This is a genomic window from Streptomyces melanosporofaciens, from assembly GCF_900105695.1.
Lineage (GTDB): Bacteria > Actinomycetota > Actinomycetes > Streptomycetales > Streptomycetaceae > Streptomyces > Streptomyces antimycoticus.
Genome location: NZ_FNST01000002.1, coordinates 5,142,366 through 5,200,036, shown reverse-complemented (window position 1 = coordinate 5,200,036; position 57,671 = coordinate 5,142,366). Strand labels below are relative to the sequence as shown.

The following is a 57,671-nucleotide window of genomic DNA, read 5'->3' as shown; positions in this document are numbered from 1 at the left end:
ACCGATGAGGGTGGAGCCGTAGGAATGGCCTATCGCAGTTACGTGACTGTCCGTCCCCGACTCGTTCGACGCGTTCAGACCATCGACGAATTGGTTGAACGCGGGCGCACCAGTGTTCGCGTATCCGGGGCGGGTGGCGTCCGTGACAATATTTTGCGGCGCATCGTAACCGAGCCAGGTAATGGTCGAGACTTTTTGCCCCGGCGCCAGTGGTTCGGATGCATGCCACAAGTTCGTCATGCGGTTAATGTCCCCGTGAATCTTGCTGAGGTTCGAAGTTGTACCAGGGACATAGACGGCAGTGTGGTCGGCCGTATCCGGATTTCCGTTGGCGACAATCGCGCGCCCCCGACCTTCAGGGCTAAAACCGAGCAGGTACGCCTCCGGCAAGCCTTTTCGACCGGTCTGATCGAACCGATTTTGGATGGCATCCATGCCCTTCAGGGCACCTTCTAGGCGCCCTTTCTCGCCTTCGTACTTATGGTGCCAGTCGAGCCATTCTTGAGTGTAGGCTGTAACGTTGGGACCGAGATCCTTGAACTTGGTAGGTTCCTTTGGTATCGCATCGAGCCGGATTTGGTAGTCGGCTCGTTTTTCCGCCAGCTCAATACGGTTCGCCTCGTCACGGACATCCGCGGGGATGCCATCCAGTTTGCCTAGGCCAGCGGGGTACATGGCTGCATAGTCGGCCTTCTCCTGATCGGAAAGGCCCTTCCACCATTTCGCATTATCCGTAGGACTGCCGTCCTTGGGCGGATGCTTGATGTCGTCGAGGTAGTCTCTAGCTCCGCTGCGGACACCGCTCGTGTCGCTCTGGGTGTCGGCCCAGTCGTAACGGGAAACGTGCAGATCGTCATCGGCCTTCAGGCTGCGCAGCTTGGGGGCCCACTTCTCGTCGGCCTGGGTCGCGTCATACACCGCCTGGGCGATGCGATTGGCGATCGCCACCGCACGGCCGAAGTTCGGGTTGGGGTGGATGTTCGCCGCCTGGCGATCCAGGGCGTCGGCGGCGTCATTCGCGTCGCCGGTCGGGTCGATCGGCTGGTTCGTGGGCTTGCCCTTCGCGCTGCCCTGGACCGTGCCGCCCTCCGGCATTTTGCCGTCGACCTTGTCACCGGCCGCGGGGTAGCTCACCGAGCCGTCGGAGCCCACCGTGAACTTCTCTGCCTCGGCGTCCTCCACAGCGGCGTCGAGCGTGTCCTTGGCTGCTCGTAGTTCGTAGGCCAGAGAGTTGAGGGCAGTGGTGATGAGAGCGCATTCGACCTGGGTGTAGTGGAAGTTCGTCGCCAGCTTCCGGAGCTGCACCACGGCGGCCTCAGCGGCCTCACCTTCGAGAACGGCTTGGCCATCGACCGGTTTCCGCATGCCTGCGATGATCTGACTCTCGACGTCATCCTTGGCTTGACTGGCCATGTCGCCGACGGTCCGATAGCCGCTCGCGGCATCCTCGAACTCCGAGGGCTTGAGGGACTTGAGCGTCGCGTAATCCACCGCCGCTTCACCGGCCCCGGCTGTCGCCGCCGACGGGCTTCGTGTCCTTGTACAGGACGTCCAGCCCGTCGAACGCGCACTTGGTGGCCTCGTCGTTCTTGTACTGGTGATCCCCGGCCCTTTCAAGCCGGTCCTGGATCGCGCCGCACTTCCCGCTTACGCCCTTCAGGTAGCGCTTCCACGAGCTGTAGAGCTCCCGCTGGGCCGCCGCGCTCCGGATGCCGCCACCGGAGTCGCTGCCCGCGCCCAGGCCGGTCTGTTCCTCCTCCAGCTTCGTCAGCGCCGTCTTGATGTCCCCCCGGAGCTTGCCGACACTCCGACCGGCTGTGGTCCAGGCCGTCTTGCTGGACTTCACCCCGCCTGATCCGCCTTGTGCCCATCCCGGCTTGTCGTCGGCGCTCGCGAGACTCATCCCCGTGTCACCGGACGCCTCGCGCTTCATCTGCGCCCATTCCGCCTCGAACGTCGACATACGCCCCCCTCACATGATTCACAGCGACGTCAAATAGCTCAGTGTAGGAAAATGATCAGGCGCCTCCATGAGTACTCCTACTCAGCTACTCCGGAGCGACGGCGCCTCCGTTCGTTGAGAACGGCTGCCAGGCCCGCTATGCCTGCCACCATGACGGCCGCGGCTCCCACGGAGTACGTCGCGAGGCGTTCCCTTCGCTCCTCGGGGGTCTCGCCCAGGGGCATGGGGGCGGGGTCGGGAGCGGCGACGTCGTGGGCGGCGCCCTTGTCCAGGGTGACGTGGTCGATGCGGGTTTCGTCCTCGGTGAGGGCGCGGACGGGGTCGACGACGCCCCAGCCGATGAAGCGGTCGTGGTCGTTGACGGCTCGCTCGGCGGTCTGCTCGATCTGGGCGACCACCTCGTGCTGCTTCCAGTCCGGGTGCTTGGCGCGGATCAGGGCGGCGACGCCGGCGACGTAGGGCGCGGAGAAGCTGGTGCCGTTGTCCACGCATTGGCCGCCCTTGGGGACGGTGGAGACCATTTCGACGCCGGGGGCGGCGACATCGACGAAGTCGCCGGACTGGGAGAAGGCGGCGCGCTCGTTGTTGCGGTCCGAGGCGCCGACGGCGAGGACGCCGTCGTAAGCGGCCGGGTAGGTCTTCTTGACCTTTCCGTCGAGACCGTCGTTGCCGGCGGAGGCGACCACGACGACGTCCGCTTGCAGCGCCTTCTCGACGGACTGCTGCAGATTGCTGTTTGCCTGGAGCGGCTTGACGGTGTCCTGGGAGATATTGATGATGCGGGCTCCCGCATCGACCGCCCAGTCGATGGCCGTGGCCATGGTGTCGGTGGTACCGGAGCCCTTTTCGTCGTTCTGCCGGATCGGGATGATCTCGGCTTTCGGTGCGATACCGACGAACCCCGTGCCCGAGTGTGGGCGGGCGGCGATGATGCCGGCGACCTTGGTGCCGTGGCCGACCGAGTCGTCCGTCCCGTCGCCCTTCTTCCCCTTGGACAGGCCCTTCTTGCCGGCCCTGCGGACCTCCTTGCCGCTCTTGGCGTCGACAGCGTCCTTGAGCTGAGGATTGGTGTTGTCGACACCGGTGTCGATGACGGCGACCTTGACCGGACGGCCCTTCGGGTCCAGCCCCTTGGTGTCGTGCCACAGCTGGTCGAGCATGACGCGCTGAAGGGACCAGGGGGTGCCCTTGATCTGTTTGGCGGGGTAACTGCATTCGCCGCTGCCCGCGAGGGACGGATTCGGCGCCGTGGAGGGTGATATCGGTCCGGCTGCTGGGGAGGGCGGTGCTCCGGCTGCCACGGTCAGAGCGGTGAGGGCCGTCGCCGCCGACAGGGCGAAGGGTTTAATGATGCGCCGCATGTGTTCGGGCTTCCTCATGTCCTATGAACCCTGGGGCTGCTTGGCGCTGTTGGCGTCGAGGCGTGGACCGGTGGGCAGGAATTCGGACCAGTCCGCGGGCACCGGAGTCGGGTTGACGTCCTGGTATCCGAGGCTGCGCTGGGCCTTGTTGACGTCCTGCTGGGTCTCGGTGGCCTTGTTCTTGTCGGAGCCGTCGTCGCCGATTTTCGAGGTGCCGGAACCGCTGTCGTTGTTGGACTGGACCGAGTAGCGAAGGCCGGTGTCGGTCACCAGGAAGACGGGTCCGTTCTTGATCTGGCGACCGCTCACCTGGCGGTAGAGCACTCCCGAGCCCGGGGTCACATAGGCGCTGGTGGCACCGTCCGGAATGGTGGCCGGGAAGTCCTTGCCGGCCCAAGTGGCCACCTTCGCACCGCCCTTGCCGGTCACTCCGTCCATGACGCTGCAGCTGGTGTCCCGGGCTCCGCTGCCCAGTGCGGGATCGACGGAGTTGGCCTGGTTCGGGATTTCGCTGGGCCAGTGGTATTTGCCGTAGAACTCAGTCTCCGTGTCCGGGGTGAACGACGGGGCCGCCACTCGCTTGGCCGAACTCGCCTCATTGATCGAGGCCTTGCTTCTGAGCAGGAGCTTGGCGACGAACTCCGAGACGCGTTGGACCTTGCCCTGCAGCACCACATACTTCTGGGTGCCGGCTCCGGTGGGCGCTTCGAGCACCATGCCGACCCGGTTCGCCTCACCGAGGCTCGACACCCCGGCGTCATCCCCGATCCGGCCGGGAACCTGCGGAAAGTCGATCGGTGCCCCGTCCCTGAAGGTGGCCAGCCAGTCCCTGGTGACGTGCTGCGGCTGAGCCCCGTCGTGAAAGATCGAACGCAACAGCAGATTGCTGTCCTCGGCGGACTTCGCCTTCCAGTCCGGGCCGCCGATCAAATATTTGACGCCCCGCGGGTCGACGAGATAGCGGGCACCGTCCTGGCCCTGCACATAGAGGGCCTGACCACCGTGGAGCGCCTGGGATCCCCGCATCTTCTTCAGCTTCGGGTCCCGTTCGGAAAAGAGAAAGACGGCCTTCTGGGTGGTCTTCCCATTGCCGCCCGGCTGTTCGCAGACCGCCCACGTCATGCGCTTCTTCGCCTCGTCCGCACTGGGGATGCGGTCCGGCGCGTACGGAATACCGATGGTGGGGCCGCGCGGGATGTGGCCGTCGTCGAGCTCCGACTCCTTCACCTTGATGATGCTGGACTTCTCCGGGTCGAGGAGGAGCTTGGCGGAGGCGAGGTTCAGCACGGGGTGGAGTTGCGGCTTGCCGTCGGTCTTCAGGATGACGTACCGAGTGGTGGAGTCACTGCCGACGATCACATGCGATTCCGGCGTGTCCCACCCCTTGGGGGCGACGGGCTTGAACATGCCCCAGGCGCCGAAGCCGGCGAGAATCAAGGCCCCGACGACGACTCCGGGAAGGACCGCGCGCAGCGGACGCGGCGCGCCCTCCTCCGTACCACTCGGCGTGGGCTGCAAGAACGCGGCGACCGTCCGCTTCTTCGCATAGATATAGGCGTTGAGTTCATCCCGCCGTGATGCCATTTTTAGCCGCTTCTCCCCGCTTTTCGGCCTCGGTAGTCAGGTAGCCTGCCGTCGGTCCTGGTGTCGTACCGACCCTCTACTATGCCGGTAGTGAACTGGCTCATGCCGCCCGGGGACACTCACCGGCGGGCGGTCGACGACCGGGCCGTTCGGGCCGGTTTCGGATATGAGGGGGCTGACGGGGATGGCTGCCGCAACGCGCGCACGTACCGCGAGGAGCGCGTCCGGCCGAAGAGCACCGAGCGGACCCCGTCCGCCCGCGCCCGCTGACGCTCCCCCGACAGCGGCCCCCGTCGCTTCCGCCACCCCACGCACGACGTCCCGGCCCGGCAGCATCGGCCCTCTGCGGCTGCAGCAATTCGTGCTGGTCGAGGTGGCCGCGGCGATCGTGCTGGCCGCAGGGGTCGCCAACAAGCTCTTGCTGGTGCCCGCCGGAGTCGTGGGCGTCGTCCTGGTTCTGCTGGCCGTGGTCACGCGTCATCAGCAGCCGATTCCGGAATGGCTGGGCACCGCGCTCGCGCTGCGCAGGCGCCAGCGGCAAGCGGCGAAGCCGATCGACGCGGGCGCGGACCCCGTGTTCACGCCCGTCCTGGAGTGCGAACCGGCCCTGCGCACCTATACGTTCACCGATCGTGAGCGGCGCATGGTCGGCTTGGTGGGCGACGGCACCTTCCTGACCGCCATCCTGCAGGTGGACGCGACGGACTCGCCGCTGCGTCCTCACCGTACGCAGCGTCCGCTTCCGCTTTCGCTGCTGCGTGACGCCATGGACGTCGACGGAATCGTCCTGGAGTCCGTGCAGGTGGTACAGCATGCGCTGGCGGCGCCCGCGCCCCATCTGTCGGCGCAGACGGTGCCCGTGCGCAACTACGGTCCGCTTCAGGAGCAGACGGGCGCACCCGCGGTCCGTGTGACGTGGGTGGCGTTGAAGTTCAACCCGGAGCTCTGTCCGGAGGCCGTCGCGGCCAGGGGCGGGGGCCTCGCGGGCGCGCAGCGGTGCGTGCTGCGGGCCGCGGATCAGCTGTCGAGCAGACTGCAGGGGGCCGGTTTCGGCGTGACGCTCCTGACGGAGGAAGGCGTGACAGCGGCGATCGCCACCGCCGCGAGCGTCAACCCGCGAGCGACGGCGCAGGCCCGGCAGACCAACACGCTCAGTCGGCGCACGGTGGAGAGCACACGAGCCTGGCGCTGCGACGACCGGTGGCACACCACCTACTGGGTGAGCCGGTGGCCGCAGCTGGGGCCGGGTGCCACGCCGCTGCCCCAGCTGGCCGCGCTGCTGACGTCGCTGCCCGCGCTCGCGACCACGTTCAGCCTCACCTTGCGACGGGGCGGGACGCAGGGTGGCCGGCCCGCCCCCACGGTGAGCGGGTATGTACGGATCACGGGTCATAGCGCGGACGACCTGGTCGGGATGCGGCGGGAGCTCCAGCGCACCGCCCGTGGGGTACGGGTGGGGCTCGCACGGCTGGACCGTGAGCAGGTACCCGGCGTGCTCGCCACTCTGCCCCTGGGAGGGACCCGCTGATGGCCATGTCCACGACCGTCTCAGGCGGCCCGTCTTACTCCCCGCCCTCCACACCTGGCCCCATGCCCGGTCAGACGGACGAGCCGGGAATTCCCGCCCCCGCAGGCTGCGACGGGGTTTCGGGCTGATCGGGCCGCGGCGCCAAGGGCATGAACTCCCCCCGGAGCAGTTCGACGCGCTGGCGCTGCCGATCGGCGACGACGGGGTGGTGATCGGCGTCGGCGCGCGGGATCAACCTGCCGTGCTGGGCCTGCACCGTCCCACCCCCTTCAATGTCGTCCTGGTCGGTGGGCTGTGGACAGCTCAGGTGATCGGGTTGCGAGCGGTCGCCACGGGCGCTCGGGTCACCGTGGAGACCGGCCGTCAGCAGATGTGGGCGTCATTGGCGCAGGCCGCGAACGGCGGGTACCAGAGCATGACGCTCCACGACGTGGGACGTGTGCCGCCACAAGGGCCGTCGATCGGCAGCCCCGTCCTGGTGATCCGTGACGCGGGCATGCGGCCGCCGCGCGGGCGGGTTTCCTCGGCGCCATGGCAGTCCGTGCTGACGCTTCTGCCCTATCTGAGCCCGGTCGCGCCCCGGCTCATGGAGAACGCGGACCTGGTGGGCGTCCAGCGGGTGTCCCCCGAGGAGGCCGTCCAGGTCGGGCGGATCATGGGGCTGCCGTCCATGGACGTCGAGTCACTGTCCACGCTCCCCGACGGGGTCACTCTTTGGTGTGATCGCCAGACCCGGCTCTATGTGGCGACCCATCCGACGGACGTCGAGTCGGGCCTGTTGGGCGGGGCTCGCCGCATGGACTGACGGTGTTCGATTGCCGCCGCGCACACCGTGGATGAGACTGTCAGCCAAGCACCAGGCGGGCTAGTTTCCGCGGTACCCGAAGGGATTCTCCACCGATGGCCGACGCCAAAGAGAAGGAAGAGCTGTACGCCCTCGACATCTCCGATGTCGAGTGGCTGAGCGCACCTGGCAGCACCTCCGAGGACCGGGTGGAGATCGCCTACCTGCCGAATGGGGCAGTGGCCATGCGGAATTCCACCGACCCCGAGACCGTGTTGCGCTACACGGAGGCCGAATGGCGTGCCTTCGTCCTGGGCGCGCGGGACGGCGAATTCGATCTGACCTGAGAAGCGCGGGCCGGGGGGGGTGGACACCGGCCGGTGTCCACCCCCACGGTCGTTCCGCCGCTCGGCCGCCGCTCAGGGCCCGAAGGCCAGCAGGAGTTTTTCGGGGGTGGTGTCGCTGCCGGTGACGCGGTTTGTGGCGATGTAGAAGTTGCCGTTGCGGTAGGTGTGGGTGGCGGAGTAGAAGTCGCGCTCGGTGCTTTGGGTGGCCTGGGGCAGGCGTAGCAGGGTTTTCGGCTTGCCGCCGTCCGGGGCGATGCGGACGATCTGGCCGGGCTCGCTGTACGAGGGCTTTTCGTAGGCGATGAGGGTCTTGCCGTCCATGTTCAGTGGGAGCAGGAGCCGTTCGGCCACCTTGACGGCCCATTTGCGCTTGCCGGTGTTGAGGTCGAAGGCGTGGATCTCGCTCGTCGAGCCGGTGCCCTGGTCCTGGGTCATCTCGGTCGGCAGGTAGAAGGTGTCGGCGGAGACGGCCACGCCCTCGCAGTTGCCCATGTTCGTGCCGAAGATGTCCGTGCCGCACTCCGGCTGGTAGGAGTGCTTGCCCAGTGCGAGGGTCGAGCGTTCCTTGCCGTTGTCCGAGATGGCCAGGATGCCGCCGGACTGCCGGTTCTGGTCGGTGAGGGCCACCACGGCGGGGCTGCTGGAGAAGATGTTGTTGACCTTGTAGCCCTTACGGACGCTGTAGGTCCACTTGATCGAGCCGCTGGGAGTGAGTTGCTGCAGCTTCGCGGTGCCATTGGTGCAGGAGTAGGCGCGCAGCAGGACCTTGCCGCCCGCGTAACCGTCAATGGAGCAGCCCGCACTCGGCTTTGGGGATGAGACTTCCTTGCCGTCGCCGACCTTGATGACGGCGGAGCCGCCGAACCAGGCCATGCCGACGAGGTCGCCGCTCTGTGCCATGCCCACGTTGCTGTAGCCGCTGCCCAGGGAACCGGCCTCGGGGGCGTGGTGGTCCCAGAGCTTGACGCCCTTGTTCAGGTCGATCAGGGCGAGTTGGCTGCACGAGTCCTTTCCGTGGCCTTCATAGGCGACCACGACCTTGCCCCCGGTCGTGGAGTGGGGAGCGGCGCAGACCGCCTTGGGGAGCGAGAGGGTCCACTTGCTGCCTCCCTCGTCCTTGTACGCGACGATCTTGTTCTCGACCGCCTTGACGACATAGCCCTTCATCGCCCAGAAGCCGGGCACTTCCAGGTTCTTCTTGCTGAGCTCGGGCGCGGGCGTCTGGTAGAGGACCTTCGCCTCGCCCGCCCGGCGCTGGTCGTTGGGGTCGCTTTCGCCGCTGCCGCGGCCGCCGGTGTTGTCGCCGTTGCCGGTCGGCCCGGGCGTCGGGTCCTGTGTCCGCGGTCGGTCCGGGGTGGTCGTCGTGGGGCCGGCGGTGGGCTTCTTACCGTCGTCATCGCCGCCCACCGCGGCGTACACCCCACCACCCGCCACGAGCAGTACCGCCACCGCCGCGCCGATGACGAGGGCTTTGCGCCTACGGCCCGGGCCGCCGCCGCTGGGCGGATGCGCGCCGTACGGCCGGCCGGGCGGCGGGGAGTGCGGGCCGCCGTACCCCGGCTGACTCGTGTACGGGCTCTGGGCGTACGGGTTCGCGGGGTCCGTGCCGGGGGGACCGGGCACGCCGGGCGGCGGGCTCGACGGCAGGACGCCGGTGTCCCATATCTGGGGCGGGGTGTGGCCCGTCGACGGAGCCGATGGGGGTCGCGGGGGCGCGGCGGGCGGCACGGGTGGTACCGGAGGTCTCTGCGGCGAACCGAAGCCGCCCTGGCCGGGCTCCTGAGCCACCCGAGGCCGCTGGGGCTCCTCGGGCTCCGGGGGCGGGCCAAAGCCGCCGGAGGGCGGCTGGTTGGGGGGCTGGGGCGGCTGCGACATCTGCGCCTACCTCTCACGCGAGTCCACCGACCGGTCGGCCTCCTCCCGGCGATCCGGTCGGCGGCACCGGCCGGAAAGGGGCGACGTGGTCGCAGGTCCCACTGTGCAACGGCATTGAGCGGGGATTCTTTGTACCACCGGACGCTTGGACTTCCCCCCGTGGTTGCCGGGTACGTACCGCCGTAAGGCACGGTGAGGTCTCGGACTGCTTGAGTGCGCGGACGGGCCTGCCCTCGCGGCGCTCATGGTGATTAGTCTTGGGGTACCCGGTGGAGAACCTGTTCAGGGATCCCCGGCGATACAAAAGGGGAAAGCCGAACGGTCGGACGACAGTAGCGATCGGCAACAGATCGGCCTCGCCAAGATTTTCAAGGGTGTTCGACCACACCAGGAGGCATTGTGAGCAGCGATCGGGACGAGATCCGCACGGGCGGAAACACACCCGGCGATGATCGGTCCGACGCGGAGACCGAGCACACGGGCGAGTTCACCATCGACTACACCCCGCCCGCCTGGTACACGCAGAACGCTTCGTCGTCGTCCTCGCCGGCCTCCACGGCCCCCGCGTCGACCGGCGGTTCCGGAGGAATCGGGACGGGCACCGGTGCGGGAGCGCCGAGCCCGCCGCCTCCGCCGCCCACGGGTCATCCTGTGTCCGTGCCGGGGGCGCCGGAGCCGAGTGGCTTTCCGGGTGCTTGGCCGCCGCCGACCGCGCCGCCCTCCGCCGATGTCGCGCCGGACGCCTCCGAGGTGGAGGAGGCCCCCGCGCGGCGGGAGGACGAGGCCCGGCCTGAAGCGGAGGCGGAAGGGTCGGACACGGGCAGCCGCATGCCGCCTTTGCCCGACTCTGCGCCGGAATGGGGCAGTGCGCCCGCGGCTGACGCCGTGACGGGTGGTGCCGCGTCGGACAACCCCGAGTCCGAACCCGAGCACCGAGAATCTTCCGCCGAGGCTTCCGAGGTCGAGGCAGAGTCCTCTGCGGCGGCTTCCGCTCCGGCTTCCTACACCGCTTCCGCTCCCGCCGATGACGACTTCAACCTGGCGCCCGCCGCAGGCCCTCGGGACGACGTCCCTGAGCCCGCGCCCGGGTCCGAGCCCGCGTCCGGCTCCTCCGAGCCCGCGTCCGGCTCCGATGAGAGCGACAACGGCGATGTGGTCAGCCACTCCACCGTGCGGTTTTCCACCGCCGCGCTGCGGCGCGAGGTGACCGAAAGGCGGAGTGAGGACGCCGAGGACGCCGAGGCTGGTTCCGATGCCGGTTCCGGTGCCGATCCCGGTTCCGGTTCTTCTTCCGGTTCCGGCTCCGGTTCTGGCTTTGCGTCCGGTTCCGGTGACGACTCCGGCTTCGCGGACACGGGCGACCGTGCCGACGACGGTGTGCGCAGCGAGGGCACGCTGCGCTTCTCCACCGCCGAGCTACGGCGTGAGATGGAGGAGCTGAGGCAGGCAGCCGTCGAGCCTCAGGACGCGGTCCCCGAGGACGCCGTGCCGCCGAGCGCGCCCTCCTCCGAGCAGCCCGCCGCCGGCTGGGCTCCGCCGCCGGTTCCGCAGTCGGGGCTGCCGCCCCTGCCGCCGGACTTCCAGCCCGCCGCGCCCGAGGACGCCGTACCGGCTCCGGGTCCCGCTCCGGTTCCGGAGCAGCGGACGGACGGGCCTGCCACTCCTGGCGCCGGCGTACCGCTCCCGCCCCAGGACACCTCTTGGGCGCCTCCCCCGTCCCAGACGCAGGGTCAGCCCGGTCAGCCCGGCCCCGCGGCGCCTGGGCCCGGGCCGCAGGGTGGATACGGCTATCCGCGTCCCGGCGAGGGCGCTCCCGGTGCGGTGCCCGGCCAGCCCGGTCCGGCCCCGCTGCCGGATCAGGTCCAGGGGGCACAGCCCCCGGCGGCCAACGTGCCTGGCCCCCAAGGCGGTTATCAGCAGCCCGGCCCGGGCGTGGCGGGTCCCGGTCCGCAGGGCCCCCCGGCTCCGCAGGGGCCCCACTACGGCTATCCGCACCCCGGGGGCCAGCCCGGCCCCGCCCCGGCCGGTCAGGGGCAGGGGCCGATGCCCGTCCAGGGGGGCTACGGCTTCCCGCAGCCGCCCGCCCCGGACCAGCAGGGCCAGGGCCCGTATCAGCAGCCCCCCACACCTCACTACCCCACGCCCCAGCCGGGACAGGCCGAGTATCCCGGACAGCCCGCACAGCCCGGCCAGCCGATGTACCCGGGCCAGCCCGGTCAGCCCGGTCCGTACACGCCCAACGGCCCCGTCCAGGGCCAGCCGCCGCATGACCCCCAGGGGCAGCAGTTCCCCGGGCAGCAGGGTCCGGGCGCTCAGGGCGGCTACGGCTTCCCGCGGCCCGGCGACGGCGTTCCAGGGCCGGGGCCGGGGCCACAGCAGGGGCAGCCGCACGACGGCTACGGCTATCCGCGCCCCGACGCCCATGCCGCCCCGGCGGCCCCGGCCGACCCCCGTACCGGCGGCTGGCCGACCGTCACGCCCGACCAGCGGCGCCAGGCCGGAGGCGCGGGGGCGCCGCTCGGGTACACCGCCGCGGTCGAGCTCTCCTCGGACCGGCTGATCAAGGGCAAGCAGAAGCCGAAGAAGAACACCCCCGGCCCCTCCCGCTTCAAGCTCGGCGGGAAGAAGGAGGAGGCGGAGCGGCAGCGCAAGCTGGAGCTGATCCGTACGCCGGTGCTCTCCTGCTACCGCATCGCGGTGATCAGCCTCAAGGGCGGGGTCGGCAAGACCACGACGACCACCGCGCTCGGCTCGACCCTGGCCATCGAGCGCCAGGACAAGGTCATCGCGATCGACGCCAACCCGGACGCGGGCACCCTCGGCCGACGGGTGCGGCGGGAGACCGGTGCGACCATTCGCGACCTGGTCACCGCGATCCCGTATCTCAACAGCTACATGGACATCCGGCGGTTCACCTCACAGGCGCCTTCGGGGCTGGAGATCCTCGCCAACGACGTGGACCCGGCGGTCTCGACGACGTTCAACGACGACGACTACCGCAGCGTCATCGACGTCCTGGGCAAGCAGTACCCGATCATCCTCACCGACTCGGGCACGGGTCTGCTCTACAGCGCCATGCGCGGCGTCCTCGACCTCGCCGACCAGCTCATCATCATCTCCACGCCGTCCGTGGACGGTGCGAGCAGCGCCAGCACCACCCTCGACTGGCTGTCCGCGCACGGCTACGCGGATCTGGTCTCGCGGAGCATCACCGTGATCTCCGGAGTCCGGGAGACCGGAAAGATGATCAAGGTCGAGGACATCGTGTCCCACTTCGAGACCCGTTGCCGCGGGGTGATCGTCGTGCCGTTCGACGAGCATCTGTCGGCGGGCGCCGAGGTGGATCTGGACATGATGCGGCCCAAGACCCGTGAGGCGTACTTCAACCTCTCGGCCATGGTCGCGGAGGACTTCACCCGCGCCCAGCAGGAGCAGGGGCTGTGGACGGGCGACGGCGCGGCTCAGCCGCCGCAGGTGGCCCCGCCGATGCCCGGCCAGGCGCAGCAGCCCTACCCCGGTCAGCAGCCCTATCCGGGCGCCTACGCGCCTCAGCAGGGCCAGCAGCCGCAGTACCCCGGATATCCGCAGCAAGGCGGTCAGCCGGGCGGTCAGCCGGGCTGGCAGCAGTCCTACGGGCAGGGGCAGCAGCCGCAGCCCGGCCAGCCGTGGCAGCAGATCCAGCCCGGGCAGCCGGAGCAGCCCTGGCAGCAGCAGCCACCCGGGCCGCAGCAGTAGCAGACGGAAGCGATGCGCCCCGTGGGCCCGGATCACCGGGCCCACGGGGCGCATCCACGTTCACCGCACGGCGTACCTCACGGGCGCGCCGCACACCGCCTCAGCGGCTGCCGCCGTGCCCCTCGACGAGTTCACGGGCCCGCTTCACATCGACCGCCATACGCTCCAGCAGCGCCTCGATCGAGTCGAACTTCTCCTGGCCCCGCAAATAGGCCAGGAAGTCGACCTCGACATGGAGCCCGTACAGATCCAGTCCGACCCGGTCGATCGCATACGCCTCGACCGTCCGCTCGGTCCCGTCGAACTGCGGATTGGTGCCGACCGAGATCGCCGCGGGCATCGCCTCGCCCTGCGCCGTCAGCCAGCCGGCGTAGACGCCGTCGGCCGGGATCGCGGTGTGCGGCGGGGTCTCCAGGTTGGCGGTCGGAAAGCCCAGCTCACGGCCGCGCTGCGCACCGCGCACCACCACGCCCTCGACCCGGTGCGGCCGGCCGAGGACCTCCATCGCGCCCGCGACATCGCCCTCGGCGACCAGCCGACGCACCAGCGTCGAGGAGAACGGCTCGCCGCCGCCCGCCGTGCCGCGCTCGTACAGGTCGATGACCTCGACCTCGTAGTCGTAGGTGCTGCCGAGCTCGCGCAGGAAGGCGACGTTCCCGGCGGCCTTGTGGCCGAAGCGGAAGTTGGGACCCTCCACCACGACCCGTGCGTGCAACTTGTCGACCAGCACCTTCACGACGAAGTCGGCCGGGGTGAGCCGGGAGAACTCCGTCGTGAACGGCAGGACCAGGACCGCGTCCACGCCCAGCCCGGCCATCAGCTCCGCGCGCCGCTGATGTGTGGCCAGCAGCGGCGGATGGCTGCCGGGCCGCACGACCTCGCTCGGATGCGGGTCGAAGGTGACCACGACGGCCGGTACGCCCAGCTCACGCGCCCGTGCCACGGCACGGCCGATGATCAGCTGGTGCCCTCGGTGCACCCCGTCGTAGGAACCGATGGTGACGACGCTGCGCCCCCAGTCCTCAGGGATGTCCTCCAAGCCACGCCAGCGCTGCACTTTGCCCGCTCCTCGCCCGAACCTTTGTCTGTCGACTTCGCAGGTCTAAGACTGCCATGCTCCGGTCGCCCGCCTCGCATCGGTGGTCGCCACGAGCGCCCGGACCGGCCGGAAAGCCACCGTAGGCGGCCGGTCCGGGCGCTCGCAACGCAGCACGGAGTCAGTCACGACACACCGCGGCGCCCGGCGACGACGCGGCCCGCTGGCCTCATACGCGGGCCCGTCGGCCTCATACGAAGACGGCCAGGCTCTTCGCCTTGCCCTTCGACTCCTCCACGAGGGCCAGAAAACGCCCCTCCGGCCCGAAGACCGCGACCGGCCCCGGACCCGGCGCCCCCTCCCCCGAGGGCATGTCGATCCGTACGCCGTTGCCCAGCAGCCGGGCCTGGTGGTCGTCCACGTCCCAGCGCGGGAAGGCGGCGGCCGCCGCCTCGGCGATGGGCATGATCTCCAGCGACTCCTCCAGGCTCTCCAGCGTCCTGGCCGCCTCCAGCCCGTACGGACCGACCCGGGTCCGCCGCAGGGCCGTCAGATGGCCGCCGACGCCGAGTCCGGCGCCCAGGTCGCGCGCCAGCGCCCGGATGTAGGTGCCGGAGGAGCACACCACCGTGACATCCAGGTCGAGGACGGTGGTGCCGTCCTCCGCCTTGGCCTCGCGGCGGTCGTGGAGGACGAAGGAGGAGACCGTCACCGGCCGCGCCGGGATCGCGAACTCCTCGCCCTCCCGCGCCCGTGCGTAGGAGCGCTTGCCGTCGATCTTGATGGCGCTGACCTTCGAGGGGACCTGCTGGATGTCGCCGGTCAGCTCCTCGATCCCGGCCTCGACGGCGCCCGGGTCGACCCCGACGGCGCCGTCCGAGGCGGTGATCTCGCCCTCCGCGTCATCGGTGACGGTGGCCTGGCCGAGCCGGATGGTGGCCCGGTACTCCTTCTCGGTCAGCGCCAGATGGCCCAGCAGCCGGGTCGCCTTCTCCACGCCGACCACGAGCACGCCCGTGGCCATCGGGTCCAGCGTTCCGGCGTGGCCGACCCGCCGGGTGCCGGCGAAGCGGCGCATCTTGGCGACGACGTCATGCGAGGTGAAACCGGCCGGCTTGTCGACGATCACCAGGCCGTCCGGTGCCCCGGAACCGGCCCTGCCCTTGCGCGTCATGCGTCCGGTGAACCCTTGCCGCCCGTGCCGGGGTCCTGGCCGTCCGTGCCGGGCTCCTCGTCGTCCTCGTCCTCGTCCGGCTTGCGGTACGGATCGGCGTCGCCGGCGTAGCTGGCGCCCGAGGACGCCTCGCGCACCTGGGCGTCCGCCTCCCTGGCCTTGGCGAGCAGGTCGTCGATGGTGCGGGCGTTCTCCGGCAGGGCGTCCGGGACGAACGTCAGGGTCGGGGTGAAGCGCACCCCCGTCTGGCGTCCGACCTCCGACCGCAGCACACCCTTGGCGCTCTCCAGGGCCGCGGCGGAGGCCGCCCGCTCCTCGTCGTCGCCGAAGACCGTGTAGAAGACGGTCGCCTCCCGCAGATCACCGGTGATCCGGGTGTCGGTGATGGTCACATAGCCCAGCCGCGGGTCCTTGATCCGCCGCTGCAGAGTCTCCGCGACCACGACCCGGATGCGGTCCGCCAGCTTGCGTGCCCGCGCGGTGTCGCTCATGCGTCTTCTTCTCTCTTCTTCGCGTCAGTCATCGATGGCCGGGGCGGTCTGCCACCGCCGATCCGGCCCTCATTCATCATCGCCACCGTGGAACCGCCGTCGCACCGACAACAGCTCCACCTCCGGCCGCGCCGCCACCAGCCGCTCGCAGCGGTCGAGCACGTCCGTGAGATGGCCCGCGTCCCCGGAGACCATCGCCAGGGCGATCTGGGCCCTGCGGTAGAGGTCCTGGTCCCCGACCTCCGCCACGCTCACCGCGAATTTGCGGTGCAGCTCGGCGACGATCGGGCGGACGACGGAGCGCTTCTCCTTCAACGACCGTACGTCGCCGAGAAGCAGGTCAAAGGACAACGTCCCTACATACATGCGGTCCGGGTCAAGCCACCCGTGGGGCCTTTGTGAATGCGGGCTTCTCGCACCGTACACGCAAGGGCCGGGGCCGATCGACGGAAATTTCTCCGCCGACCGGCCCCGGTGGGACAGCCGCTTGTCAGCCGCGCGGCTTCTCGCGCATCTCGTACGTCGCGATGACGTCGTCGATCTTGATGTCGTTGTAGCTGCCGAGGTTGATACCGCCCTCGAAGCCTTCCCGAATCTCGGTGACGTCGTCCTTGAAGCGCCGCAGACCCTCGATGTTGAGGTTCTCCGCGATGACCTTGCCGTCGCGGACGAGGCGGGCCTTGGTGTTCCGCTTGACCTCGCCGGAGCGGATGAGCACACCGGCGATGTTGCCCAGCTTGGACGAGCGGAAGACCTCGCGGATCTCCGCCGTACCGAGCTCGACCTCTTCGTACTCCGGCTTGAGCATGCCCTTCAGGGCCGCCTCGATCTCCTCGATCACCTGGTAGATGACCGAGTAGTACCGGACGTCCACGCCCTCGCGCTCGGCCATCTGCGTGGCACGCCCGTCGGCGCGCACGTTGAAGCCGATGACGATGGCGTCGGAGCCGGTCGCCAGGTCGATGTCGGTCTCGGTGACCGCACCCACACCGCGGTGCAGGACGCGCAGGTCGACCTCTTCGCCGACGTCGAGCTGGAGCAGCGAGGACTCGAGGGCCTCCACCGAACCGGACGCGTCGCCCTTGATGATGAGGTTGAGCTGCTGGACCTGACCGGCCTTGAGCACCTTGTCCAGGTCCTCCAGGGAGACCCGGCGGGTGCGCTTGGCGAACGCCGCGTTCCGCTCGCGGGCGGCACGCTTCTCGGCGATCTGGCGGGCGGTGCGGTCCTCGTCGACGACGAGGAAGTTGTCGCCCGCGCCGGGCACGTTGGTCAGACCGAGGACCAGGACCGGGGTCGCCGGGCCGGCTTCCTCCAGTGCGTTCCCGTTGTCGTCGAGCATGGCCCGGACACGGCCGTAGGCGTCGCCCGCGACCATCGTGTCGCCGACCCGCAGGGTGCCGCGCTGGACCAGCACGGTGGCCACGGCGCCGCGGCCGCGGTCCAGGTGCGCCTCGATCGCGATGCCCTGCGCGTCCTGCTCCGCGTTGGCGCGCAGGTCGAGCGAGGCGTCCGCGGTCAGGACGACGGCCTCGAGCAGGTCGTCGATGTGCAGCCCCTGCTTGGCGGAGATGTCGACGAACATGGTGTCGCCGCCGTACTCCTCGGCCACCAGGCCGTACTCGGTCAGCTGACCGCGCACCTTGGTCGGGTCCGCGCCCTCGACGTCGATCTTGTTGACCGCGACCACGATCGGCACATCGGCCGCCTTGGCGTGGTTCAGCGCCTCGATCGTCTGCGGCATCACACCGTCGTTGGCCGCCACCACGAGGATCGCGATGTCGGTCGACTTGGCACCACGGGCACGCATGGCGGTGAACGCCTCGTGACCCGGGGTGTCGATGAAGGTGATCCTGCGCTCTTCGTCGTTGACCTCGGTCGAGACCTGGTAGGCACCGATGTGCTGGGTGATGCCGCCGGCCTCGCCCGCGATGACGTTGGTCTTGCGGATCGCGTCCAGCAGTCGCGTCTTACCGTGGTCGACGTGACCCATGACGGTCACCACCGGCGGACGCGCGACGAGCATCTCCTCGCCGCCCTCGTTCTCGCCGAACTCGATGTCGAAGGACTCGAGAAGCTCGCGGTCCTCCTCCTCCGGGCTGACGATCTCGACGTTGTAGTTCATCTCGTCGGCGAGGAGCTGCAGCGTCTCGTCGGAGACGGACTGCGTCGCGGTGACCATCTCGCCGAGGTTGAGCATCACGGCGACCAGAGACGCCGGGTTGGCGTTGATCTTCTCCGCGAAGTCGGTGAGCGAGGCACCCCGCGACAGCCGGACCGTCTGGCCGTTGCCGCGCGGCAGCATCACACCGCCGACGGACGGGGCCTGCATGGCCTCGTACTCCTGGCGCCTCTGCCGCTTCGACTTACGGCCACGACGCGCCGGACCGCCGGGACGGCCGAACGCACCCTGCGTGCCACCACGGCCACCGGGACCACCCGGACGACCACCGAAGCCGGGACGGCCACCGCCGCCACCGAAGCCGCCGCCACCGCCGGGACCGCCCGGACGACCGGCGAAACCGCCGCCACCGGGACGACCGCCGCCGCCACCGCCGGGACGACCGGCGAAGCCGCCGCCGCCACCGGGACGACCGCCACCGGCACCGCCGGGACGACCGCCGCCGCCGGGACCACGACCGCCACCGCCACCGGGGCCCGGACGCGGGCCGGCAGCCGGACGCTGCGGCATCATGCCCGGGTTCGGGCGAGCGCCGCCGGGACCCGGACGCGGGCCGCCACCCTGGGCGCCCTGCGGACGGGGCATCTGGCCCGGAGTGGGACGGGGACCGCCGGGACCGCCCTGGCCACGGCCGGGACCGCCCTGGCCGCCGCCCTGCGGACGCGGGCCGCCGCCGGGCTGGCCGCCGGGGCGCGGGGCGCCGCCGGGACGGGGCGCCTGCGGGCGCGCCATTCCGGTGGAGCCACCGGAGGTGAAGGGGTTGTTACCGGGACGGGGACCGGCCGGACGGGGACCGCCCGGACGCGGACGCTCCTGACCCGGACGCGGGCCGCCACGGCCACCCTGACCGCCCTGGCCCTGGCCACCCTGACCCTGACCGCCCTGGCCCTGGCCCGGGGCACCCGGACGGGCGCCGGGGCGCGGACCGGGCGTGGCACCCGGCTTGGCGGGCGCGCCCGGCTTGGCCGCGGCCGGCTTGGGGCTCGGGGCCGCCGGCGGCGCGGTGAACTCGGGCTGCGCCGGAGCCGCCGGCGCGGGGCCCGGCTTGGGGCCGGGGGCCGCCGGACGGGCAGCGGGCGCGGGACGCGGGCCCGGCGTGGGCGCCGCACCCGGAGTGGGCGCAGCACCGGGGGTGCCGCGCTGGCCCTCGGCAGCCGGCTTGGGGCCGGGCGCCGTCGGGGGCTTGGGGGCGGCCGGACGGGCCGCGGCCGCCGGACCGGGGGTCGGCGGCTTGGGCGTCGCCTTGCGCGGCGCCGAAGGCTTACCGGCGGCACGGCCGGAGCCGTTGCCACCCTGGAATGCGTCAGTCAACTTGCGCACAACCGGCGCCTCGATCGTCGAGGACGCCGAACGTACAAATTCACCGAGTTCTTGGAGCTTGGCCATGACGACCTTGCTCTCAACTCCGAACTCCTTGGCGAGTTCGTATACCCGGACCTTAGCCACTTCGCTCCTTTTAGGTCCGGGTTGTCGCCGGACCGTCGCTACTTCATGGGCGTACTCATCGCGTACTCATCGAGTGCTCATCGCAATCTCGACCTACTTCCGACTCGCGAGGTACCTGACCGCACGGTGTCCCGTGCCGTTCTCTTCCAACTACTTACTCAGGGTGTCGCCTGCTCACCCTTCTCGACAAACCGGCGCAGCGCCGTGGTGTCGAGCGCCCCCGGCCCCCTGAAGGCCCGGGAAAAGGCCCGGCGGCGAACCGCCAGGTCAAGGCAGACCCGTGTGGGGTGAACATAAGCACCCCGACCGGGGAGCGTACCGCGCCGGTCGGGGACACAAACACCCTCGACCAGCACGATGCGCAGCAGATCGTTCTTGGCCGCCCGATCCCGGCATCCCACACAGGTTCGCTCAGGGCAGGCACCAGCGCGCGTGCGGCCAGACACTGCTTAAGTCTACCTCCCCATACCGACCTCACCCCTTGGGGGGAGTGATCGAATCGTCACTCGATTCAGGCCGGATCCCGCGGGATCCGGCCTGAATCAGCCTTGATCACCCGACTGCTCGGTGTCCGGCCGGATGTCGATCCGCCAGCCGGTCAGCCGGGCCGCCAGCCGGGCGTTCTGCCCCTCCTTGCCGATGGCGAGGGACAGCTGGTAGTCGGGCACGGTGACCCTGGCCGAGCGGGCCGCCAGATCGACCACCTCGACCTTGCTCACCCGCGCGGGTGACAGCGCGTTCGCCACCAGGTCAGCGGGGTCGTCCGACCAGTCGACGATGTCGATCTTCTCGCCGTGCAGCTCGGCCATCACGCTGCGCACCCGGCCGCCCATCGGGCCGATGCACGCGCCCTTGGCGTTCAGCCCCGAACGAGTGGACCGGACCGCGATCTTGGTGCGATGGCCCGCCTCACGGGCGATCGCCGCGATCTCCACCGAACCGTCCGCGATCTCCGGCACCTCGAGCGCGAAGAGTTTCTTGACCAGATTGGGATGCGTACGCGAAAGAGTCACCGACGGACCGCGCACGCCCTTGACGACTCGTACGACGTACGTACGCAGCCGGGTGCCGTGCGCGTAGTCCTCGCCCGGGACCTGCTCCTGCACCGGCAGGATCGCCTCGAGACGGCCGATGTCCACCAGCACGTTCTTGGGGTCCTTGCCCTGCTGGACGACACCGGCGACGACATCGCCCTCCCGTCCCGCGTACTCGCCGAAGGTGATCTCCTCCTCGGCGTCCCGCAGCCGCTGCAGGATGACCTGCTTCGCGGTCGTCGCGGCGATCCGGCCGAAGCCGGAGGGGGTGTCGTCGAACTCGCGGGGCTCCTGGCCCTCCGTCAGGTCCTCGGCGTCCTCGCGGGCCCATACGGTCACATGGCCGGTGTCGCGGTTCAGCTCCACCCGGGCGCGGCGACGGCTTCCGTCGGTGCGGTGGTAGGCGATGAGGAGCGCCGATTCGATCGCCTCGACCAGCAGGTCGAAGGAGATCTCCTTCTCTCGCACCAGACCCCGCAGGGCACTCATGTCGATGTCCACGGCTACGCCTCCTCTTTGCTCTCGTCGTCCTCGCCCGCGGCCTTGTCCTCGGGCTTGCGGTTGAACTCGATCTCCACCCGGGCCTTGGAGATCTCCTCGAAGGCAAGCCGTCTGGCGGTGGGCTTGCGCCCCTTCACACCGGGGACCTCCAGATCGAGCCCCTCGTCGTCCACCGCGACGATCCGGGCGACCAACTCGCCGTCGTCGGTGAGCCGCGCTCGCATGAGGCGGCCGGTGGCGCGGCGGTAGTGGCGCGGCTCGGTCAGGGGGCGCTCGGCGCCGGGAGAGGTGACCTCGAGGACATACGGAACCTGGCCCATCGCGTCCGTGTCGTCGAGCGTCTGGGAGATGTCCCGGCTCAGCTCCGCACACGTGTCCAGCTGGACGCCGTCGTCGGAATCCACGACCACTCTCAGCACACGCCGCCGCCCAGCCGGTGTCACCTCGACCTCTTCCAGATCCAGGTCTCGCGCGCTGACGAGCGGTTCCAGCAGTCCGCGCAGCCTCTCGCTCTGGGTCGTGCTCATCCGGGTGACTCCTCGGCCGCGTGTGCTGTTGTGGGAAGGTCGCGTGTCAGGTCAAAGCCTATCTGTTCCGGCGGCGGGCTGACGATTCGGTGGCCGCTGCCGGGCAGACGGGCTCGGCGCGGGTACGCTCGCCTGCTGTGATCACTACCGGCGGCCGGGAGCGGCCGCAGCCCGGAAAGAGGAACGTGTCGATCACGACTCCCCCACCTCCTCCCACACCCGCCACCGACGCGAAGTCCCCGGCATCCCCGGCGTCCGCCGAGTCCTCGGCGCGCGACGCCGCCGTGCCCCGGCGGCGGAGTCTGCTGCTGGGCGGCGGAGCGCTGGGGGCGGTCGCGCTGCTGAGCGGCTGTTCCGACGATGCCGAGCCCCGGCGCGAGGCGGGCGGCGAGGCGGCCGTCGCCCTGCTGCGGGCTCGGGGCGCGCGGGACTCCACCGCACTCCTCGCGCGCTACGACGCGACCGTGGACGCCCATCCCGACCTCGCCGAGCGGCTGGCGCCGCTGCGGGAGGAGACGGCCCGGCACGCCGCGGTCTTCACCACCAAGGACCGGTCCGCCTCCCCCTCCGCGACCGCGTCGCGCTCGCCCTCCGCGGGCGGGCAGCGGGTGCCGAAGGTGCCCCAGGACGAGAAACAGGCCCTCTCCGCCCTCGCCCAGGCCGAGCGCCAGACCGCCGACACCCGCACCGCCGCGCTCGCCACCGCGCCGCCCGAGCTGGCCCGGCTGCTGGCCTCCGTCGCGGCCTGCGGCGCCGCCCACGTGTATCTCCTCACGCAGCGCGACACGGATTCGTGATCACGCTCGGGACCACCGGGAAGGGGTACTGACATGGCCTCTCGAGCAGGCCGATCGGCCGTCGGCGAGCGCGCCGCGGCGCTCAGGGCCGCACAGGCGGCACTCGCCGCCGAGCACGCCGCGGTGTACGGATACGGCGTCGTCGGCGGGCGGATCGGCGACGACCGGCTCGCGGAGGCGCGCGAAGGCTACGCCGCGCACCGCGCGCGCCGGGACGCCCTCGCCCGCACCGTGCGCGACCTCGGCGGCAGCCCCGAGGCCGCGGCGCCCGCCTACGCCCTGCCCTTCGCGGTGCCGGACGCGCCCGCCGCGGTGCGGCTCGCGGCCGAGCTGGAGAACCGGGTCGCCGCCGTCTACGCCGATCTCGTCCGGGCCTCGACCGGGTCCCTGCGCCGCCAGGCGGCGGGCGCGCTGCGCGAGGCGGCGGTCCGGGCGGTGCGCTGGCGGGGCGGCGGCGTAGCCTTCCCTGGACTCACCGAACGCGCCGCACCGGCCACTCCGTCGGCGTCGCCCAGCGGCGGGGCGGACGGGGTGTGAACGGGCACCCGGGCCGGATGAGGCCGACGAGTCCGGTGAGCTCTGCGAGACCCATGCGGACTGTGACGTCATTGATGGTGGAGGGGACAGCTCAGGAATGGCATCGGCACCACGGCCCGGCGGCCGCGATACGGCCCGCGTCCAGGTGCCGAAGCGGCTCCTGGACGCGCTGAGCGACAGCCCGGCGAGCGCCGTGCGGAGCTGGCTCGACGCCCTGCCCGAGACGGCCGAGCGGCAGCTCGCGGCGTGGGAGCTGACCCTGGAGCGGGTGTCGGCGCCCGGAGGGCGCCGCGGACTGGTCGCGCTCGTACGGCAGGCGGACGGCACCCCGGCGGCGCTGAAGTTCCCGGTCCCCGGCCCGGACGCCGGCCATGAGCGGGCCGCCCTCGCGCACTGGGACGGCTGGGGCGCGGCCCGGCTGCTGCGCGCCGACCCGGACACCGGTGCGCTGCTGATCGAGCGGCTGCGCAGCACGGTCTCGCTGCGTTCGCTGCCCGAGGCGAAGGCGGTGCTGGAGGCGGCGGGCACGGTAAGGCGGCTGTGGGTGGTGCCGCCCGAGGGACATCCGTTCGCGTCGGTCACCGGGCGTACGGAGGAGGAGCGCGAGACCCTGCGGACGCTCGGCGCCGGGGGCTGGGCGGTGGACGCCCGCCCGCTGACCGACGAGGCGCTGGAGCTGCGGGAGGCGCTGCCCGCCGAGCCGCCCGAGGAGGTGCTGCTGCACGGCGACTTCCGGCAGGGGAAGGTGCTGGCCGGGGAGCGCGCGCCGTGGCTCGCGGTGGGCCCGGCGCCGGTCGTGGGCGAGCGCGCGTACGACCTGGCGCGGCTGGTGCTCGACCGCTGCGAGGACCTGGCCGCCGGCCCCGGCCCCGCCGCGGCCGCGCGCCGCCGGGTCGGCAAGCTGGCGGACGCCCTGGAGGTCGACCGCGACCGGCTGCGGGGCTGGTCCTTCTACCGCGCCGTCGAGACGGGCCTGCGCCACGCCGCCGCGGGCGACCGGCGCCGCGCGGAGCTGCTGCTGGAGTTCGCGGGCTGGCTGTAGCCCCCTCCCGCTCACCTCACGTCGCCGCCGCTGAGGGCGGCTTCCCGTGACGGGGAGCCGAACCACCCACCGCGTGCAGTCCCCGGCTCCCGCGCGCGGAAGCGCGGGAGCCGGGGACTGCGGTTCGTCCGGTGCGGGCCCGGCCGTCAGGCGGTGATGGCGGTGAGGCGGGAGATCGCCTCGTCGATCGGAAGCTCCTCGCGCTCACCCGTACGGCGGTCCTTCAGCTCCACGACCCCGTCCTTGGCGCCGCGACCCACGACCAGGATGGTCGGGACGCCGATCAGCTCGGCGTCGGTGAACTTCACGCCCGGGGAGACCCCGGCGCGGTCGTCGACCATGACGCGCACGCCCGCCGTGCCCAGCTTCTCGGCGATGTCGAGCGCCATCTCGGTCTGGAGGGCCTTGCCCGCCGCCACGATGTGGACGTCGGCCGGGGCCACCTCGCGGGGCCAGCACAGGCCCGACTCGTCGAGGGTCTGCTCGGCGAGCGCGGCGACGGCGCGGGAGACGCCGACGCCGTACGAGCCCATCGTGACCCGCGTCGGCTTGCCGTTCTGGCCCAGCACATCGAGCTGGAAGGCGTCGGCGTACTTGCGGCCGAGCTGGAAGATGTGGCCGATCTCGATCGCCCGGTCCAGCTCGATGCCCGTACCGCAGCGGGGGCAGGGGTCGCCCGGCTCTACCACGACGACGTCGAGGTAGTCGTCGACCTCGAAGTCACGGCCGCAGACCACGTTGCGCGCGTGGGTGTCGGGCTTGTTGGCGCCGGTCACCCAGGCGGTGCCGGGGGCGATGCGCGGGTCGGCGATGTAGCGCAGGGACTTGCCCGCCAGGCCCTGCGGGCCGACGTAGCCGCGCACCAGCTCGGGGCGGCCCTCGAAGTCCTCGGCCGTGACGAGCTCGACGACGGCCGGGGCGAGGTGCTCGCCCAGCTTGCCCAGGTCCACCTCGCGGTCGCCGGGTACGCCCACCGCGGTGATCTCGCCGTCGACCTTGACCAGGAGGTTCTTCAGGGTGGCGGAGGCCGGGACGCCGAGGTACTCGGCGAGGGACTCGATGGTCGGGGTGTCGGGGGTGTCCAGCTCCTCCAGGGGCCCGTGCTCGGCGCCCTCGACCGGCGAGACGGCCACCGTGACCGCCTCGGTGTTCGCGGCGTAGTCGCAGTTCGGGCAGTCGACGAAGGTGTCCTCGCCGGCCGCCGCCGGGGCCAGGAACTCCTCGGAGGCCGAGCCGCCCATCGCGCCGGAGACCGCGGAGACGATGCGGTAGTCCAGGCCGAGGCGCTGGAAGATCCGCTGGTACGCCTCGCGGTGCAGCCGGTAGGACTCGGCGAGGCCCTCGTCGGTGGTGTCGAAGGAGTACGAGTCCTTCATCAGGAACTCACGCCCGCGCAGCACGCCCGAGCGGGGGCGGGCCTCGTCCCGGTACTTGGTCTGGATCTGGTAGAGCATGACCGGCAGGTCCTTGTAGGACGTGCACTGGTCCTTGACCGTCAGGGTGAAGATCTCCTCGTGGGTCGGACCGAGGAGGTAGTCGGCGCCCTTACGGTCCTTGATCCGGAAGAGCAGATCGCCGTACTCGTCCCAGCGGCCGCTCACCTCGTACGGCTCACGGGGCAGCAGCGCGGGCAGGAGGACCTCCTGGGCGCCGATGGCGTCCATCTCCTCGCGGACGATCCGCGAGACGTTCTCCAGGACCTTCTTGCCGATCGGCAGCCAGGTCCAGATGCCCGCGGCGGCGCGGCGGACATAGCCGGCGCGGACGAGCAGCTTATGGCTGGCGGTCTCGGCGTCCGCCGGGTCTTCGCGCAGCGTCTTCAGCATTGTCGTGGACAAGCGCTGGACGTTGACGGCGTGGGCCATGGGGTCTCTCCTGCGTGCGATGGGATGTTCAGGAGGTTAGCCGCACGGGTCGGTTTCCCGGAAATGCGTTAGGCGGGGACGGTGCCTAGCGGCGGCGCAGCGGCAGCGGGGCTCCCATCACGGCGTACGGGCTCGGGGCGCTCGGGAAGAGCACGGGGCGGGCGAGGTCGCGGTAGCCCAGTGAGTGGTAGAGCGCGCGGGCCGGGCTCTCGGTGTCGATGGCGGAGAGGATCGAGCGCGGCTGGTCGGCGCCGTCCGTGATGGTCGTGATCAGCCGTCGGCCGATGCCGCGGTTCTGGAAGTCGGGGTGGACGTGCAGCTCGGTGATGACGAACGAGTCGTCCAGCCAGCCGTCCTGCCCGGCCGCGCGCAGATACGGCTGGACGACCGTGGACCACCAGTGGGTGCGGTTGTTGGGCATGCCGTAGACGAAGCCGACGAGCCGCCCGGAAGGGGTGGTCGCGCCGAGCGCGCGGGCGCCGGGGCTCTTGAGATGGCGGAGCACGATATGGCGTCGTACGCCGATCTCCTCGCCCGTCAGCCCGAAGGCGACGGCCTGAACGGCGAGCGCTTCGTCCACGCGTGCGGCGAGGTCGAGCGACCCGACGACGACGTCTTCGGGTTCCGGGGTCCGCCCCCCGGCAAGATGCAGCATGGGCGGCACCCTACTTGGCCGTCGATCAGAACAGCACACTCATGAACGCGCCGACTTCCCGGAAGCCGACCCGGCGGTACGCGGCGCGGGCCGCGGTGTTGAAGTCGTTGACGTACAGGCTCACCACGGGGGCGACCTCGCCCAGCGCATAGCGCAGCACGGCCGCCATCCCGGTCTCGGAGAGGCCGCGGCCGCGGTACTCGGGGGCGACCCATACGCCCTGGATCTGGCAGGCGTGCGGGGTGGCCGCGCCGATCTCGGCCTTGAAGACCACCCGGCCGTTCTCGATCCGGGCGAAGGAGCGCCCGGCGGTGACGAGCTCGGCGACCCGCGCCTGGTAGAGCAGCCCGCCGTCGCCCGCGAGCGGCGAGACGCCGACCTCCTCGGTGAACATCGCCACACACGCCGGCATGATCACGTCCATCTCGTCCTTACGGACGCGGCGCACCAGCGGGTCGGGCGGGACGTCGGCGGGCATCGCGTTGGTGACCATCAGCGGCTGCCGGGCGCGGACCTCACGGGCCGGGCCCCAGCTGGGCTCGAGCAGGGACCACAGCCCGGCGGTGGTCTCGGCGGGGCCGACGATCGAGGAGCAGCGGCGGCCGGCCCGGCGGGCGCGCTCGGCGAAGCCTCGCACGGCCTCGGGGGTGGCGCAGATGGGCACCAGGTTGGCTCCGGCGTAGCAGAGCGACTCCAGCCGTCCGCCGGAGTACCAGCCCCACATCTCGCCGCCGAGCCGCCACGGATCCAGCCCGGCGACCTGGACGCGGGCCGCCACAAAGGCGTTCGAGACGGGGTCGCGGTTGAGCACCGCGAGGGCCGCGTCGAGCTCATGGGGCTCGAGGACCCTGGTGGTGGACGTGGTCAGCACGTGTCGGTCTGCCTCACGTGGTGCGGGCCTGCGGGCCGGGGACGTCAATTCTCCAGACTCTATCGCGCAGGTCCAGAAGGGGGTTTTTCGAGGGCTGGTTCGCCTCCGGGGCGGATCGCTCTCCTCCGGCCACCGCTGGGCGGTTGCCCCGGCCGGGAAGCATCCCGCGCCCGGAGGCGAACCGAGCCTCGGAAAAATCAGCTAATGGAGACCTGAGGCTCGCCGGAGGCGATGCCGTCCTTCTCCATCTGCTCGGCGATCTTCATGGCCTCGTCGATCAAGGTCTCCACGATCTTCGACTCCGGCACGGTCTTGATGACCTCGCCCTTCACGAAGATCTGCCCCTTGCCATTGCCCGAAGCGACACCCAGATCCGCCTCGCGCGCCTCACCGGGGCCGTTCACCACACACCCCATCACCGCGACCCGCAGCGGAACCTCCATGCCCTCCAGCCCGGCCGTCACCTCGTCCGCCAACTTGTACACATCCACCTGCGCCCGCCCACACGACGGACACGAAACGATCTCCAGCCGCCGCTGCCGCAGATTCAGCGACTCCAGAATCTGGATCCCGACCTTGACCTCCTCCGCCGGAGGCGCCGACAGCGAGACCCGGATCGTGTCCCCGATCCCCTCACTCAGCAGCGCACCGAACGCCACCGCCGACTTGATCGTCCCCTGGAACGCCGGACCCGCCTCCGTCACCCCAAGATGCAGCGGATAGTCACACTGCGCCGCGAGCTGACGGTAGGCATTGACCATCACCACCGGATCGTTGTGCTTCACCGAGATCTTGATATCCCGAAAACCGTGCTCCTCGAACAGCGAGCACTCCCACAACGCCGACTCCACCAACGCCTCCGGCGTGGCCTTGCCGTACTTCTCCAGCAGCCGCTTGTCCAGCGACCCCGCGTTCACCCCGATACGGATCGGCACACCCGCACCCGACGCCGCCCTCGCGATCTCCTTCACCTTGTCGTCGAACTGCCGGATGTTCCCCGGATTCACCCGCACCGCCGCACACCCGGCATCGATCGCCGCGAACACATACTTCGGCTGGAAATGAATATCCGCGATCACCGGAATCTGCGACTTCTTCGCGATCACCGGCAACGCGTCCGCGTCATCCTGCGACGGACACGCCACCCGCACGATCTGACAGCCCGACGCCGTCAGCTCCGCGATCTGCTGCAGCGTCGCCCCGATATCCGCCGTCACCGTCGTCGTCATCGACTGCACCGAGATCGGCGCGTCGCCACCCACGGCCACCGGACCGACCTGGATCTTCCGGCTGACCCTGCGCTCGGCGAGCTTGGCCGGTACGGACGGCATTCCTAGCGAAATCGCAGTCATCTGGTTCGTAACCCCAAGAAGGTGTGTGCGTGGCCGGAGATCAGCAGACTCCGATCTCCGAGATTACGGCAACGGTGATGGCGTCAGCACACCGTGCTCCTGAAGTCCACCCAAAGGTGAACTTCAGGACATCTCGCGTCATCAAGAGATTTTCACGGGGTTCACGACGTCCGCCACCAGGACGAGGAGGGTGAAGCAGATGAAGACTCCGGCGATCACATAGGCGACCGGCATCATCTTCGCCACATCGAACGGCCCGGGGTCGGGCCGCCGGACCAGCCGGGCGGCGTGGCGCCGGATGGACTCCCACAGCGCGCCCGCGATATGGCCGCCGTCCAGCGGCAGCAGTGGGAGCATGTTGAACAGGAACAGCGAGAGGTTGAACCCGGCGACCAGGAAGAGCATGGTCGCGATCCGCTGGGAGGGCGGGATGTCGAGGCTGGCGACCTCGCCGCCGACCCGGGCCGCGCCCACGACGCCCATCGGGGAGTCCGCCTTGCGCTCGCCGTCCCCGAAGGCCGCGTTCCACAGGTCCGGGACCTTGGAGGGCAGCGCGATCATGGAGTCGATGCCGTCCTGGACCATGTCGCCCATGCGGTCCACGGACTGCCCGAAGGACTGCTGGACCACGCCGCTGGCCGGGGTGAAGCCGAGGAAGCCGGCGGTGACGTACTCGCCCTCGACATAGCCGCCGTTCCCGTCGGACTTGGCGACCTGGTTCTTTATGAGGTTGGCGTGCAGGGTCTTGCGGACGCCGTCCCGCTCGATGGTGATCGTGGCGGGGCCGGTGGTCTCGCGGATGTCCTTCTGGAGCGCGCCCCAGTCCGGGGTGCGGTGCCCGTTGAAGGCGATGATCTTGTCCCGCGGCTGCAGACCGGCGGCCTTGGCCGGGGAGTCCTTGGCGCTCTTGGGGCACTTGTCGGTGGCGGACGAGGCGGCGACCACGCACTGGGAGACCGTGCCCACGCTGGTGGTCTGGGTGTTGACGCCGAAGCTCATCATCACCCCGAGGAAGATCACCACCGCGAGGATCAGGTTCATGAAGGGCCCGGCGAACATGACGATCACGCGCTTCCACGGCTTGCGCGTGTAGAAGAGGCGCTTCTCGTCGCCGGGCTGCAGCTCCTCGAAGGCCGCCGACCGGGCGTCCTCGATCATGCCGCGCCAAGGTGAGGTGGAGCGGGCGGTGAGCTTGCCGTCGTCGCCCGGCGGGAACATCCCGATCATGCGGATATAGCCGCCGAACGGGATCGCCTTGACGCCGTACTCGGTGTCCCCCTTCTTACGGGAGAAGATCGTCGGCCCGAAGCCGACCATGTACTGCGGGACCCGGATGCCGAAGAGCTTGGCCGTGGAGAGATGGCCGAGCTCATGCCAGGCGATCGAGATCAGCAGGCCGACGGCGAACACCACTATGCCGAGGACCGTCATCAGTGTCGTCATGCGCGAGCCTCCGGGGTCGCCTTCGCCGCTCTGGCGGCCAGTTCCGTTGCGCGGGCGCGGGCCCATGTCTCAGCCTCGAGGACGTCCGCGACGGTGAGCCGGGTTCCCACGGCGGGGGTGCCGTGCTCGGCCACCACCTCGGCGACCGTATCGACGATTCCGTCGAAAGGCAGCTTTCCGTCAAGGAACGCGTCCACGCACTCCTCGTTCGCCGCGTTGAAGACGGCCGGGGCGGTGCCGCCGAGGCCGCCGACATGGCGGGCGAGCCCGATCGAGGGAAACGCCTCGGTGTCCAGGGGGAAGAACTCCCAGGTGTGGGCCTTGGTCCAGTCACAGCCGGGCGCGGCGTCCGGCACCCGCTCGGGCCAGCCGAGGCCGAGCGCGATGGGCATCCGCATATCCGGCGGGCTCGCCTGGGCGAGCGTCGAGCCATCGGTGAATTCAACCATCGAGTGGATATACGACTGAGGGTGAACCACCACCTCAATCCGCTCGAAGGGAATGTCGTAGAGCAGATGAGCCTCGATGACCTCCAGGCCCTTGTTGACGAGGGTCGCGGAGTTGATCGTGATCACCGGGCCCATGTCCCAGGTGGGGTGGGCCAGCGCCTGCTCCGGGGTGACCGAGGCCAGCTCCCGCTTCGTCCGGCCGCGGAACGGGCCGCCGGAGGCGGTGACGACCAGCTTGCGGACCTCCTCGCGGGCGCCGCCGAGCAGCGCCTGGAAGAGCGCGGAGTGCTCGGAGTCGACGGGGACGATCTGGCCGGGCTTGGCGACGGCCTTGACCAGAGGGCCGCCGACGATGAGCGATTCCTTGTTGGCCAGCGCCAGCACCCGGCCCGCCTCCAGGGCGGCCAGGGTCGGCGCCAGGCCGATGGAGCCGGTGATGCCGTTGAGCACGGTGTGGCACTGGGAGCGGGCGAGCTCGGTGGCCGCGTCGGGCCCCGCCAGGATCTCGGGGAGCGGCTCACCGGCTCCGTAGAGCGCGCTCAGCGCCTCGCGGACCTCGGGCACCGCCTCCGGACGGGCGACCGCCACCCTGTCCACCCGCAGCCGGTGGGCCTGCTCGGCGAGGAGCCCGGCCCGTCCCCCGGCGGCGGACAGGCCGGTCACGCGGAAGCGGTCGGGGTTGCGCACCACCACGTCGATGGCCTGGGTGCCGATCGAACCGGTGGAGCCCAGGATCACGATGTCGCGCACGCTCTCCGCGGCGGTGGCCGCCGGAAAGCGCAGATGCGGGTCAGCCAGGGATTCCGTCATCCCCCCATTGTGGCGGCAAGGGATGACGGCTCGGGGACATGCCCCGGGTTCCGGCGATCGCGGGCTCCGGGGGCTCCTCGGTCCTCCTCGGTGATTCCTCGGCCCCTCCTCAATGGATGGGGCGGTGGACGTTCTGTGTGGCGGTCGGGCCGGGGGTGGCGTCGGCGATCCAGGGGCCGTCGCCGCTGGGGTCGAGAACGCCCTGCTCCAGCCACTCGTACGTCCCCGAGAGCACCCCGGAGACCACCTTGCGGTCGAGCTCGTCGGTGTTGGTCCACAGCCGCCCGAAGAGCTCGTCGGCGCGGATCCTGGCCTGCCGGCAGAACGCGTCGGCCAGCTGGTAGGCCGCGACGCCGTGGTCACCGCGCGAGCGCAGCATCTCGGCCCGTACGCAGGCCGCGCTCATCGCGAACAGCTCCGCGCCGATGTCCACGATCCGGGCGAGGAAGCCCTGTTTGGTCTCCATCCGGCCCTGCCAGCGGGACATGGCGTAGAACGTCGAGCGGGCCAGCTTGCGCGCCGAGCGCTCCACATAGCGCAGATGCGGTGACAGGTCCGGATGCCCGGCCGGATGGAACTCCGGGTAGGCGCGGGGCAGTTGGCCGGGGCCGGTGAGCAGGCCGGGCAGCCAGCGGGCGTAGAAGCCGCCGGCCTTGGCGGCCGCCTTGCCCTTGTCCTGCAGGGACTTGTCGGGATCGATGAGATCGCCCGCCACCGACAGATGGGCGTCCACGGCCTCGCGGGCGATGAGGAGATGCATGATCTCGGTCGAGCCCTCGAAGATCCGGTTGATGCGCAGATCGCGGAGCATCTGCTCGGCGGGGACGGCCCGCTCCCCGCGGGCGGCCAGCGAGGCCGCGGTCTCATAGCCCCGGCCGCCGCGGATCTGGACCAGTTCGTCGGCCATCAGCCAGGCCATTTCGCTGCCGTAGAGCTTGGCGAGCGCCGCCTCGATGCGGATGTCGTTGCGGTCCTCGTCGGCCATCTGGGAGGCGAGGTCGATGACGGACTCCAGGGCGAAGGTGGTCGCCGCGATGAAGGAGATCTTGGCGCCGACGGCCTCGTGCTTGGCGATGGGCTTGCCCCACTGCTCACGGGCGGCGGACCATTCGCGGGCGACCTTCAGACACCACTTGCCGGCGCCCGCGCACATCGCGGGCAGCGACAGCCGTCCGGTGTTGAGCGTGGTCAGCGCGATCTTGAGGCCGGCGCCCTCGGGGCCGATCCGGTTGGCGGCCGGGACACGGACCCGGTGGAAGCGGGTGACGCCGTTCTCCAGGCCGCGCAGCCCCATGAAGGCGTTGCGCTTCTCGACGGTGACGCCTTCGGAGGCGGTCTCCACGACGAAGGCGGTGATGCCGCCCTTACGGCCCTCGGAGCGCGGCACCCGGGCCATCACCACCAGGAGGTCGGCGACCACGCCGTTGGTGGTCCACAGCTTGACGCCGTCGAGGAGGTAGTCGTCGCCGTCGGGCACGGCGGTGGTGGCGAGGCGGGCCGGGTCCGAGCCCACGTCCGGCTCGGTGAGCAGGAAGGCGGTGATGTCGGTGCGGGCGCAGCGCGGCAGGAAGCGGTCCTTCTGCTCCTGGGTGCCGAAGAGCTTCAGCGGCTGCGGTACGCCGATGGACTGGTGGGCGGAGAGCAGGGCGCCGATCGCCGGGCTGGCGGAGCCGGCCAGGGCGAGGGCCTTGTTGTAGTAGACCTGGGTGAGGCCGAGGCCCCCGTACTTGGTGTCGATCTTCATACCGAGCGCGCCGAGCTCCTTGAGCCCCTGGATGGTCTCGTCGGGGATCCGGGCCTCGCGCTCGATGCGGGCGGCGTCGACCCGCGTCTCGCAGAACTCGTGGAGCTTGGCGAGGAAGGTCTCGCCGCGGCGCACGTCGTCCGGGGCGGGGGCAGGGTGCGGATGGATCAGGTCGAGCCGGAAGCGGCCGAGGAAGAGCTCCTTGGCGAAGCTGGGCTTGTGCCATACCTGTTCGCGTGCGGCCTCGGCGACCTGGCGCGCTTCACGCTCGGACACCGGCCTGACGGAGGATGCGGTCATCGGTGCTCCCTTGCCGCGAATGACGATCTCGTGACATTACCGGCACGTACCGCTGCCAGTGTGCCTCCGGTCCGACCGGTCGGCAAAGCGGGAGGACGCCGCTATCTGGGGTCATCGGGGCGGCGGAGCGGGATTGCCGCGGCCGTGGGCCTTACGGGGCGCGTGAGGGGTGTGCGACGGGGCGTCGAAGCGCTTCGATGAGTCTGGACAGCTCTGCGCTACAGGTCTACTGTCAATCCCCATGGCCAGCAGAAAGAGGCTCGGCCATGGGATCGAAGCGCTTCACCGAAGCGTATCGCAATCCCTTTACAACCCCCATCGGATGGAGTCGCCCCGCATGGTCACCCTCGCCGAGGTCGCCCGGCACGCCGGAGTCTCCGCCAGCACGGTGAGCTACGTCCTCAGCGGCAAGCGATCGATCTCCGCCCCCACGCGCGAGCGCGTCGAGCACAGCATCAAGGAGCTCGGCTACCACCCGAACGCCGGGGCCCGCGCCCTGGCCAGCAGCCGCTCCAACATCCTCGCGCTCATGGTGCCACTGCGGACGGACATGTATGTGCCGGTCATGATGGAGATCGCCATCGCGGTCGCCACCACCGCCCGCGCCCACGGCTATGACGTCCTGCTGCTCACCGGCGAGGAGGGCCCGGCGGCGGTGCGCCGGGTGACCGGCAGCGGGCTCGCCGACGCCATGATCGTGATGGATGTGGAGCTGGAGGACGAGCGGCTGCCGCTGTTGCACGCCGCCCGCCAGCCCACCGTGCTGATCGGGCTGCCCGCCGACACCGTCGGCCTGACCTGCGTCGATCTGGACTTCACCGCCACCGGCGCGCTGTGCGCCGAGCATCTGGCGGAGCTCGGCCACCGGGAGATCGCCGTCGTGGGCGAGGCCGCGGCCGTCTATGAGCGCCACACCGGCTTCGCCGAGCGGACCCTGGAGGGGCTGCGGCGCCGCGCCGGTGAGCTGGGGGTGCGGCTGCTGCACCGGCCGTGCGAGGGCAGCTACGAGTCCATGGACGGCACCCTCTCCCGGATCTTCGACGAGCGGCCCGGCACCACCGGCTTCGTGGTGCAGAACGAGGCGGCCATCGAACCACTGCTCAGCCTGTTGCGGCGGCAGGGGCGAGCGGTTCCCGAGGACGTCTCGGTGGTGGCCGTCTGCCCCGAGCAGGTGGCCACCCAGGCGTCGGTGCGGCTCACCTCGGTGGCCATCCCCGCGCAGGAGATGGGGCGGCGCGCCGTGGAGCTGGCGGTGGCGAAGCTGGAGGGGCAGCCCCTCGAGGAGCAGGTGACGCTGCTCGCCCCGGAGCTGACCGTACGGACCAGCTCGGGTCCTGCGCCCGGCGCCTCCTGACCCCGCGGGCCCGGCGGCGTACCGCCGCCGCGCGGGAGGGCGGCGGCGGTACGGGGGGCGTCAGCTCGCGCTCACTCCGAAGCTGTTGGTCCGGAAGTCCAGACCGCCGGCCGAGGAGGTGATCTCGTACCCGAACTGGACGTCGCCGATGGTCACATCGCCGAACCAGCCCTTGGTGTTCTTGATCCAGTTCACGATGGGCTTGATGTCCACGGAGCCGGAGGTGGAGTTCGAGGTGCGGATGAACGAGAAGACCTCATTGGCCCCGTTGCTGCCCTTGTAGACGCTCCAGGTGTGGCCGCCGAGGGAGACATTGCCCTGGGCGGTGCCGAGCGGGCCGACCGGGCCGGTCTTGTTGACCCAGAGCATGATCTCGTAGTCGTAGTTGCTGTCCCAGATGTCGTACGAGGTGTTGTACGCGCCCGAGGACGGCACGGTGACGTTGTAGGTGCTGGTCAGGGTGGAGATGGCGCTGATCTTCTTGCCGACGACCTTCTTGGCGTTGGGGTAGGACTTGATGCCGCCGGTGTTCGGGTGGTTGGCCCACACCCCCCAGTCGCTGGCGGAGTTGGCCCAGATGGTCTGGGCTCCGGCGCCGGAGCCCCAGATGTTGTTGTAGAGGGTGTAGCCGCCGTTGGACCAGGTGCCCCACTGGTCCGAGGAGGACCAGGTGGCGGCCTGGGCGGGGGCGGCGGCGAAGCCGATCAGCGCGAGTAACGCGATCAGCGGGGTCAGGAGGAGCGTTCGGGCGGTTCGTCGCACGGGGCTTGTCCCTTCGCGTGGGGGGTCGGACGGGGGGATTCGGGCGGAGCCAGGACCATGACCGCGAAGCGGTCGAGCCGGACGCCGGTGTGGTGCGCGCGTCCGGTGAGCAGATCCGTCCGCGGGGACGGCAGGGGGACGACCGCCGGGGTGCGGCCGTGGTTGAGGAGGAAGAGATACGGGCCGCGCCGCACCGCCTCGACACCCTCGGGGAGACCGGCCAGCACCGGTGCCAGCCCCGCCTCCTCGGCGGCGCGGGCGAGCAGGGTGCGCAGGGCGGCGGGTTCGGGGAGGGTGGAGACGTACCAGGCGGTCCCGGCGCCGTAGGCGTGGCGGGTCACGGCGGGGCGGCCGTCGAGCTCACCGCCCTTGACCCGGGCGACCGGTTCGGCGGTGGACGGCTCCAGGTCCTCGGACCAGCCGGTGCCGTGGAACCGGCCGAGCCAGGCGCCCTCGGCGTCGAGCGTCTCGCCCTCGTCCAGCGGCCACCACTCGTGGAACGTACGGATCCCGAGGAGTTCGCGCAGCCGCCGGTCCACGCCGCCGGGGCGCACCCGGTCGTCCTCGTCGGCGACGCCCGTGAAGAAGCCGCAGACGAGGGTGGAGCCGCCGCGCACATACGCCACGAGGTTGTCCAGCGCCTCGTCGGTCAGCAGATACAGCTGGGGGACGGCGACGAGGGCGTAGTCGGTCAGGTCGGCGTGCGGATGGGCGAAGTCGGTGGTGAGGTTCCGCTCCCACAGCGCCCGGTGCCAGGCGCGCAGCAGCCCTTCGTAAGGGACCCGGGAGGAGGGACGGCCGTCCTGGACGGTGGCCCACCAGGAGTGCCAGTCGTGCAGGATCGCGGCCCGCGCGGGGACGTCCGAGCCGGTGACCGGGGCCAGTTCGCGCAGCTCGGCGCCGAGTCGGCGCACCCGCGCGACGGTGCGGCTGTGCTCACCGGCGTGCGGGACCATCCCGGAATGGAATTTCTCGCTGCCCTGCCGGGACTGCCGCCACTGGAAGAAGCAGATCCCGTCGGCGCCGCGCGCGACGGCCTGCAGGGACCACAGCCGCATCAGCCCGTCCGGCTTGGGGTGGTTGACGCCGCGCCAGTTGACCGGGCCCGCGGCCTGCTCCATGAGGATCCAGGGGCCGCCTGCCTGGGAGCGGGTCAGGTCCTGGACCATCGCCCCGTACGCCGCCGCGTGCGGGTCCTTGGGGTCGGGGTAGAGGTCGACGGAGACCACGTCCTCCTCCGCCGCCCAGGCCCAGCCGTCCTGGCCGATGAACAGCGGCATGAAGTTGGTGGTCACGGGGATGCGCGGGGTGCGTGCGGCCAGCGCGTCGCGTTCGGCGGTGAAGCACTCCAGCAGGGCGTCGCTGGTGAAGCGGCGGAAGTCCAGCCCCTGACCGGGGTTGATCATGTACTGGGCGCGGCGCGGCGGGATGATCTCCTCCCAGGAATCATAGCGCTGGCTCCAGAAGGCCGTCCCCCACGCCTCGTTGAGAGCGTCCAGACCGCCGTACCGCGCGCGCAGCCAGCGGCGGAAGTCCCGGGCGGTCTCGTCGCACCAGCAGTGGGTGCCGTACTCGTTGCCGACATGCCACATCCGCAGGGCCGGATGGCCGCCGTAGCGGTCCGCCAAGTCCTCGGTGATGCGCAGCGCGTAGTCGCGGTAGAGGGGGGACGAGGCGCAGAACTGGTTCCGTGAGCCGTACCAGACGACCGAGCCGGTCTCGTCGCGCGGCAGGGTCTCCGGGTGGCGGGAGCCCATCCAGGGGGGCGGGGAGGCGGTCGGGGTGGCCAGGCACACCTCGATCCCGCCGTCGTGGAGCAGATCCATGACCCGGTCCAGCCAACCGAAGTCCCGTGCGCCGGGGCGGGGTTCGAGCCGGGCCCAGGAAAAGACGCCGAGGGTGACGGTGGTGACGCCCGCCCGGCGCATCAGCCGGATGTCGTCGTGCCAGACGCTCTCGGGCCACTGTTCGGGGTTGTAGTCGCCGCCGTAGAGGATGCGGCCGCGGGTGGCGTCGTTCAGGTCGGGCATACCGGCTCCCGTCTCGGGTCGGCTGGGCACGGGCAACCGGCGTCAGCCCTTGACGGCGCCGGTGAGCATGCCCTTGGTGAAGTGCTTCTGGACGAAGGGGTAGAGCACCGCGACGGGGATCAGCGCGAGCACCATGACGGCCATCTGCACGGCCAGTCCGGGGATCTGCTGGGTGGAGATCATCTGGGACATGCCCTGCGGCGCCTGCTGCTTGATCACCAACTGGCGCAGGATCATCTGCAGCGGCCATTTGTCCTGGTCGTTGAGGTAGAGCATGGCGTTGAACCACTGGCTCCAGTAGCCGACCGCGTAGAAGAGCGAGACCACCGCGATCACGGCCTTCGACAGCGGCAGCACGATGCGCAGCAGGATCCGCCACTCCCCCGCGCCGTCGATCCGGGCGCTGTCGATCAGCTCCGGCGCGATGTTCTGGAAGAACGCCCGCAGCACCAGGACGTTGAAGGCCGAGACGGCCCCGGGCAGGATCATCGACCAGTAGCTGCCCTCCAGACCGACGCCGGTGACCAGCAGATATGTGGGGATGAGACCGGCGTTGAAGAACATGGTGATGAGCAGCACCATCAGGATCGGCCGGTGCAGGAAGGACCCCGAGCGGGAGAGTCCGTAGGCGCACAGCACCGAGACCACGGTGCTGATCACGGTGCCCACGGCGGTGAGCGCGAGGCTCACGAGCGTCGCGCGGGTGACCGTGCCGCCGCTCAGCAGCTCGGTGTAGGCCCGGAAGGTGATCGTCTTGGGGACGATCACCAGTCCCCCGGCGTCGGTGATGGTCCTCTGGTCGGAGAGGCTGGTGACGATCACCACCCACAGCGGGCCGAGGATCATCAGACACACCCCGGTCAGGGTGACCCCCTTGAGCCCCTGGCCGACCTTGCCGGGCTCCTCCTCCCACACCGGGCGCTTCTCGCCGCCACGCCGCCGCGGGGGCGGGGCGGTGGGTGTGGGCGGGGTGTGCGGGGCCCGGGTCCGCTCGGTCACGGTCATTTCCGGTAAACCCCCTGCTCGCCGAGCATATGGGCGACTTTGTTGGCGATCAGCACCAGCACCAGGCTGAAGACGCCCTTGATCAGCCCGCCGGCGGCGGCGATCCCGTAGTCGGTATTGGCGATGCCGACCCACCACACATAGGTGTCGAAGACCTCCGAGGCGCCGGGCCCCACCGCGTCGCGCTGGAGCAGGATCTGCTCGAAGCCGACGGTCAGCGAGTCGCCGACGCGCAGCACCAGCAGCAGGGCGACCACGGGGCGCAGCGCGGGCAGGGTGACGTGCCACATCCGGCGCCAGCGGTTCGCGCCGTCCACCGCCGCGGCCTCGTAGAGGTCCTGGTTGACGGCGGAGAGGGCGGCCAGGAAGACGATCACGCCCCAGCCCGCGTCCTTCCACACCAGCTGGGCGGTGATCAGGAACCTGAAGACCGCCGGGTCGGTCATCAGGTCGAAGCCCTCGTGCCCATGGGCGCGCAGTTGCTGGGCGAGCAGCCCGGCGCCGCCGAGCATCTGCTGGAAGATCGTGATGACCAGCACCCAGGAGAAGAAGTGCGGCAGGTAGAGGATCGACTGCACCAGACCGCGGACCCGGTCGCTGAGCACGCTGTTGAGCAGCAGCGCCAGCGCGATGGGCACCGGGAAGAACAGCACCAGCTGGATGAAGGTGATGGAGAGGGTGTTGGCGAAGGCGTCCCAGAAGCGGCTGTCCTCGAAGAGGAGGGTGAAGTTGTCGAAGCCCACCCAGGGGCTGGTCCACAGGCCCTGGGTGAACGGGTCGTAGTCCAGATAGGCGACGGTGGTCCAGATCAGCGGGACGTAGGTGAACAGCAGCAGCAGACCGACGGCGGGCGCGGTCATCAGCAGCAGGGCACGGTCCCGGCGCAGCCGGTGCCACCATCCGCCGCGGCCGGTTGGGGTGCCGCGAGCCTTCGCGCGGCCGGGCCCCTTGGCCCGGCCGCGGATGTCCAGCGTCATCGGGAGCCGCTGCCGTTCTTGTCGAGGAGCTTCGCGTACCAGTCGCGGAGCCGGTCGCCGCCACCGCCGCGCCAGTCGCTGATGGCCCGCTGGGCGTCCTTGATGGACTTACGGCCGCGGGTGACGTCCTTGGCGAGGTCTTCGAACGGCGTGTAGAGCGAGGCGTAGCGGTTGGGCTCCTGGACCTGCATCCCGTAGAAGAGCGGCTTCCTGGCGAACTTGCCCATCCGCTGCATCCAGCCGCAGTAGTCCTCGACCGTCTTCGGAAAGTCCGGATAGGCGACGCCGGCCTGAGGGGAGGCGATGAAGCGGTAGGTGTCCTGGACGTCCCGGACGCCCGTGGCGTTCTTGACCGGCACCCCCTTCTTCATGTCGTGGTGCACGCCTTCGACGCCGTAGTCGATGAGGCGCTGTTCCTTGGTGCCGAAGGGCGCGGCGATGAAGTTCGCGAGGGCGAGGATTTCCTCGATCTCGTCCTTGGAGAGGTTCTTGTTGAGGAAGGACCAGATCTGGGCGGGCGGGTCCAGATAGATGACCGGGTCGCCGCCGTCGGGGCCGAACCAGTCCATTCCCTGGATCTTGAATTCGGGGTTCGGCCCGGCCTGTTCGAAGGTGGCGCCGTACCATTTGGCGTCGCCGTCGTTGTAGAGGAGCGTCTGGCCGGAGGTGAAGCGGGTCAGTGCGTCATTGCCCTTGCCCGCGACCGCGTCGGGGTGGACATAGCCCCTGGCGAAGAGCTTACGGCACCATTCCAGGGCCTCGAGATAGTTCTCGGTCTCGACCTTGTGGACCAGCTTGCCGTCCTTCTCGACCCAGTAGTACGGCTTCTCCCCCGGGCAGCCGAAGAACCGCTGCGCCGACCACCACATGTCGTCGCAGGCCCATACCTTGCTCTTGGGCCGGGTGATCTCCTTGGCCAGATCGAGGAATCCCGCCGGGCTCTTCGGGACCTGGTAGCCCTCCTTGGCGAAGATGTCCTCGCGGTAGTACGGAATGACGCCGGCGAGCGGGCGGGAGGGCATGGGCAGCCCGCGGAGCTTGCCGCCGAAGACGGACATCTGCCAGGCGGCGGTGGGAATGGCGGCAAGGTTCGGATATTTCTTGACCTGGTCGCCGGAGAGATACGGGCCCAGGTCGGCGAATTTGGCGCTGACCGCGCCATGGATCCGCCCGCCCATCTCCCAGAGCGGGATCATCACGATATCGGCGATATCGCCGGAGGCGAGGACGGCGCCGAGCTTCTCGCCGTAGGTGTTGCCGTCCTGCGGCTGCAGGCTGATCTTGGCGCCGAGCGCGTCATTGACCGCCTTGTAGTAGGCGTTGTTCTTCGGCGGCGGGGTGCCCCAGAGCGGTTCGAACATCGTGTAGCTGCCGCCGTGACCGGGCTTGCCCTTCACGGAGGCGACCAGTGCGGCGGCGGGCGGGGCCTTGGTGTAGCCGGGGCTGGAGCCGTTGACGCTGGGGATGTCCGGGTCCGCCACCGTCGAGGCCGCATAGGTCGGCAACAGGTTCTTCAGCTCCTTGCCGGAGGTGGTGCCGCCCTTGCCGGAGCCCTCCTCGGTGGAGCACCCGGACAGCAGCGGCGTCCCTCCCGCGACGGCCACCGCGGCAACCGCCGTGGAGGCCAGGAAGGTTCTCCGGCCGGGAGCGGAAGTGGAGGCCGAAGCCTGGGAATTCGACATGTGCGTCAACCCTTCGTGGCGTGCCCGCCGTACGACCGATGGTCGAAGCGCTTCGATATTGCGCTGAGGTTAAGTCGGGGGGTGAGGTCGCGCAAGAGCGGTGTCCAAATGAGCCTTTGGGCGTCTGGTGATCGAGGATCTGGGCAATCGAGGGGTCGGGCGCGAGCCTTGGCTCATTGAGCCTTGACAGGGTCGGTGTGGCGGCTTCAGCATCGAAGCGCTTCGAATTGACAATGCATCACCGTGTGCGGCACGTCTCCGACGAACTGGGTAAGGGGATCGGTATCCGTGATGAGTGATGACGGTGGTCTGATCACGCGTCCGCCGTTTCGCGATGCGCGGCTGCCGGTGGGTACGCGCGTGGCGGATCTGCTGGCCCGGCTCACCCTCGATGAGCGGATCGCGATGCTGCACCAGTTCGCGCCCGGAGTGGAGCGGCTCGGCCTCGCGCCCTTCCGTACCGGGCAGGAGGCGCTGCACGGTGTCGCCTGGATGGGTCCGGCGACCGTCTTTCCTCAAGGCCTCGGGCTCGGCGCGACCTGGAACCCGCAACTGGTGCGGCGCGTCGGCGAGGCGGTCGGCCGCGAGGCGCGGGCCATGCGCGTACGCGATCCGCGGGTGGGCCTCAATGTGTGGTCGCCGACGGTGAATCTGCTGCGCGATCCGCGCTGGGGCCGCAACGAGGAGGGGTACGCCGAGGATCCGTGTCTCACCTCGGCCCTGGCCACGGCCTACACCCGCGGGCTGCGCGGCGACCACCCGGAGCACTGGCGCACCGCCCCCGTCCTCAAGCACTGGCTGGCGCACAACAACGAGACCGACCGGGACACCACCTCCTCCTCGGTGCGGCCGCGGGTGCTGCACGAATACGATCTGGCGGCCTTCCGCGGGGCGGTGCGGGCGGGCGCGGTGGCCGGGGTGATGCCCGCGTACAACCTGGTCAACGGGCGTCCCAACCACGTCTCCCCATATCTGCGCGAGCAGTTGCGCACCTGGACCGACCAGGAGCTGGTGGTCTGCTCCGACGCGGGCGCGCCGTCCAATCTGGTCGACTCCGAGCACTACTTCGACACCCATGAGGAGGCCATCGCCGCGGCTCTGCTGGCAGGGGTGGACAGCTTCACCGACCACGACCAGGACGCGTCGACGACCATCGCGCGGGTGCGGGGCGCCCTGGAGCGCGGGCTGATCGACGCGTCCACGGTGGACACGGCGGTGCGGCGGCTGCTGACGATGCGGTGTGCGCTGGGAGAGTTCGACGAGCCTGACCAGCCCGGCGGGTCGGCAGACGGAACCGACGGCGCCTTCGACACCCCCGCCCATCGCGCGCTCGCCCTGGAGGCCGCCGAACAGGCCGTCGTCCTGCTGGCCAACGACGGTCTGCTGCCGCTCTCCGAGCGCACCGTCGGCACCCTCGCGGTCGTCGGTCCGCTCGCGGACGAGTGCAAGCTGGACTGGTACAGCGGCAGCCTGATCCGGCGCAGTTCGCCGCGGGAGGCGCTGGCCGAGCGGCTCGGCGCGGACCGGGTGCTGTTCGCGGACGGCCTGGACACCGTACGGCTGCGCACCGCGGCCGGTTGGGTGCGGGTGCCGGACGCGGCGGGGTGGGAGGAAGGCGAGGGTCCGGCGGAGGAGGGGCCGGCGGCCGAAGGGCTCACGGACGAGGGCCCGGCAGACGAAGGCTCGCTCAACCCTGCCCATACGGCGGGCCGCACCGATCTGCCCCCGCTGACCGTCGGCGACACCCCCACCGAGCTGTCCCTGGCCGACTGGGGCGGCGGTGTGCTCACCCTGCGCGCGCCCTCCGGCCGCTATCTGACCGTGGCCGAGGACGGCTTCGTGCGCGCGGCGGCCGAACGGCCCGGGGGCTGGGTGGTCCAGGAGACGTATCGGCTCGAAGCACACCGCGACGGACACCTCCTCCGACACATGGGGACGGGCAGCTATGTCTGTGTCGCCGCGGGCGGGCTGAAGGTTGCCGGGCGTGACAGCGGCGCGCAGGAGACCGTCTTCCGGCTGGAGGTCGTCGAGCGCGGCGAGGACGCGGTGGCCCGCGCCGCCGCGCGGGCGGACGCCGTGGTGGTCGTGGCGGGCAACGATCCGCATATCGGCGGCCGGGAGACCGAGGACCGCACCACCCTTGCCCTGCCCGCCCAGCAGGAGCGGCTGTGGCGCGCGGCCCACGCCGCCAATCCGCGGACCGCGCTGGTGCTGACGGCCGGCTATCCCTACGCGGTCGGCGAGGCGGCAGACGCACTGCCCGCGCTGCTGTGGACGGCGCACGGCGGCCAGGCGGCGGGCACGGCGCTGGCCCGGGTGCTGTTCGGGGACGTCTCACCGGCGGGGCGGCTGCCGCAGACCTGGTACGCCTCCCACGACGATCTGCCGGATCTGCTCGACTACGACATCATCGCCTCGCGCGCCACCTATCTGTACTTCGACGGCGCCCCGCTCTTCCCCTTCGGGCACGGCCTGTCGTACACCGACTTCAGCTACGGCGAGCTGTCGGTGCGGCGGGCGGCGGGCCTGATCGTGGAGTGCGAGGTCACCAACTCCGGTCCGTACGACGGCGACGAGGTCGTGCAGATCTACGCGAGCGCGCCGGGGTCGCGGGTGCCGCTGCCGCACCGCCAGCTGATCGCCCACCGCCGGGTGCGGCTGCGCCGGGGCGAGCGGGTGCGGCTGTTCTTCACCGTGCCGGTCGAGGACGCGCTGGGCTTCTGGGACGTGGCGCACGGCCGCTGGACCGTCGACCCGGGGACGTACGAGATCCACGCGGGCGCGTCCAGCGCGGATCTCCGCGCCACCGCCACCGTCACCGTCGAGGGCCCGCCGCCCGCGCCGCGCCCGGTGCTGCGGCGCGGTCTGGAGGCCGCGGACTACGACGCGGCGGACGGGATCGTGCTGGTGGACCGCACCAAGGTCCGTGGGGACGCGGTGGCCTGCCGTGATGGCGCGGTCGGCCGACTGCTCTTCCGCGCCTGCGACTTCGGCGCGGGCGCCACGTCGATGACCGTCGAGGCGGCGCGCGATGCGGCCGCGGCCGGGGCGGGGGACGACGCGACGGTCGAGGCGCATCTCGCCGACGGCACCACCCTGGCCACCGTCGCCGTGCCGCCCACCGGCGGCCGCTACGCGTACACCACGCTCCGCGCCGCCCTGCCCACGCCGCCGACCGGCGTCCAGGACCTGCACATCACGCTGCGCGGCGGTCTGAGACTGGCTCGCCTCGGCTTCTCCGGTTGAGGGTGTGAGGGTCCGGAGCGGCCGAGGCGAGCCTTCCCCGGCGCCGGGCCCCGCGGTGGGACGGGGCCGGGCGGGGTGGATCAGAGGTCGAGGCCGGTGAGGACCATGACCCGCTCGTAGGTGTAGTCCTCCATCGCGTACCGCACGCCCTCGCGGCCGACGCCGGACTTCTTGGCGCCGCCGTACGGCATCTGGTCGGCGCGGTACGAGGGCACATCGCCGATGATCACGCCGCCGACCTCCAGGGCGCGGTGGGCGCGGAAGGCGGTGCGCACCTCGCGGGTGAAGACGCCCGCCTGGAGGCCGTACTTGGAGTCGTTGACGGCCGCGAACGCCTCGTCCTCGTCCGTCACCTTGTGCAGGGTGAGCACCGGCCCGAAGATCTCCTCGCAGGAGAGGGTGACATCCGCGGGGACGTCCGCGAGCACCGTCGGGGCGTAGTTCGAGCCCTCGCGCTTGCCGCCGGTCAGCAGCTTCGCACCGGCCCGGACCGCCTCGTCGACCCAGGACTCCACGCGCTTGGCGGCGTCCTCGCTGATCAGCGGGCCGACATCGGTGGCGTCATCGTTCGGGTCGCCGGTGACCTGCCCCTCGACGGCCGCGACGATCTTCGGCACGAGCTCCTCGTAGACGGACGCGTCCGCGATCACCCGCTGTACGGAGATGCAGGACTGTCCGCCCTGGTAGTTGGAGAAGGTGCCGATGCGGGTGGCCGCCCAGTCGAGGTCGGCGTCGGAGGCGTAGTCCGAGAGGACGACCGCGGCGCCATTGCCACCGAGCTCCAAGGTGCAGTGCTTGAGCGGCACCGACTCCTTGATCGTGTAGCCGACCTTCTCCGAACCGGTGAAGGAGATGACCGGCAGCCGCTCGTCCTGGACCAGTGCGGGCATCCGGTCGTTGGGCACCGTAAGGACGCTCCAGGAGCCCGCCGGGAGCTCGGTCTCGGCCAGCAGCTCGCCCAGGATCAGCGCGGACAGCGGGGTCGCGGGCGCCGGCTTGAGGATGATCGGCGTGCCGACCGCGAGCGCCGGGGCGACCTTGTGGGCGCTGAGGTTCAGCGGGAAGTTGAACGGCGAGATGCCGAGCACGGTGCCGCGCGGGAAGCGGCGGGTCAGCGCGAGCCGCCCGGTGCCACCGGCGTCGGTGTCCAGCCGCTGGGCCTCCCCGCTGTTGAACCGGCGGGCCTCCTCGGCCGCGAACCGGAAGACGGACACGGCGCGGCCCACCTCGCCACGGGCCCACTTGATCGGCTTGCCGTTCTCGTCGGAGATCAGCCGGGCGATCTCCTCACCGCGCTCGGCGAGGCGGCGCGAGACATGGTCCAGCGCGGCGGCCCGGACATGCGCGGGGGTCGCGGCGAACTCCTCGCGCACCGCGTCGGCCGCGGCGACGGCCTCCTCGATCTGCGCATCGGTGGGAACGCTCACCACGCCGACGCGGCGGCCGTCCCAGGGCGAGGTGACCTCGAGCGTGCTCTCGCCCGTCGCCTTGCGGCCGGCGAGCCAGAACGCATGGGTGACAGCTTCGTTTGTGTCTGGCACAGCGGATCCCGACCCTTCTGAAGTGGTGTCTCTCCTCCCCACCGTAGGCGCGCCCGGCCCGCTGGGCGTTTGTCCGGGGCGTAGCAGTCGGGGCCGTCGGCGCTCCGCTATGGCGTGGCCGATTCGGGGGAGATCGGGATGAGGTGACCGGGAAGAGGGTGCCCGGGGCGAGACGGTCGCCCCGTGGCGGAGGCGCGCGCCTCAGCCCGAGGTGCCGGCGGCCGTGGCCTTGAGGGCGAGCCAGAGCTCCATCCGGACGTCCGGGTCGTCCAGGGAGCGGCCCAGGATCTCCTCGACGCGGCGCATCCGGTAGCGCAGGGTGTGCCGGTGGACGCCGAGGTCGGCGGCGGCCGCGTCCCACTGGCCATGCCGGGAGAGCCACGCGCGCAGCGAGGCGACCAGATCGCCCCGGCCGGTGGCGTCGTGCTCGTGCAGGGCGCGCAGCATGCCGTCGGCGAACGCCCTTACGGCGTCGTCGGCGAGCAGGGGCAGCACCGAGCCCGCCGCGACCTGCTCATGCTCGACCAGCATCCGGCCGCGGCGGCGCGCCACCGACAGCGCCTGCTCGGCCTGGCGGTAGGCGGCCGCGGCGGCGACGGGGCCCGCGGGGGCGGACAGCCCGATGACCAGCTCGTCGCCGTGGGGCGCGGCGGCGGCCGCACGGTCGCGGGGGCGGGCCCTGGTGCCGCGGCGGCTCTCGACGGCCCGGGCGTGCTCGGCGCATGCCGCGACGGCCGCGCCGCCGTCGGGGGCCAGCACGATGAGCCGTTCGCCGTCGGGCACGACCAGCACCGACTCACCGATGCGGGCCGCGGCCGCCTCCATGGTGTCGGTGAGCGTGGCGAGGGGGTCCGTCGCCTCGGTCTCACCGGCGGCCGTGCCCGTGGTCGTGGCGGCTTCCGTGAAGGGTTCCGGAGGGGCCTCGTCCGCGCCGGGCGTCGCCGCGTGGGGCTGCTGGGCCGCGCCGCCGGACGGCACCTCGGCGACCAGCATCCGGAACGGCGCGTCGAGCAGCCCGCCGTACAGCCGCCCGGCGACCGCCCGCGCATGGTCGGGCTCGCCCGCGAGCAGCATCCGCAGCACGGCGGCGCCGAGCCGCTGCTCGGCCTCCCGCAGGGCGCGGGAACGCTCGGTGGTCAGGGTCAGCAGCGCGACCGCGGAGTGCACGGCATAGCGCTCGGCGGTGCCCAGCGGCGCGCCCGTGCCGACCGCGAGCACGCCGCGGGTGGTACGGCGCCCGGTGCCCAGGGACTGGAGCTCCACCCGGTCGGCGACGGCCGGGTCCTCGGCCGGTTCCGCGCCGGTGGCCCCGGTCTCGCCGCCCCCGCCGACCACGATGCTCGCGGGGCCGGGGCGGGAGCGCAGCCGCTCGACGTCGGGGGTGAGCCGGGCGGCGCGGCGGGCGGCCCAGTCGGGGGCGGCGGCGACCACCGAGCCGGAGACGTCGTAGAGCGCGGCCCAGCCGTCGACATGGGCGGCGAGCCGGGCGAGCAGCGCGGCGGGCCCCTCGGCGCCGATGGCGGCGCGGGTCAGCTCGCGCTGCGCCTCGAATCCGGCGGTCACGGCCCGGTACTGGTCGGCGGCTATCGCCGCGGAGACGGCCTTGCTGATCGCGATGAAGGGGGTGGGGCGGGGCACGCCGATCAGCGGCAGCCCCTCCTCCTTGGCCGCCGCGGCGAGCGCGGCCGGCACCTCGGCGTACTTGACGCCGAGCGCGAAGCCGAGCCCGACCACGCCCGCGCCCACCAGCCGCCGCACATAGCGGCTCATCTCCTCCGGGTCCTCGGCCTCGATCTGCATCGCGGTGATCAGGAGGAGCTCGCCGCCCTCCATATAGGGCACGGGGTCGGCGAGCTCGCTGACATGTGCCCAGCGCACCGGTGTCTCCAGCCGGTCCTCGCCCGCGAGCACGGACAGCTTGAGACCGGGGTGGCGGACGAGTGAGGCGAGCGTGGGAGGCATGGCACCTTCGATGCGAATGCGACGACTTCACCGCCCCGTATGAACGGCTACTGCCGATTCTGCCTCAATGGAGGAATACGTGGAATTGACGGCCTGATTCGGCCACCGGTCTGGCCGTGACGCTGCGGTCGCCCCGTCACGTTGAGCGGGGCAACCGCAGCGTCATGGTCAACTGCGGCAATGAGGAACACCCGGGGGTGCCGGTCGGTCACCCGCGGAGATCCACCAGCACCGGCGGCCCGCCCTCGCCCCTTACGGAGGTCACCGACAGCACCGCATGCCCGGCGGGAACCGCGTGGGCCAGCTCGGAGGCGGACCAGCGCTCGCGCTCCACCGTCCGTACGGTCACCGACTGCGTGGTCACCGCCTTACCGGTGACGACCTTACGGATGAAGTGCAGCACCTTGGTGAGCGGTTCCTCGGCGATGATCTGCCGGTCGGTGACGTCCCGCGTCTCGACCCACTCCGTCCCCCACACCTCCGCGAACCGCGCCCCGTCCCAGGTCGTCACCCCGGCACAGGCCATCCGGCAGCCGACCGCGCCGAGCAGGGCGCTGCGCAGCGCCTCGGGGACGTCGTCGAGGGTGCGGAGGGTGAGCACGGCGCCCGCGTGGGCGGAACGGAGCCGCTGGATACCGCGCAGGGCCTCGGGGGTGATGGTGTGCGAGGCGTCGTCGAGGACCAGACAGGCGAACAGCGAACGGTCGGCGCGGCCCACGGCGCACTCCGTGAACTGCGCCAGGACCAGCCGCGCCAGCATCCGCGACGCCTCCGCATGGCCGCGCTCGGGCAGATCGATACGGACCCGGAGGGGGTGTTCGAGGGCGCGGAGGGAGAACGGGCGGCGGTCGCCGGTGGTGTCGAAGAAATCGGCGAACGCGGGCCGGTCCAGCAGCGCGATCCGGTCCGCGAGCAGCGTGCCCACGTCCCCGGGGGCACCCGACTGCCGGACCCGCGCCTCCAGCTCACGGGCCTGCGCCCGCTCCCCGGCCTCGTCCAGCGCCTCGCGCAGCGCGTTGACGGCCGTCTTGGAGCCGTCCAGCAGCTCCCGCAGATCCGGGACGGACGGGAAGCGGCCGTGGGCGGCGCGGTAGGGGCCGAGCAGCTGGGCCAGCGCGGTGGCGGCCCGGCGGCTGTCCCCGCCGGGCAGCGAGGCGGCCATGTCGCCGATCAGGGCCTCGGCGAGGATGCCCGCGGCCTCGTCGGGGTCGGTGGTGCCGCCGTAGAGGTCGAAGTCGTAGCCGGAGTCGGGCCGGCCGATCTTCACGACGACGTCGAACGCCTCATCCGCCCCGAGCCCGGCCCCCGCCGCCCCGACCGCCACGACGGCGACCTGCCCGGCGAGCGCCTGCAGACACAGCGACTCCACGACGGGCCGCACCATCCGCCCCGTCTTCCCCGAACCGGGCGGCCCGACGGCCAGCAGCGAGGTGGCGAGCACATCGGGCTCGAGAGCGAGCCCGACGCCGCGGTGCTGGTACGGGTTGCGGGGGTCGTCGGAGACGGTGCCGAGGCGGACCTGATGCGCGAGGAGATCATGCCGCGCCGTCCTGACGGGCAGATCCCGCGCCCCGGACGGGTGACCGTAGGAGGCGGCGCCGTGGCGCAGCACGGTGTCGGTGAAGGAGGCGAGGGAGTTCCTCCCGGCCCGCACGGACTGCCAGGCGCGCTCGATCCGGGCATGGTCGACGTCGTTCATCGCCCCCGCCCGTGCGTCCGCCGCCAACCGATCAGCCGCACTGTGCGCCCCCGCGGCCCGCAAGTGCGGCCACTCCAGCGGATCCCCCTCCGGCCGCCCCGCGACGACCGCCTCAGGGGCGGGCTCATCCCAGGCCCGCCGGAAGAGGGGCGCGACGTAACGGCGCCAGACTTCGGACCAGTGGCCGACGCGGCTGAAGATGGCGGCGATGATCAAGAACCACAGGGCTTCATAGCCATTGGCGATCCACTTGAGCATGTCCTTGTCGCCGTTGCGGTTGAACCAGTCCTCCGAATTGAGCAGCTTCAGCGGCCACAACCAGTACGGGCCCAAGTACCCCTTGGTGATCAGCGACCACAACAGCCAGGTGCACAGGAGCGCGATCAGCGCACCGCTGATCAGCCCACGCGAGGGAAGCCGATCCGGGTCCTCCGGCGCCTTCGGCTTGTGCTCGTACGTCCACACCCCCGGTGCCGCCTCGGACCGCGGAGCGCGCAGCCAGGCGACGAAGGACGGACGGGCCGCGGGCCCGGGGCCGGGGGCGCGGCGGGAGCCTGCGCGGGTACCGGGGCCGCGCCAGGCACCGCCGGGGGCGCGGTCGGCGGCACCGGCGGCGGGGCCGTGGGGAAGGAGGGCGGGGAATGCGGGGGCGGGGGTGGGAGCGGGTTGTGGCGTGTGCTGCGTGGGTCGAACGTGCCCTCGGTGTCCATGTGCTGCCCCTTGCCCCCTGACCGGCTGTTCCTCGGCTTTCGCGCCATCGCTCAATCTAGTGTTCCCGCGCGGGGAGTTCAGCGACCCGGGCGGTGCCGTCTCACTCGCGAGGCTCCTAAAGCGGTCACCGGATCCGTAAAGGGGTCACCGGATCCGTAAGGCGGCCGCCGCAGCCCTGAAGCGGTCGCCGGATCCGTAAGGCCGCCGGCGGGCTATGGCCGTCGCGGACAAGGCAACACGCGCAGTGCTCCCGAACGGAACATGCCTCATCCGCCGCCGCGCCCCTAGCCTGCGACTAAAACCGCTGTTCTTTTCCCTGGAGCCCCTCATGACCGAACTGTCCGGAGGCCCGTCCCTCCCCCAGGAGCGTCGCGTCGTCACCGCCATTCCCGGCCCGAAGTCGCAGGAGCTGCTCGCCCGTAAGAACGCGGCGGTCGCCGGCGGTGTGGGGAGTGTGCTGCCGGTCTTCACCGTGCGCGCGGGCGGCGGTGTGATCGAGGACGTGGACGGCAACTCGCTGATCGACTTCGGTTCCGGTATCGCCGTGACCTCCGTCGGCTCCTCCGCGGAGGCCGTCGTGCGCCGGGCGTCCGCGCAACTGGCGGACTTCACGCACACCTGTTTCATGGTCACGCCGTACGAGGGCTATGTGGAGGTCTGCGAGGAGCTGGCCCGGCTCACGCCCGGCGACCACGCCAAGAAGTCGGCGCTGTTCAACTCGGGCGCCGAGGCGGTGGAGAACGCGGTGAAGATCGCCCGTTCGTACACCAAGCGCCAGGCGGTCGTCGTCTTCGACCACGGCTACCACGGCCGGACCAACCTCACCATGGCGCTCACCGCCAAGAACATGCCGTACAAGCACGGCTTCGGCCCCTTCGCGCCCGAGGTCTACCGCGTTCCGCTCGCCTACCCCTACCGCTGGCTGACCGGCCCGGAGAACTGCGCCGAGGAGGCCGCGGCCCAGGCCATCGACATGATCAGCAAGCAGATCGGGGCGGAGAACGTGGCCGCGATCATCATCGAGCCGGTCCTCGGCGAGGGCGGCTTCATCGAGCCCGCCAAGGGCTTCCTGCCCAGGATCGCGGAGTTCGCCCAGGCCAACGGCATCGTCTTCGTCGCGGACGAGATCCAGTCCGGCTTCTGCCGCACGGGCCAGTGGTTCGCCTGTGAGGACGAGGGCATCGTCCCGGACCTGATCACCACCGCCAAGGGCATCGCGGGCGGTCTGCCGCTCGCCGCCGTCACCGGCCGCGCGGAGATCATGGACGCGGCGCACTCCGGCGGTCTCGGCGGCACCTACGGCGGAAACCCGGTGGCGTGCGCGGCGGCGCTCGGCGCCATCGAGACGATGCGCGAGCTGGACCTCAATGCCAAGGCCAAGCGCATCGAGGAGGTCATGAAGGGCCGCCTCGCCGCGCTGCGGGAGAAGTACGACATCATCGGCGACCTCCGCGGCCGCGGCGCCATGATCGCCATCGAACTGGTGAAGTCCGGCACCAAGGACCCCAACCCCGAGGCCACGGCCGCCGTCGCCAAGGCGTGCCACTCGGCCGGGCTGCTGGTGCTGACCTGCGGAACCTACGGCAATGTGCTGCGTTTCCTGCCGCCGCTGGTGATCGGCGAGGACCTTCTGAACGAGGGTCTCGACGTCCTCGAGGGCGCGTTCGCCGAGCTGTGACTATGGGTGATCGATGGGTGGCGTGAAGAAGATGTGCGGGGCCGATGACAGGTGGGTGATCGGTCTGTCGGGCGGGGCTTCGCTGCCGTACGGTCATTGCAGATGAGAGAAACACCCCGCTCGCAGGGGACTGCGGGCGATGCCGAGCCGGTGCTTCCCCAGCCCCGACCCGGCTGTGCCCTCGCGCACACCACTGGAGCCTCCGGCTCCGGATCTCCTCACCGATCGGACGGCCGCCCGCCCCAAACCCCCCGGGGCGCGCGGCACACCGGTCGCCACGGCGGCTCCGGAACTACCCCCCCTGTTCCGGGGCCGCCGACTGTTCACCCCCCTTCCGCGCCCCGGGCGCCGTTCTTCACGCCCCGCCCGCCCCGCGCCCTCCTCACACCCCTCGCTCTGATCGCACTGCTCGCGCTGTGCACCTGGCAGATCGCCGCCCATGGCCCCGTGCGGACCTACGACGAACGGCTCGGCCGCGCGATGTCCGGATCGGCGTTCCCCTCCCCCGTCGCCGAGTTCCTCGCCGACCTCGGCAATACGGCGGTGGCGGTTCCCCTCCTCGCCGTCGCCCTCGCCTGGGCGGCGTGGTGCGCCCGGCGCACGGGAGAGCCGCGCTGGTGGTTGTCGCCGCTGGCCGCCGCGGTGGCGATGGTGGCGGTTCCGGCGCTGGTGGTTCCGTTCAAGGCGCTGATCGACCGCCCCGGCCCACCGGGTCCGCTGGCGGGCGAGAGCGGATTCTTCCCCTCCGGCCATGCCGCGACGGCCGCCGTCGCCTATGGCGCGGCGGCGCTGCTCCTCCACCCTCTGCTGCGCCCGCGGCTACGGCGGCCCCTCCTGGTGGCCGTGGCCGTACTGAACCTCGCCGTGGCCGCCGGGCTGGTCCGGCGCGGCTACCACTGGCCGCTGGACACGGTCGCGAGCTGGTGTCTGTCCGGTCTGCTGCTGTGGGCGCTGCTCCGGCTCAGCCGTACGAGCCGGAAGACGGGTTGAGCCGGTCGAGCCCCGGCCGCTGCCTCAAAGCGGGCCGCGATTGCCCCAGGCCCGCGGAACGGCCCAGGGCAACCGCAGTCCGGCTCAGCTCAGCTGTCGAACCCCAGCCCCACCTTGTCCATGGCCTTCAGCCACAGGTTGCGGCGCCCGCCGTTCTCGTCGGCCCGGGTCATGGACCACTGGGTGATGCCGATACCCGCCCAGCGCACCGGCTCCGGCGGGAAGGGCAGAGGCTTGCTGCGGACCATCTCCAGGCGGGTGCGCTCGGTGCGCTCACCGGCGAGCAGATCGAGCATCACCTCGGCGCCGAAGCGGGTCGCCCCGACCCCCAGGCCCGTATAGCCGAGCGCGTACGCCACCCTCCCCCCGTGCGCGCGGCCGAAGAACGCGGAGAAGCGCGAGCAGGTGTCGATGGCGCCGCCCCAGGCGTGGCTGAAGCGCACGCCCTCCAGCTGCGGGAAGCACTGGAAGAAGTGCTGGGCGAGGGTGCGATAGGTGGCCGGGTGGTGATCGTATTCGGCGCGCACCCGTCCGCCGTAGCGGTAGATGATGTCGTAGCCGCCCCACAGGATGCGCCGGTCGGCGGTGAGCCGGAAGTAGTGGAAGTGGTTGGCGGTGTCGCTGAGTCCCTGCCTGCGCTGCCAGCCGATCGCGTCGAGCTGCTCCTCGGTGAGCGGTTCGGTCATCAGCGCATGGTCGTAGACCGGGGCGATGTACGGGCGGACGCGGCGCACCAGGGCGGGGAAGGCGTTGGTGGCGAGGGCCACCTTGCGGGCCCGGACCCGGCCGTAGGGGGTGCGGACGGCCATCGCCGACCCGGTGCTCGCCAGCCGTTCGGCCGGGGTGTGCTCGTAGATCCGTACGCCCAGCTCGGCGCAGGCCCGGGCCAGGCCCCAGGCGAGCCTGGCGGGGTGCACCATGGCCACGCCCCGGCGGTCCCACAGCCCGGCCAGGAAGGTGGGCGAGTCGACCTCGGCGCGCACCGCTTCGCGGTCGAGGAACTCGGGCGGTTCGAGGCCGAGGGCGCCGGCCTGTTCGACGGTTTCGCGCAACTCCACCACCTGGTGGGGCGCGGTGGCCACATCGATCTCGCCGGTGCGTTCGAAGTCGCAGTCGATGCCGTAGCGCTCGACGGCGGATTCGATGGCGTCGAGGTTGCGGTGGCCGAGCCGTTCGAGTTCGGCCAGCTCATCGGGCCAGCGGGCCGCGCCGTTGCCGAGGCCGTGGGTGAGGGAGGCGGCGCAGAAGCCGCCGTTGCGCCCGGAGGCGGCCCAGCCGATCTCCTGGCCCTCGACCAGGACCACCTCGCGGTCGGGGTCGCGTTCCTTGGCGATCAGGGCGGTCCACAGTCCGCTGTAGCCGCCGCCGACGACGAGCAGATCGCAGCGCTCCTCGCCGACGAGGGCGGGGCGGGGACCGGGCCTGCCGGGGTCGTCCAGCCAGTACGGCCGGTACGCGGCGTCGGCCAGGGCTTTGAGGGCGGACGGGCCGGGGGCGCTGTCGCCCCCGGGCGAGCGGGTCATGGCGTCCGTGGCCATGGTTTTCAGCTCCTCTTGCGGCGGGCGCCGGCCAGTTGGCCGGCGAGAACGCACAGCACCGCTACGGCGAACATCGCCGTTCCGATCACATTGATCTGCACGGGCGTGCCGCGCTGTGCGGATCCCCAGACGAACATGGGGAAGGTCACGGTCGAGCCGGCGTTGAAGTTGGTGATGATGAAGTCGTCGAAGGAGAGCGCGAAGGACAGCAGCGCGCCCGCGGCGATACCGGGCGCGGCGATCGGCAGGGTGACGCGCAGGAAGGTCTGCGCCGGGGAGGCGTAGAGGTCCTGGGCGGCCTGTTCCAGCCGGGGGTCCATGGACATCACCCGCGCCTTGACCGCCGTCACCACGAAGCTCAGGCAGAACATGATGTGGGCGATGAGGATCGTCCAGAAGCCGAAGTCCACGCCCATGTTGAGGAAGAGGGTGGCCAGCGAGGCGGCCATGACGACCTCGGGCATGGCCATCGGCAGGAAGATCAGGCTGTTGACCGAGGAGCGGGCCCGGAAGCGGTAGCGGGCCAGCGCGAAGGCGATCATCGTGCCGAGGAGGGTCGCGCCGATCGTCGCCCATACCGCGATCTTCAGGCTGAGCGAGAGCGAGCCGCACAGGTCGGCGACGCCGCACGGATCGGTCCAGGCCTCGGTGGAGAACCGCTGCCATTCGTAGTTGAAGCGCCCGTTGGGCTTGTTGAAGGAGAAGACCAGGACGACGACGTTGGGCAGGATCAGATACGCGAGGGTGCCGAGCCCCGCGATGACCACCAGGTTCCGCCGTATCCAGCGCGTCAGGGCGCTCACACCAGGTCCTCCGTCCCGGACTTGCGGATGTAGACGGTGACCATCGTGAGGATGGCCGCCATGAGGATGAAGGACAGCGCCGCCGCCGTCGGATAGTCCAGCACCCGCAGGAACTGCGACTGGATGACGTTGCCGACCATCTTCTGGTCGGCGGAGCCCAGCAGTTCGGCGTTGATGTAGTCGCCCGTGGCGGGGATGAAGGTGAGCAGCGTGCCCGCGACGACCCCCGGCATGGACAGCGGGAAGGTCACCTTCCGGAAGGTGGTGACGGGCCGGGCGTAGAGGTCGCCCGCGGCCTCGTGGAGCCTCGGGTCGATGCGCTCCAACGAGGTGTAGAGCGGGAGGATCATGAAGGGCAGGAAGTTGTACGTCAGCCCGCAGACCACCGCGAGCGGGGTGGCCAGCACCCGCTGTCCCTCGGTGATCCCCAGATAGCTGGTGACGTCCAGGAGGTGCAGCGAGTTGAGCGCGCCCACCACCGGGCCGCTGTCGGACAGGATCGTCTTCCAGGCCAGGGTGCGGATCAGGAAGCTGGTGAAGAACGGCGCGATGACCATGATCATCACCAGATTGCGCCAGCGGCCCGCCCGGAAGGCGATGAGATACGCGAGCGGATAGCCGAGCACCAGGCACATCACGGTGGCGGTGGCGGCGTAGAGCACCGAGCGCAGGAACTGCGGGTAGTACTCGCTCAGCGCCTCCCAGTAGGTCTGGAAGTGCCAGGTGACCTTGAAGCCCTCTTCGAGGGAGCCGGTCTGGACGGACGTCGACGCCTGGTAGATCAGCGGCGCGGCGAAGAAGATCAGCAGCCAGAGGATGCCGGGGAGCAGCAGCCAGTAGGGCACCAGCCGCTTGCGGACCGCGGGCCTGAAGAGGGGCGGCTTCTGTACGGGCTCGGGCTCGGGCCCGGCGGCGTCCCGCGGAGCCTCGGGAGTGGCTGTCGCCGTCCCCTCTCCCCGCTCAGTCCCGGCGCGCTCCAACGCGCGGGCTTCCCTCGTCACTGCTCGCTCCTTCGTCGCTGCGCGGCTCCTCAGTCCAGCCCGCGCAGCGCGCCGGGACACGCTCATGGGGCCTCCTCGTCCAGCTCCGTACCGGCGTCGATGTCCTGGGTCGCGTCGAGGCCGAAGGTGTGGGCGGGGTTCCAGTGCAGGACGACCTCGGCGCCGGGGACGAGCCGGGTGTCACGCTCGATGTTCTGCTCGTAGACGGTGATCTCGGGGCAGTCCGGGGTGGTGATGAGGTACTGGGTGGAGACGCCGATGAAGCTGGAGTCGGCGATCCGCCCGGTGATCCGGTTGCGGCCCTCGGGTATGGTCCCGGCGTCCTCGGTGTGGGCCAGGGTGATCTTCTCGGGACGCACCCCTACCAGCAGTTTCCCTCCGGTGCGGACGGGAGCGCTACATCGGTCCGCGGGTAGCGAGAGCTTGCCGCCGGCGGCGGCGAGGACGAGGTCGCCGCCGCTCTTGTCGGTGATCTCGGCCTCGATGAGGTTGGAGGTGCCGAGGAAGTTGGCGACGAAGGTGGTGCCGGGGTTCTCGTAGAGATCGGCGGGGGCGCCGCGCTGTTCGACCCGGCCGCCGTTCATCACCGCGACCGTGTCGGCCATGGTCATGGCCTCCTCCTGGTCGTGGGTGACATGGATGAAGGTGATGCCGACCTCGGTCTGGATGCGCTTGAGCTCCAGCTGCATCTGACGGCGCAGCTTGAGGTCGAGCGCGCCCAGCGGTTCGTCGAGCAGCAGCACCCGGGGGTGGTTGATCAGGGCGCGGGCGACGGCGACGCGCTGCTGCTGGCCGCCGGAGAGCTGCTGCGGCCTGCGGCGGGCGAAGTCGCCGAGCTGGACCAGTTCCAGCATCTCCTCGACCTGCTTCTTCACCGACTTGACGCCGCGCCGGCGCAGTCCGAAGGCGACGTTCTCGAAGACGTCGAGGTGCGGGAAGAGGGCATAGCTCTGGAAGACCGTGTTGACGGGCCGCTTATGGGGCGGGAGGGCGGTGATGTCCTCATCGGCGAGCCGGACGATGCCGCTGGTGGGCTCCTCCAGTCCCGCGATCATGCGCAACGTGGTGGTCTTGCCGCAGCCGGACGCGCCGAGCAGGGCGAAGAAGGAGCCGGCGGGTATGTGCAGATCGAGCGGGTGGACGGCGGTGAAGGACCCGTAGGTCTTGCTGATCCGGTCGAGCCGGACGTCGCCGCCGGAGGTGGGTTGGGTCATGGCGGTGCGCTTCCTCGCTTGTCAGGCGCCGGTGAGCTTGGCGAA

General features: G+C 70.9%; 43 protein-coding genes and 1 pseudogene (2 of these 44 cut by a window edge). 11 read left to right on the top strand and 33 right to left on the bottom strand.

Features of this window, described 5'->3' with window-relative positions; genetic code table 11:
- The 4 genes from BLV72_RS25380 to eccB form a co-directional block, all read right to left on the bottom strand.
- On the bottom strand, window positions 1-1,491 hold the 5' portion of the coding sequence (locus BLV72_RS25380) for an alpha/beta hydrolase (protein ID WP_093465063.1). The gene continues 375 nt to the left of window position 1, outside the view; 1,491 of the gene's 1,866 nt are visible here — the first part of the coding sequence; the start codon lies at window positions 1,489-1,491; its stop codon lies beyond the left edge, outside the window.
- Window positions 1,492-1,498: 7 nt separating this feature from the next.
- Window positions 1,499-1,963, bottom strand: a complete 465-nt coding sequence (locus BLV72_RS25375; RefSeq protein ID WP_093465062.1) for a hypothetical protein — start codon at window positions 1,961-1,963, stop codon at window positions 1,499-1,501.
- Between the two features lie 77 nt (window positions 1,964-2,040).
- Window positions 2,041-3,324: a type VII secretion-associated serine protease mycosin gene (gene mycP / locus BLV72_RS25370; RefSeq protein WP_093465060.1), complete on the bottom strand. Its 1,284-nt coding sequence runs from the start codon at window positions 3,322-3,324 to the stop codon at window positions 2,041-2,043.
- Between the two features lie 21 nt (window positions 3,325-3,345).
- Entirely contained in the window at window positions 3,346-4,908 is a 1,563-nt protein-coding gene (gene eccB / locus BLV72_RS25365) for a type VII secretion protein EccB (RefSeq protein WP_093465058.1), read from the bottom strand.
- 184 nt (window positions 4,909-5,092) lie between these two features.
- On the opposite strand from eccB, the gene eccE reads away from it, so the two are divergent.
- The 3 genes from eccE (at window position 5,093) to BLV72_RS25350 (ending at window position 7,567) form a co-directional block, all read left to right on the top strand.
- Complete coding sequence (gene eccE / locus BLV72_RS25360) at window positions 5,093-6,436, top strand: type VII secretion protein EccE (protein WP_244320952.1); 1,344 nt, start codon at window positions 5,093-5,095, stop codon at window positions 6,434-6,436.
- A gap of 241 nt (window positions 6,437-6,677) precedes the next feature.
- Window positions 6,678-7,241 carry a hypothetical protein gene (locus BLV72_RS25355; RefSeq protein ID WP_425288394.1) on the top strand — a complete coding sequence of 188 codons (564 nt, stop codon included), beginning with the start codon at window positions 6,678-6,680 and terminating at the stop codon, window positions 7,239-7,241.
- Window positions 7,242-7,336: 95 nt separating this feature from the next.
- A complete protein-coding gene (locus BLV72_RS25350; RefSeq protein ID WP_093465055.1) occupies window positions 7,337-7,567 on the top strand; it encodes a DUF397 domain-containing protein in 231 nt (76 codons plus the stop codon).
- Between the two features lie 72 nt (window positions 7,568-7,639).
- On the opposite strand, the gene BLV72_RS25345 is transcribed toward BLV72_RS25350, so the two are convergent.
- A complete protein-coding gene (locus BLV72_RS25345; protein WP_244320951.1) occupies window positions 7,640-9,190 on the bottom strand; it encodes an outer membrane protein assembly factor BamB family protein in 1,551 nt (516 codons plus the stop codon).
- Window positions 9,191-9,841: 651 nt separating this feature from the next.
- Between BLV72_RS25345 and BLV72_RS25340 the strand changes: the two genes are divergently transcribed.
- The gene (locus BLV72_RS25340; protein ID WP_093465052.1) at window positions 9,842-13,177 is read left to right on the top strand and encodes an SCO5717 family growth-regulating ATPase; all 3,336 of its coding nucleotides are present in this window, start codon (window positions 9,842-9,844) and stop codon (window positions 13,175-13,177) included.
- A gap of 100 nt (window positions 13,178-13,277) precedes the next feature.
- On the opposite strand, the gene BLV72_RS25335 is transcribed toward BLV72_RS25340, so the two are convergent.
- The 8 genes from BLV72_RS25335 to rimP all read right to left on the bottom strand — a co-directional run bounded on the left by BLV72_RS25335 (window position 13,278) and on the right by rimP (window position 21,568).
- Window positions 13,278-14,234 carry a bifunctional riboflavin kinase/FAD synthetase gene (locus BLV72_RS25335; protein WP_093465051.1) on the bottom strand — a complete coding sequence of 319 codons (957 nt, stop codon included), beginning with the start codon at window positions 14,232-14,234 and terminating at the stop codon, window positions 13,278-13,280.
- Between the two features lie 229 nt (window positions 14,235-14,463).
- The gene (gene truB, locus BLV72_RS25330) at window positions 14,464-15,387 is read right to left on the bottom strand and encodes a tRNA pseudouridine(55) synthase TruB (RefSeq protein WP_093465049.1); all 924 of its coding nucleotides are present in this window, start codon (window positions 15,385-15,387) and stop codon (window positions 14,464-14,466) included.
- Complete coding sequence (gene rbfA, locus BLV72_RS25325) at window positions 15,384-15,878, bottom strand: 30S ribosome-binding factor RbfA (RefSeq protein ID WP_093465048.1); 495 nt, start codon at window positions 15,876-15,878, stop codon at window positions 15,384-15,386. Before rbfA ends, truB begins: the two co-directional genes overlap by 4 nt.
- 69 nt (window positions 15,879-15,947) lie before the next feature.
- The gene (locus BLV72_RS25320; RefSeq protein WP_014055274.1) at window positions 15,948-16,244 is read right to left on the bottom strand and encodes a DUF503 domain-containing protein; all 297 of its coding nucleotides are present in this window, start codon (window positions 16,242-16,244) and stop codon (window positions 15,948-15,950) included.
- 124 nt (window positions 16,245-16,368) lie between these two features.
- The gene (gene infB / locus BLV72_RS25315; protein WP_093465046.1) at window positions 16,369-19,506 is read right to left on the bottom strand and encodes a translation initiation factor IF-2; all 3,138 of its coding nucleotides are present in this window, start codon (window positions 19,504-19,506) and stop codon (window positions 16,369-16,371) included.
- A 158-nt stretch (window positions 19,507-19,664) separates the two neighbouring features.
- Window positions 19,665-19,952, bottom strand: coding sequence for a YlxR family protein (locus BLV72_RS25310; RefSeq protein WP_078644074.1), 288 nt, complete (start codon window positions 19,950-19,952; stop codon window positions 19,665-19,667).
- A 96-nt stretch (window positions 19,953-20,048) separates the two neighbouring features.
- Window positions 20,049-21,041 (bottom strand): transcription termination factor NusA, encoded by a 993-nt coding sequence (gene nusA, locus BLV72_RS25305; RefSeq protein WP_093465045.1) that lies wholly within the window; start codon window positions 21,039-21,041, stop codon window positions 20,049-20,051.
- Between the two features lie 2 nt (window positions 21,042-21,043).
- The gene (gene rimP / locus BLV72_RS25300) at window positions 21,044-21,568 is read right to left on the bottom strand and encodes a ribosome maturation factor RimP (protein WP_059147056.1); all 525 of its coding nucleotides are present in this window, start codon (window positions 21,566-21,568) and stop codon (window positions 21,044-21,046) included.
- A gap of 137 nt (window positions 21,569-21,705) precedes the next feature.
- On the opposite strand from rimP, the gene BLV72_RS25295 reads away from it, so the two are divergent.
- From BLV72_RS25295 to BLV72_RS25285, 3 genes are all read left to right on the top strand, one after another.
- Window positions 21,706-22,365: a hypothetical protein gene (locus tag BLV72_RS25295; RefSeq protein WP_342030672.1), complete on the top strand. Its 660-nt coding sequence runs from the start codon at window positions 21,706-21,708 to the stop codon at window positions 22,363-22,365.
- Between the two features lie 33 nt (window positions 22,366-22,398).
- Window positions 22,399-22,902: a ferritin-like domain-containing protein gene (locus BLV72_RS25290; RefSeq protein ID WP_093465043.1), complete on the top strand. Its 504-nt coding sequence runs from the start codon at window positions 22,399-22,401 to the stop codon at window positions 22,900-22,902.
- 97 nt (window positions 22,903-22,999) lie between these two features.
- On the top strand, window positions 23,000-23,944 hold the full coding sequence (locus tag BLV72_RS25285; protein WP_093465042.1) for an aminoglycoside phosphotransferase family protein: 945 nt from the start codon (window positions 23,000-23,002) through the stop codon (window positions 23,942-23,944).
- 146 nt (window positions 23,945-24,090) lie between these two features.
- Here BLV72_RS25285 and BLV72_RS25280 read toward each other — a convergent pair whose 3' ends face one another.
- From BLV72_RS25280 to BLV72_RS25250, 7 genes are all read right to left on the bottom strand, one after another.
- Window positions 24,091-25,809, bottom strand: a complete 1,719-nt coding sequence (locus tag BLV72_RS25280; protein ID WP_093465040.1) for a proline--tRNA ligase — start codon at window positions 25,807-25,809, stop codon at window positions 24,091-24,093.
- An 85-nt stretch (window positions 25,810-25,894) separates the two neighbouring features.
- On the bottom strand, window positions 25,895-26,464 hold the full coding sequence (locus BLV72_RS25275; protein WP_093465038.1) for a GNAT family N-acetyltransferase: 570 nt from the start codon (window positions 26,462-26,464) through the stop codon (window positions 25,895-25,897).
- A 25-nt stretch (window positions 26,465-26,489) separates the two neighbouring features.
- Window positions 26,490-27,335 carry a GNAT family N-acetyltransferase gene (locus tag BLV72_RS25270; RefSeq protein ID WP_093465037.1) on the bottom strand — a complete coding sequence of 282 codons (846 nt, stop codon included), beginning with the start codon at window positions 27,333-27,335 and terminating at the stop codon, window positions 26,490-26,492.
- 197 nt (window positions 27,336-27,532) lie between these two features.
- Complete coding sequence (gene ispG / locus BLV72_RS25265) at window positions 27,533-28,687, bottom strand: flavodoxin-dependent (E)-4-hydroxy-3-methylbut-2-enyl-diphosphate synthase (RefSeq protein WP_093465035.1); 1,155 nt, start codon at window positions 28,685-28,687, stop codon at window positions 27,533-27,535.
- A gap of 141 nt (window positions 28,688-28,828) precedes the next feature.
- On the bottom strand, window positions 28,829-30,130 hold the full coding sequence (locus tag BLV72_RS25260) for a M50 family metallopeptidase (RefSeq protein WP_093465034.1): 1,302 nt from the start codon (window positions 30,128-30,130) through the stop codon (window positions 28,829-28,831).
- Complete coding sequence (gene dxr / locus BLV72_RS25255) at window positions 30,127-31,389, bottom strand: 1-deoxy-D-xylulose-5-phosphate reductoisomerase (protein ID WP_093465032.1); 1,263 nt, start codon at window positions 31,387-31,389, stop codon at window positions 30,127-30,129. The genes BLV72_RS25260 and dxr overlap by 4 nt, the downstream gene beginning before the upstream one ends.
- Window positions 31,390-31,498: 109 nt before the next feature.
- The gene (locus tag BLV72_RS25250) at window positions 31,499-33,433 is read right to left on the bottom strand and encodes an acyl-CoA dehydrogenase family protein (protein WP_093465031.1); all 1,935 of its coding nucleotides are present in this window, start codon (window positions 33,431-33,433) and stop codon (window positions 31,499-31,501) included.
- 337 nt (window positions 33,434-33,770) lie between these two features.
- On the opposite strand from BLV72_RS25250, the gene BLV72_RS25245 reads away from it, so the two are divergent.
- Window positions 33,771-34,787, top strand: coding sequence for a LacI family DNA-binding transcriptional regulator (locus BLV72_RS25245; protein ID WP_086707262.1), 1,017 nt, complete (start codon window positions 33,771-33,773; stop codon window positions 34,785-34,787).
- 60 nt (window positions 34,788-34,847) lie between these two features.
- On the opposite strand, the gene BLV72_RS25240 is transcribed toward BLV72_RS25245, so the two are convergent.
- From BLV72_RS25240 to BLV72_RS25220, 5 genes are read right to left on the bottom strand one after another with little or no spacing between them, the layout of a single operon-like run.
- The gene (locus BLV72_RS25240) at window positions 34,848-35,549 is read right to left on the bottom strand and encodes a glycoside hydrolase family 12 protein (RefSeq protein ID WP_093465029.1); all 702 of its coding nucleotides are present in this window, start codon (window positions 35,547-35,549) and stop codon (window positions 34,848-34,850) included.
- Entirely contained in the window at window positions 35,519-37,579 is a 2,061-nt protein-coding gene (locus BLV72_RS25235) for a beta-galactosidase (RefSeq protein WP_093465028.1), read from the bottom strand. The genes BLV72_RS25240 and BLV72_RS25235 overlap by 31 nt, the downstream gene beginning before the upstream one ends.
- Window positions 37,580-37,621: 42 nt before the next feature.
- Entirely contained in the window at window positions 37,622-38,584 is a 963-nt protein-coding gene (locus BLV72_RS25230) for a carbohydrate ABC transporter permease (RefSeq protein WP_093465026.1), read from the bottom strand.
- On the bottom strand, window positions 38,581-39,561 hold the full coding sequence (locus tag BLV72_RS25225; RefSeq protein ID WP_093465025.1) for an ABC transporter permease: 981 nt from the start codon (window positions 39,559-39,561) through the stop codon (window positions 38,581-38,583). Before BLV72_RS25225 ends, BLV72_RS25230 begins: the two co-directional genes overlap by 4 nt.
- Window positions 39,558-41,243 (bottom strand): extracellular solute-binding protein, encoded by a 1,686-nt coding sequence (locus BLV72_RS25220; RefSeq protein ID WP_093465023.1) that lies wholly within the window; start codon window positions 41,241-41,243, stop codon window positions 39,558-39,560. Before BLV72_RS25220 ends, BLV72_RS25225 begins: the two co-directional genes overlap by 4 nt.
- Window positions 41,244-41,534: 291 nt before the next feature.
- Between BLV72_RS25220 and BLV72_RS25215 the strand changes: the two genes are divergently transcribed.
- Window positions 41,535-44,489, top strand: coding sequence for a glycoside hydrolase family 3 C-terminal domain-containing protein (locus tag BLV72_RS25215; RefSeq protein ID WP_208905716.1), 2,955 nt, complete (start codon window positions 41,535-41,537; stop codon window positions 44,487-44,489).
- A gap of 80 nt (window positions 44,490-44,569) precedes the next feature.
- Here BLV72_RS25215 and BLV72_RS25210 read toward each other — a convergent pair whose 3' ends face one another.
- The 3 genes and pseudogenes from BLV72_RS25210 to BLV72_RS25200 all read right to left on the bottom strand — a co-directional run bounded on the left by BLV72_RS25210 (window position 44,570) and on the right by BLV72_RS25200 (window position 50,401).
- Entirely contained in the window at window positions 44,570-46,030 is a 1,461-nt protein-coding gene (locus BLV72_RS25210; protein WP_093465022.1) for an aldehyde dehydrogenase family protein, read from the bottom strand.
- 201 nt (window positions 46,031-46,231) lie between these two features.
- Window positions 46,232-47,992: a PucR family transcriptional regulator gene (locus BLV72_RS25205; protein WP_093465020.1), complete on the bottom strand. Its 1,761-nt coding sequence runs from the start codon at window positions 47,990-47,992 to the stop codon at window positions 46,232-46,234.
- A 208-nt stretch (window positions 47,993-48,200) separates the two neighbouring features.
- Window positions 48,201-50,401, bottom strand: a pseudogene (locus BLV72_RS25200) (type IV secretory system conjugative DNA transfer family protein).
- A gap of 329 nt (window positions 50,402-50,730) precedes the next feature.
- Here BLV72_RS25200 and gabT point away from each other — a divergent pair.
- Both gabT and BLV72_RS51545 read left to right on the top strand, forming a co-directional pair.
- Window positions 50,731-52,080 carry a 4-aminobutyrate--2-oxoglutarate transaminase gene (gene gabT, locus BLV72_RS25195; protein WP_093465018.1) on the top strand — a complete coding sequence of 450 codons (1,350 nt, stop codon included), beginning with the start codon at window positions 50,731-50,733 and terminating at the stop codon, window positions 52,078-52,080.
- Window positions 52,081-52,527: 447 nt separating this feature from the next.
- A complete protein-coding gene (locus BLV72_RS51545) occupies window positions 52,528-53,070 on the top strand; it encodes a phosphatase PAP2 family protein (RefSeq protein ID WP_342030671.1) in 543 nt (180 codons plus the stop codon).
- 89 nt (window positions 53,071-53,159) lie between these two features.
- On the opposite strand, the gene BLV72_RS25185 is transcribed toward BLV72_RS51545, so the two are convergent.
- The 5 genes in view from BLV72_RS25185 to BLV72_RS25165 are tightly spaced (at most 21 nt apart) and all read right to left on the bottom strand, a layout consistent with a single transcriptional unit that may run on beyond the window.
- On the bottom strand, window positions 53,160-54,608 hold the full coding sequence (locus BLV72_RS25185) for an NAD(P)/FAD-dependent oxidoreductase (protein ID WP_425288393.1): 1,449 nt from the start codon (window positions 54,606-54,608) through the stop codon (window positions 53,160-53,162).
- A 5-nt stretch (window positions 54,609-54,613) separates the two neighbouring features.
- Window positions 54,614-55,411: an ABC transporter permease gene (locus BLV72_RS25180; RefSeq protein WP_093465014.1), complete on the bottom strand. Its 798-nt coding sequence runs from the start codon at window positions 55,409-55,411 to the stop codon at window positions 54,614-54,616.
- Window positions 55,408-56,478 carry an ABC transporter permease gene (locus BLV72_RS25175; protein ID WP_244320950.1) on the bottom strand — a complete coding sequence of 357 codons (1,071 nt, stop codon included), beginning with the start codon at window positions 56,476-56,478 and terminating at the stop codon, window positions 55,408-55,410. The genes BLV72_RS25180 and BLV72_RS25175 overlap by 4 nt, the downstream gene beginning before the upstream one ends.
- Window positions 56,475-57,626, bottom strand: a complete 1,152-nt coding sequence (locus tag BLV72_RS25170) for an ABC transporter ATP-binding protein (RefSeq protein ID WP_093465010.1) — start codon at window positions 57,624-57,626, stop codon at window positions 56,475-56,477. The genes BLV72_RS25175 and BLV72_RS25170 overlap by 4 nt, the downstream gene beginning before the upstream one ends.
- A gap of 21 nt (window positions 57,627-57,647) precedes the next feature.
- A protein-coding gene (locus BLV72_RS25165) for a polyamine ABC transporter substrate-binding protein (protein ID WP_093465008.1) crosses the window boundary here: on the bottom strand, window positions 57,648-57,671 show its final stretch. It continues 1,224 nt past the right edge of the window; 24 of the gene's 1,248 nt are visible here — the last part of the coding sequence; the start codon falls outside the window, past its right edge; it ends in the stop codon at window positions 57,648-57,650.

Excerpts from the sequence above, each read along its gene's own strand:
- BLV72_RS25260 (WP_093465034.1), bottom strand. The coding sequence starts at position 30,130 with ATGACGACACTGATGACGGTCCTCGGCATAGTGGTGTTCGCCGTCGGC.
- BLV72_RS25215 (WP_208905716.1), top strand. The coding sequence starts at position 41,535 with ATGAGTGATGACGGTGGTCTGATCACGCGTCCGCCGTTTCGCGATGCG.
- eccB (WP_093465058.1), bottom strand. The coding sequence starts at position 4,908 with ATGGCATCACGGCGGGATGAACTCAACGCCTATATCTATGCGAAGAAG.
- BLV72_RS25175 (WP_244320950.1), bottom strand. The coding sequence starts at position 56,478 with ATGAGCGTGTCCCGGCGCGCTGCGCGGGCTGGACTGAGGAGCCGCGCA.
- truB (WP_093465049.1), bottom strand. The coding sequence starts at position 15,387 with ATGACGCGCAAGGGCAGGGCCGGTTCCGGGGCACCGGACGGCCTGGTG.
- BLV72_RS25375 (WP_093465062.1), bottom strand. The coding sequence starts at position 1,963 with ATGTCGACGTTCGAGGCGGAATGGGCGCAGATGAAGCGCGAGGCGTCC.
- BLV72_RS25285 (WP_093465042.1), top strand. The coding sequence starts at position 23,000 with ATGGCATCGGCACCACGGCCCGGCGGCCGCGATACGGCCCGCGTCCAG.
- BLV72_RS25350 (WP_093465055.1), top strand. The coding sequence starts at position 7,337 with ATGGCCGACGCCAAAGAGAAGGAAGAGCTGTACGCCCTCGACATCTCC.
- BLV72_RS25245 (WP_086707262.1), top strand. The coding sequence starts at position 33,771 with ATGGTCACCCTCGCCGAGGTCGCCCGGCACGCCGGAGTCTCCGCCAGC.
- eccE (WP_244320952.1), top strand. The coding sequence starts at position 5,093 with ATGGCTGCCGCAACGCGCGCACGTACCGCGAGGAGCGCGTCCGGCCGA.
- BLV72_RS25185 (WP_425288393.1), bottom strand. The coding sequence starts at position 54,608 with ATGGCCACGGACGCCATGACCCGCTCGCCCGGGGGCGACAGCGCCCCC.
- BLV72_RS25230 (WP_093465026.1), bottom strand. The coding sequence starts at position 38,584 with ATGACCGTGACCGAGCGGACCCGGGCCCCGCACACCCCGCCCACACCC.
- BLV72_RS25280 (WP_093465040.1), bottom strand. The coding sequence starts at position 25,809 with ATGGCCCACGCCGTCAACGTCCAGCGCTTGTCCACGACAATGCTGAAG.
- BLV72_RS25235 (WP_093465028.1), bottom strand. The coding sequence starts at position 37,579 with ATGCCCGACCTGAACGACGCCACCCGCGGCCGCATCCTCTACGGCGGC.
- rimP (WP_059147056.1), bottom strand. The coding sequence starts at position 21,568 with ATGAGCACGACCCAGAGCGAGAGGCTGCGCGGACTGCTGGAACCGCTC.
- BLV72_RS25275 (WP_093465038.1), bottom strand. The coding sequence starts at position 26,464 with ATGCTGCATCTTGCCGGGGGGCGGACCCCGGAACCCGAAGACGTCGTC.
- rbfA (WP_093465048.1), bottom strand. The coding sequence starts at position 15,878 with ATGAGCGACACCGCGCGGGCACGCAAGCTGGCGGACCGCATCCGGGTC.
- BLV72_RS25250 (WP_093465031.1), bottom strand. The coding sequence starts at position 33,433 with ATGACCGCATCCTCCGTCAGGCCGGTGTCCGAGCGTGAAGCGCGCCAG.
- ispG (WP_093465035.1), bottom strand. The coding sequence starts at position 28,687 with ATGACTGCGATTTCGCTAGGAATGCCGTCCGTACCGGCCAAGCTCGCC.
- gabT (WP_093465018.1), top strand. The coding sequence starts at position 50,731 with ATGACCGAACTGTCCGGAGGCCCGTCCCTCCCCCAGGAGCGTCGCGTC.
- mycP (WP_093465060.1), bottom strand. The coding sequence starts at position 3,324 with ATGCGGCGCATCATTAAACCCTTCGCCCTGTCGGCGGCGACGGCCCTC.
- BLV72_RS25320 (WP_014055274.1), bottom strand. The coding sequence starts at position 16,244 with ATGTATGTAGGGACGTTGTCCTTTGACCTGCTTCTCGGCGACGTACGG.
- BLV72_RS25205 (WP_093465020.1), bottom strand. The coding sequence starts at position 47,992 with ATGCCTCCCACGCTCGCCTCACTCGTCCGCCACCCCGGTCTCAAGCTG.
- BLV72_RS25170 (WP_093465010.1), bottom strand. The coding sequence starts at position 57,626 with ATGACCCAACCCACCTCCGGCGGCGACGTCCGGCTCGACCGGATCAGC.
- BLV72_RS25220 (WP_093465023.1), bottom strand. The coding sequence starts at position 41,243 with ATGTCGAATTCCCAGGCTTCGGCCTCCACTTCCGCTCCCGGCCGGAGA.
- BLV72_RS25225 (WP_093465025.1), bottom strand. The coding sequence starts at position 39,561 with ATGACGCTGGACATCCGCGGCCGGGCCAAGGGGCCCGGCCGCGCGAAG.
- BLV72_RS25290 (WP_093465043.1), top strand. The coding sequence starts at position 22,399 with ATGGCCTCTCGAGCAGGCCGATCGGCCGTCGGCGAGCGCGCCGCGGCG.
- dxr (WP_093465032.1), bottom strand. The coding sequence starts at position 31,389 with ATGACGGAATCCCTGGCTGACCCGCATCTGCGCTTTCCGGCGGCCACC.